Origin of the sequence: Hippea jasoniae (assembly GCF_000744435.1) — a bacterium.
Classification (GTDB): Bacteria; Campylobacterota_A; Desulfurellia; order Desulfurellales; family Hippeaceae; genus Hippea; species Hippea jasoniae.
Map to the genome: position 1 here is coordinate 115,343 of NZ_JQLX01000011.1, position 57,671 is coordinate 173,013.

The following is a 57,671-nucleotide window of genomic DNA, read 5'->3' on the forward strand; positions in this document are numbered from 1 at the left end:
TTGAACTAACAAATAAATCGATTGAGGTTTTAAGCAAGGTATTAAAGCCGGATGGATTTAATTTAGGCATGAATTTGGGAAGAACCGCCGGTGCTGGCATCGATGACCATATCCATATTCATATCGTTCCACGATGGAGTGGTGATACAAATTTCATGTCAACGGTTTCTGATACAAAGGTTATATCAGAAGCTTTAAAAGAAACATATAAAAAACTTAAAGAGGCCTTTTAAAATGACAGTAATTAGAATTGTTTTAACTGTTTTTGTTCTTGCTTTATTGGGCATTTTTGTGCTCTATAACTCACAGCTTGTTAATGTAGCCTACCTGGGAATTAACCTTAAAAATGTGCCGCTTTGGCTTGTTGTGTTTATCAGTGTTTTTCTGGGTATCCTGATAGGCTGGTTTTTTATGTTTATCGATGAGCTTTCGATAAAAAGGCAGCTAAAACAGAAGGAAAAGGAGATTAAATCACTCAAAGAGGAAATCGCTCAACTAAGACAGCTAACAATTACAAAAGAGTAAAAAATGGGCAATGTAGCAACCACGCTTAACAGCTTAAATTCAAACACAATAGGATTGATAGTTATAGCCTTTATATTGGGCATGATCATAAGTTATCTGATTATGCTTGGCAAGCAGAAAAAGGAGTCGATAGACAAGAAAAAGCTTGAAAGTTATGTAAAGGGAATCAACTACATCATTGAGGATGAAACAGATAAGGCAATCAAAGAGCTTACCGATACGGCAAAATTAGATCCCGATATGGTGGATATCTATATCAGCATAGGAAACCTCTTCAGGAAAAAGGGTGAAATCAACAGGGCTTTGATTATACACAAAAGCCTTCTTGCACGCCCCAATCTTTCAAAGGAAAAAAAGCTTGAGGTTTATTTAAATATAGGCATAGACTACAGAAAAGCAGGCCTTTATGATAGAGCCAAAGAGTATTTCAAAAACGCACTCTCATTAAGCCCCAAAAATACGATGGCAAGAAAACTCATCTATGAGGTCTATGAGGATTCAAAAGACTGGGAAAACGCCCTTATCTGGCATAAACGCTTCGATGGTAGCGATAAACATGTGCTTGCTCATATCTATACAGAAATCGGCAAGCAAAAGATGCTTGAAAACAAACCTGAAGAAGCAAAGAAAAATTTTGAGCGGGCAATTAAGGAATATAAAGACTGCATCGATGCCATGCTCAATCTGGGTGACATATATCTAAATTTTGGGAAGATAGAAAAGGCTTATTCTTTGTGGGAAAATGTGTGCAAAAAAAGACCTGAGCTATGCAATTTAGCCCTGCAGCGCATAAAGGATGTTAATGTATTAAAAAAGACGATTGTAAAACTGCTTGAGGAGCTTCCTGAGGATAACTTTATACTCTTTTTTGCCGCTCAAACATACTTTGAGTTAGGTGAATATGAAAAAATGTTATCGTTATACAAACTTCTTCTAAAAAGGGGCATAAAGAGCACCATAATGCTAAAACACTACATCGAAACACAACTTAAAAATGATCGTTTCTTAAATCTGTTTGTTCAAACCTTAGATACTGCTGCTCTTGCCTACACCTGCGTTAACTGTGGATATTCAACATCAAAACCGTTCTTCAAATGCCCTAAATGCAAAAGCTGGGATAAGGTCAAGGTTGATATCAGATGATCGAAGCCATAGAGGGTATTTTAGTTAAAAAAGAAAACCTCAAAGCCTATATAAATGTTGGGGGCATTATATTTGAGGTTATTGTACCATTTTCAACATTCAACAGACTACCAGCTCTAAACAAAAACTGCACGCTATTTGTCGAACTTGTTATAGGAGAAAAAAGCTTAAAACTCTATGGATTTTTAACAAAAGATGAAAAAACACTGTTTAACGAGTTAAGAAAAATATCAAAAATAGGCTCACAAACGGCTATCTCTATACTTTCGAGTATTTCAATAGAGCAATTTTATAAAGCAGTAGAGGAACAAAATAAAGAAATATTGATGAGGATACCCGGTGTTGGCAAAAAAACAGCCCTATCTATAATTGTTGAACTTTCTTCAAAGCTCCCTCAACTAAACAAACAAAATACTCCGCAAATTGCCCAGGAAGCCACAGAAGCACTAAAGTCCTTAGGGTTCTCTGAAAAAGAGGCTTCGCACATAGTTATGCAGGTGTATGAAAAAAACCCCTCTATAACGATAGAGGAGTTATTAAAAGAATCTCTAAAGTACTTCAAAAATGGCAATTAAAATATACTCCGTAAAAGAATTAACCGATCTAATCGATGATATACTCAGATCAAACTTTTACTCGATATGGGTAGAGGGTGAAATAAGCTCATTGAGATATTCATCAACAGGACACCTATATTTTTCACTGATAGATGAGTATGCCTCGATTGGATGCCTGATTTTGAGACAGAACCTGTATAAGTTTAAAACAAAACCGCAGGAAGGCAAACAGGTAATCGTTTTTGGTAATATAAGTGTTTACAAAAAAGGCGGCGAATACAGGCTGATTGTAGAAAACTTAAAGGAAAAAGGAGCAGGCAAAAAAGCCTACGATCTTGAGCAACTTAAAAAGGAATTCAAAGCCAAAGGTTATTTTGACAGAAAAAGACCGCTTCCACACTTTCCAAAAAGGATAATAGTTTTAACAAGCCCGACAGGTGCAGCTGTTGAGGATATTATTAACATCGTAAACAGAAGGGGCGTGGATTTAGAAATCCTTATTCTTCCTATTTCTGTTCAGGGCAATCAGGCAAAAGATAGCATCTTAAACTCTCTACAAACAGTTAACAAAATAGAAGAGCATATAGATGTTGTTGTTCTTGCAAGAGGCGGTGGTTCAAAAGAGGATTTAGATATTTTTAACGACCCGGATATCGCAAAAGCCTTTTTTGATGTAAAGTTTCCCACAATCAGCGCGATAGGTCATGAAATAGACTTCAGCCTCTGTGATTTTGTAGCAGACAGAAGGGCAGAAACACCCTCAGCTGCAGCAGAGCTCATTACAGCAGATATAGTTTCAGCCTCATCACAGATAAATAAACTTAAAAATAATCTTTTAACTGCAATTAATAGAATTGTTAGCCTAAAGGCAAAAGAACTAAATCTTTACAGCGGTAAAAAAAATTATCTACGGCTAAAAAGCGTTATAGATAATAAATTGATGTTCATAGACAGGCTTTCGGATAACATAAATTTCAGTATCTCAAAAAAAATATCTATGAGTTTTGAGATCCTTCAACAATACCGTTCTGTGATCGAAAAACACAATCCAGAACAGGTTATATCTATTTTGAAGGAAAAAATCTCAAAACAAAAAAACAGCATAAATATGGGCATAAGGAGGGTTATACATACAAAACAACAGGCTATTGAGATGAATTTTCAATTGATGGATAAAAACAATCCGCTTAAACTAATAAAGCGTAATTTTGAGTCAATAGAGGTTATCAAAAACAGGCTAAACAGTCATATTAACTTTTTAATAGATAAAAAACAGAGCAGACTTACACTCCAAACATCTACACTTAAGAATCTAAACCCCATGTCTCTGTTAAAAAGAGGATATACAATAACACTTGATAGAACAGGAAAACCTATCAAATCTACCTATCAAATTAAAGAGGGAGAAAAGCTAACAACACTTTTTGCAGACGGTAAAGTCTCATCAAAGATAGAAAAAGTGGAGAGAGGATAACACCTCTCCCCTTTAAGATTTTTAGTATTTTCTTTTGAGAATTTCCTTCTGAAGCATACCAATTGCTTTTGTCGGGTTGAGCTCTTTCGGGCAGGCAGTAATGCAGTTGAGTATCGTATGACATCTCCATACACCATGGACGCTGTTAACAATATCAAGTCTTTCATCGTCACCTTCGTCTCTGGTATCAAATACAAATCTTGCAGCATTAAGCAAAGCCGAAGGTCCGAGGTAATCGGGATCTGCCCAGTAGGATGGGCAGGAGCTCGAACAGCAACCACAGAGAATACATTCATACAAGCCGTTTAGCTTATTCCTATCTTCAATACTCTGCAACCTTTCTCTGCCTGGAGGTGGAACCTTCTCAATCAAATACGGTTTTACTGTATAATATTTATTAAAGAAGTCCTCAAAATCACATACGAGGTCTTTGATAATAGGAAATCCCGGTAACGGCTTTATCACCAACACATCACTGTTGTAATCCTCAATATGCGACATACACGAAACGGTGTTTACGCCGTTTATATTCATACCATCAGATCCGCAAACACCCTCTCTACAGCTCCTTCTGTAGGTTAAAGTAGGATCCTGCTCCCATTTAATCTGATTCAATCCATCAAGCACCATCATACCCTTTCTGGTAATGGTAACTTCGTAGTCTTTAAAATAGGGAGCTTTGTCCTTTTCTGGATCGTATCTGAATATTTTAAATATAACTTTATCTCCAACATTTAATGCCATCTTTTATCCCCCTTTATTAATAAACTCTTTTCTTGGGTGGGAATGTTGGTGCTGTTAACGGTTTCATCCTTACTGGTTTATAATCCAACTCAACAGAGCCGTCTTCTTTGAGATATGCAACTGTATGTTTTAGCCAGTTTTCATCATCCCTTTCTGGATAGTCGTCTCTGTAGTGTGCCCCTCTACTTTCTGTTCTATTTAACGCAGCAGCTGTTTCAAGTTTAGATACATAAAGTAGAGACTCTAAATCAAAGTATTCAACAAGTTCTGTATTGAACACTTTACTTTTATCTGTCAATCCAACATTCTTAAACTTCTCAAAATAACCATCGATTATCTTCATCTGCTCTTTTAGTCCTTCTTCGATTCTGAAAACACTCATGTTATGTTGCATCGTGTCTCTTAAATCTTCCCAGATTTCGTCCATCTTAACGCTGCCTTCTGGTCCATCGAAGAGCTCATTGAGTTTGTCAATAACATCTTTTGCGTATTTATCAGCTACATAATCCTCTGGTGGGTTGGGGAAAACTGGTTTTTCTTCAAGTATATATTTAGCCGCATTATTACCCGCCTCTTTACCTGTTATAACAAGGTCAAGCAGCGAGTTGCATCCAAGCCTATTAGCTCCATGCAGGGAAGGACAAGCACATTCACCTGCAGCATATAAACCAGGAATCGGAACCTCTTTGTCGCCCTCCCAGACAACAACTTCTCCCTTAACATTTGTTGGGATACCGCCCATGTGGTAGTGAGCTGTAGGCTGAACTGGAATAGGATCCTTTGTACAATCTACACCAACAAATTTATAAGCTAATTCCCAAATTCCTGGCAATTTATCCATAATGAAATCTTTTCCAAGATGATCAAGCTTCAATAAAAGATGATCCTTTTTGGGTCCTACACCACGACCCTCTCTAATTTCTGTTGCCATACCTCTTGAAACAACATCCCTTGAAGCAAGGTCAAGAACATGGGGTGCGTATTTTTTCATAAATCTTTCGCCATTAGCGTTAATCAAATAACCACCTTCACCTCTAACACCCTCTGTAATCAGGTTTCCAACGCCATATATGCCTGTTGGGTGAAATTGAACAAACTCAGGATCTTTGATAGGAATTCCTGCCTTTGCGCACAGTGTCCATCCAATACCTGTATTGACATGGGCGTTTGTATTTGTTCTGAAGTTTCTCGTATTGCCACCGGTTGCAAATATTACAGCATAGGCAAAGAATATATGAATACCACCGTTAACCATATCCCATGCAACAACGCCCATAGGTTTATTATTTTCATCCATCATTAACTTCAATGCATAATACTCAGAATAGTAAGAAACATAAGGTGCAATATCAGGTCTTAAAGTTCTCTCAAAAAGTGTATGCAATAAAGCATGGCCGGATCTATCAGCAACCGCGCAAGCCCTGTGAGCTATACTTTCACCAAAGTTTCTCGTCTGTCCACCAAACGCCCTCTGGTAAACTTGACCCTTTTCTGTTCTTGAGAACGGCATACCCCAGTGTTCAAGTTCAATAATAGCTTTAGGTGCATTCTTTGTGAAAAACTCAATAGCGTCCTGATCGCCTATGTAGTCAGAGCCTTTTACAGTATCGTACATGTGCCAGATCCAGTAGTCCTCATCCATATTTGCCAAAGCAGCATTAATACCACCCTGAGCCGACACTGTGTGAGACCTTGTGGGGAAAACCTCGGATATTACAGCTGTCTTAAGTTTTGCCATACCGGTGTGTACAGCAGCAGCAAGTCCAGCGCCACCGGCACCAACTATAACCACATCAAATTCTTCTAATCTGACATCTATATTTGCCATTATTAAAAACCTCCTTTAGCCTTTGAATGGTAAAATCGTAATTGCTGCAAGAACAAGATATAAAATACCAACAATCCAGAAAAAGCCCTTCCAGAATACTCTCCATCCTGAATGGACATAATCTTCAATAACCATAAAAATTCCGTTAATACCATGATAAAGCGCAAAAACAACAAATGTTAAATCAAAAGCCTTCCATCCGGTTGAAGCAAGTCTTGCAGCAACATGCTGATAATCCAACACAGATGCACTACCTGCAAAATGCTCAATAAAGAAATGGCCAAGCAACAACACAAGCAGAGCAACGCCGGATACTCTCTGTAATAACCAGCTTAAATCGCCACTTTTACCGCTTCCATGATATCTGTCTATAAATCCTCTCATGTACTCCATGAAAATTACCTCCTCACCTTACCTTATAGCTTCATAAGCATAGGAATTGCACCGGCCACAAAAACGATTGCAAAGATTACCCAGAAGATCCACACATTACCCTTGTAATTTTCCCTTTCTGCTGCACCGGCAAAGTTAACCAAAATTACCCTCAAGCCGTTAATAGCATGGTAGCTTGCAACAAGCCACAAACCAACCTCTAATAACTTAAACAGTGGATTTTCAAGAATGCCCATGGCTGCATCAAAGCTTTTGGGGTTTTGAAGCGTGGAAATTACCCACTCATGCAGGAACAAATAAAGAATTAGCAACAAACCCGTAATTCTGTGAAACAGCCAGGCTACAAAACCCTCATGCCACTTGTACTGAATATGATGCGGACGACCTCTATACCAATCCATAGCCTCTTTCGGCTACAACCCGTAGCCTCAGACCTCCTTTCCAAAAATTTTTTCTCTAAATAGCACAGATTTAATTAGTTGTCAAGGTTATTAAATAATTTCTAAGGGGCGGTTAACAACCGCCTCTTAACTATTTAGCCATATTTATTTGCCCACTCTTTTTTAGCCATCTCATAAAGATCATTACCGTAAGAATCGTAGCACACAAACAACGGCATATCCTCAACTACAAGTCTCCTGACAGCCTCAGGGCCTAAATCCTCATAGGCGATTATCTCTGCTTCTTTAACAGACTGACCCACTACGGCTGCTGCACCGCCAATAGAGGCAAAATAGCATGCCTTATATTTCATGCATGCCTCTTTAACCTCATCACTCATCTTACCCTTGCCGATCATACCCTTCTGACCCAGTGAAATCAGCCTCGGTGCAAATGGATTCATTCTGTAACTTGTTGTGGGCCCAGCAGATCCAATCGGCCTACCCGGTCTTGCCGGTGATGGCCCAACATAGTAGATCACCTGCCCTTTAATATCAAAGGGAAGTGGTTTACCCTCATCTAAGGCTTTAACCATTCTCATGTGGGCAGCATCCCTTGCAGTGTAAAGCACGCCGCTTAAATACACCACATCACCGGCTTTTAATTTTATTATATCTTCATCTGTTAAAGGTGTCGTCAATTTATACTCAGCCATCTCAAACTCCTTAAAGCTCTATTTCTTTATGCCTGTTAACATGACAGGCTATGTTGATTCCAAGCGGCAGAGTTGCTATATGACACGGCTCCATCTCAATATGAACACCCAAAGCCGTTGTCAAACCACCCAGACCAGCAGGACCTATACCGGAATTGTTAACCCTTTTTAAGATCTCCTGCTCCATTTCTGCAAGCTCTGGGTCCGGGCTGGGCTGGCCAACCTTTCTCAGGGTTGCATGCTTTGCCATAACAGCTGCTCTTTCAAAATCACCACCTATACCAACACCCACTATAACCGGCGGACATGGATTTGGACCTGCCTGAATTACCCAATCCACAACGGTGTTGATTATTCCCTCTTTGCCATCAGCGGGCTTGAGCATCTGCACTTTACTCATAGACTCACTACCGCCACCCTTTGCATCAAAGATGATCTTTACCTTATTGCCGGGTACTACAAAGGTGTGAACAATGGCGGGTAAGTTGTTACCATAATTTGCCCTTGTTAGTGGATGGCATGTGGATTTTCTTAAATAGCCATCTTTATAAGCTCGCTCTACGCCTTTATTTATGGCATCAACAAGATAACCATCTGTAAAATGAACATCCTGACCCACTTCAAGAAAAATAACGGCAAGACCTGTATCCTGACAGAGCGGAAACTCCTCGTTCGCCGAAACCTCAACATTTTTAAAAATCGTCTCTAAAACCTTTTTTGCAACCGGGGATTTTTCCTTTTCGTAGGCTTTTTTCTCAGCCTCTAAAATATCCTCAGGCAAATGATAGGCGGCCTCAAGCGCAAGCTTGTAGACCGCATTCTCAACATCCTTAACACTGATATTTCTTACTTCAGCCATTTTTTTATCCCTTTATTTATTTTATAAAAGTTTTAACTCCTCAATCCTGTTGCAGAGCTCTTTTACATGGTCAGCAGATGCCTTAAGTGCCTGCAGTTCTTCATCTGTCAGTTTAAGCTCAACAACCTCTTCAACACCATTCTGGCCCAATCTTGCTGGAAGACCAACAAACAGATCTGGATCAAGACCGTATTTACCCTGAGTTTTAACTGCACATGGTAAAATATCTTTTGTGTCCTTAACAATAGCCTCAACCATCTGAACAACAGCTGAAGCTGTAGCATAGAATGCAGAACCAGTTTTCAATAGAGAAACAATCTCGCCACCGCCTTTTCTTGTTCTTTCAACAAGTCTCTCGATTGTATCTTTATCAAAGATCTCTGTTATTGGAACGCCTCTTACAGTTGAATATCTTGTCAATGGAACCATATCATCACCATGACCGCCCAATGTCATTGCCTGAACAGCCTTAACGGAGCATTTTGCCTCCCATGCAATAAACCTTGCAAAGCGTGTTGAATCCAGACAACCTGCCTGACCCATAAGTTTATCATCTGCAAAGCCGCCAACCTTCTTTGCAGCATAAACCATAGCATCAAGCGGATTAGCAACAACAATAACAATGGCGTTTGGTGAATATTTTGCAACCTTCTCAGCAACATCTTTCATGATTTTTACATTCTTTTCAAGCAGGTCATCCCTGCTCATTCCTGGTTTTCTTGGTAAACCCGATGTAATGATAACGATATCGGAGTTCTCTGTATCCTTATAATCGTTTGTTCCGATAATCTCTGTATCGAAACCCTCAATTGGAGCTGCTTCCATCTCATCCAAAGCCTTACCCTGAGGTAAGCCTTCAACGATGTCAACCAAAACAACCGTTTTTGCAAGCTCCTTTTCAGCAATCCTCAACATCGTTGTACCGCCAACCTGTCCTGCACCGATAATACTAATCTTAGCGTTCGCCAACATACTTCTACCTCCTAAAAAATTGATTTAATTCCCTATTACTTTCTCTTTTGCTGAGCTAATTTTATACCCAAACATTATCAAGTGTCAACATTTAAAAGAACCTAAAAAAGTTGACTAATCTATTTAAGCTTTACGATTAGATCTCCGGCCTCAATAGAATCACCTTCGGCTAAATAAATCTTTTCAACAACCCCATCCAAAGAAGCTTTAATCTTTGTTTCCATTTTCATGGCTTCTGTTATCACAACAACATCGGATTTTTTTACCTTATCGCCCTCTTTTACATTTATTTTTACGATCTTTCCAGGCATAGTTGCGCATATATCTTTGGGATTATTAATATCACCCTTAATTGCTGTCTTAATTTGAGCAGCTATATTGCTGTCTTTTATTTCAACACTACGCGCCTGACCGTTTAGCTCAAAATCCACTTTTCTAAAGCCTTTCTTATCTGGCTCATGCAGATTCAAATACTTAATAAACAGCGTTTTGCCTTCCTCTATTTCAACCTCAATCTCCTTATTTTTATGCAAAGGATAGAAAAACGACCTGCTATCCAGCATCCATACATCACCATATTCTTGGTTAAACGACACATAATCTTCAAACACCTTGGGATAAAGTGCATAGCTTATAACATCTTCTTCTTCAAAATCACGCTTGAATTTATCTTTTAACTCTTTTTTGGCTTTCTCAAAATCATAATCCCCCAGCATCTCACCCGGCCTGACAGTTATAGGTTTTTCTCCTTTCAAAACAATTTTTGCCAGTTTTTGGGGAAACCCTCCGTAGGGCTGACCAAGCATACCTTTAAAAAAGCTTACTACAGAGTCAGGGAAAGATAGATTTTCACCTTTCTCATATAAATCCTCTGGCTGTAGATTATTTTGCACCATAAATAGAGCCAGATCACCCACAACCTTTGAAGATGGTGTAACCTTTATTAAATCCCCCAACATATCATTGACCTTTTTATACATCTTTTTAATCTCTTCCCATTTATCAATTAATCCTAAGCTTTCCACCTGAACAATCAGATTTGAATATTGCCCTCCAGGTATTTCATGCTCATAAACCTCAGCAGTTGGGGCTTTGAGACCGCTTTCAAAGGGGAAATAATACTTTCTCACTTTTTCAAAATAATTTGAAACCTCTTGAGCTTTATCCTCGTTAATATCCGGCGCATAAGGTGTAGACCTTAAAGCCGCAACAATAGAATTTAGGCTGGGCTGGCTTGTTAGCCCTGCCATAGAGCTCATCGCTAAATCAACGATGTCTGCGCCAGCCTCAGCAGCCATAAGCACGGCTGCTTCACCGTTGCCACTTGTATCGTGCGTGTGAAAATGAACAGAGAGATTCGTTTCTTGTTTTATCGCCTCAATCAAAACCTTTGCTGCATAAGGCTTTACAAGGCCTGCCATATCCTTAATAGCTATTATGTCTGCTCCTGCATCTTTTAGCTGGCCTGCAAGTTTAACATAATAATCAAGCGTATATTTTTTGCGGTTTTTGTCTAAAATATCGCCGCTGTAGCTTATCGCAGCCTCACAGACAGCTCCAGCTTCTTTTACGGCTGCCATTGCAGGTTTAAGCTGTTCAATCCAGTTAAAACAATCAAAAATCCTGAACACATCTATGCCGTTTTTTGCAGCAAGCCTTATAAACTCCCTAACAACATTATCAGGATAATTTGTATATCCAACGGCATTTGAAGCCCTAAGCAACATTTGAAACGGTATATTGGGGATTTTTTCTCTTAACTTTATCAATCTATCCCATGGGGACTCCTTCAAAAATCTATATGCCACATCAAATGTGGCACCACCCCACATCTCAAGCGAAAACAGGTTATTTAAATAGTGGGCGTATAATTCTGCAACATTAAGCATATCAATTGTTCTTAATCTTGTGGCAAACAGAGATTGATGAGCATCTCTGAATGTTGTATCTGTGATTAAGAGATTTTTGGAGTCTTTAACCCTTTTTATCAACCCCTCGACACCTTCTTTTAATAACACATCTCTAAAACCAAGTGGTGGTTTTTTGCCATACTTTTCCTCATACACAGGTATCGTTGGTAGTTTAATATTTTTATCCAATTTTGCACCTGAAGGATTGTTAACTATATTGTTTGCAAGGAATTTTAAAATCTTTGTAGCCCGATCCCTTCTTTTGGGAATTTTGAAAAGCTGCGGTGTGTTGTCGATAAAATTAACATCAAAATCGCCACTTCTAAAAAGGGGATGTGTTATTACATTCTCAAGAAATTGAATATTTGTTTTAACGCCCCTTATCCTGAACTCCTTCAAAACCCTGTGCATCTTTTTTGCAGCCTGCTCAAAACTCAATGCCCATGTTGAAACCTTAACAAGCAGTGAATCGTAATAAGGCAAAATCCTCGCACCGGCATAAGCGCTACCTGCATCCAATCTTACGCCAAAGCCAGCAGGACTCCTGTAAACCTTAATCTCACCTGTATCGGGCAAAAAGTCGTTTTGTGGGTCTTCTGTGGTGATTCTACACTGAATTGCATAACCAAGTTTTTTGATGCTACTTTGAGAGTAAATGCCGATCTGTTTATCCGTTAATTTTTTGCCCTCTGCTATCAAAATCTGAGATTGAACAAGATCGATACCGGTTATGAGTTCAGTTATGGTATGCTCAACCTGTATGCGTGGATTGACCTCTAAAAAGTAAAAATCGTTGCCGTCAACCAAAAATTCAACTGTAGCTGCCGATACGATATCAGCCTCTGCAGCAATCTTTAAAGCTGCATAATAAAGGTCGTCCAACACAGCAGTTGGTGTTGATGGCGATGGAGCTATCTCGATCATCTTTTGATGCCTACGCTGAATGGAGCAGTTTCTTTCAAACAGATGCACCCTGTTGCCGTGGTTGTCTGCTAAAATCTGCACCTCGATATGTTTTGGGTTTGGCAGATATTTCTCTATAATAACATCATCCCTTCCAAATGATTTTTTTGCTTCCCTTTTTAAGCTTTCAAAACTTTCTTCGATATCTCTATCAGAATATGCAACCCTTATGCCCCTGCCCCCACCTCCTGCTGTTGCCTTTAACATAACGGGGTATCCTATGCTTTTTGCAAGTTGTTTTGCCTCCTGAATCGATTCAATATTTTTATCAGAACCTTCAATAACAGGAATGCCACAGCTTTTTGCAAGCTGTTTTGAAAGCAGTTTATCGCCGAATAGCTCTATAGTTTCTGGTTTTGGGCCTATAAAGATAATCCCGGCCTCTTTGCATTTTCTTGCAAATTCACTCGATTCAGATAAAAAACCATAACCGGGATGAATTGCATCGATATTCTTTCTTAGGGCAAGATCTATAATCTCATCGATGTTAAGGTATGCCTGAACAGGATCCCCTCCCTTGCCCACCATATAAGCCTCATCTGCTTTGTAGCGATGAAGTGAATACTTATCCTCTTGTGAATAAATAGCAACGGTATTAATACCAAGTTCTGTTGCAGCTCTAAAGACACGAATGGCTATCTCCCCCCGATTAGCACACAAAAGCCTCTTGATATGCATATACTCCCCCCTAAGAGTATGGATTTGTTGTTAATTATAATTAACAAAACGATTTCTGTCAAACTAAGCAAATTACTTTAAATTATCAAAAAAAATGGTAATCTTTGGTTGCCATGGCTTTGGTTTTTGATGATGAAGAACACTACATATCATATTTCTTAAACTTAATAGAGCTTGAGCGAAAAGCCGAAAAAGAATTTCACATAGCAGAGATCAAAAACCTATCAGCAAAAAAGAGACAATCCTTAGGAAGAGCCATTCTCAATGCAAAAATAAAGCTCATGGGCAGATTTCTGGATTTTATCATCTATAGATTTTCATTCAGAAGCGACATAGAGCCACAGATAAAGGTTGGAGATATCGTTTTAATCTCAAAAGGCGAGCCGCTAAAACTCTCTGTTGAGGCAACTGTAAGCTCAATGGCAAAAAATTACATAGAGGTTATGACAAAGACAAAGATCTTTAAATCAAAATTCTACAGAATCGATCTATTTGTAAACGATATCACATTCAAGCGGATGAAGCACGCCGTTGAAAATTTAAACTATTCACTATTTGATAAGGATATTATTTTAGGCAAACAATCTCCTGAACCCCAAACATCAAGCATATCAAGCTCAAACCTGAATAATTCTCAAAATGATGCACTTCAAAAAGCCATAAATTCAAAACTTTTTTTAATCCATGGACCACCAGGTACAGGCAAAACTACCACTCTAACAGAAATCATAAAACTCATAGAAGATGAAAGAATTCTTGTTTGTGCCGACAGCAATGTAGCTATAGATAACCTTATGGAAAAACTAAAAGACCAAAATATCGTAAGAATCGGCCATCCTGCAAAGATAAACGACGAGCTTTTAAAATACTCCATAGACTTTGTTATAAGGGAAGATAAACGCTACAAAAAGATAGAAAAACTTTTAGAAAATATAGAAAAATTAAAAAACCGCCGCGACAGGGAATTCAAAAAACCATCACCCTCTCTGCGCAGAGGACTCTCCAACGAGGAGATTTTAACACTTGCAAGCTCAAACAGATCAAGCAGGGGTCTGAAGCCATCAAAAATAAAAAAAATGGCTGGCTGGATAGAGCTAAACAGCAAAATATCCAACCTTTATGAAGAAAAAGAAAGGCTATTAAAAAAGATTACAACAGAAACGCTCAAAAACGCCCGCATCGTTTTTGCGACAAATTCAGCCGCTGGCAGCGAATACCTTGAGGACTTTTACTTCGATGTTTTGTTCTTAGATGAGGCAGCTCAGGCTACAGAACCATCAGCATTAATCCCCATCTCAAAAGCCCAGAGGGTTATCATGGCAGGTGATCACAAACAATTGCCGCCAACAGTGCTCTCTGATAAGGCTAAGCGGCTAAACTTCAGCATCTTTGAACGCTTTACAAAGATATTTTCACATCTGTCACACACACTCTCAATCCAGTATCGCATGAATAAGGTTTTAAACGATTTTCCCTCCTGTGAATTCTACAACTGCATTCTAAAACCTCATCCTTCTGTTGAAAACATCAAGCTTTCTGATATTGCAAACATATCTGAATTTATAGGATTCGATGCGCCCGTTGTGTTTTTTGATACTCAGGGTAGATTTTTAGAAGCCAGCAAAGAGGGAAGTTTTTCAAAGTACAATCCGCTTGAGGCACAATTTGTCAAAAAGCTTGCCGATGAGCTTTTAAAACTTGGCGTTAAAGAAGAGCAAATCGGTATCATAACTCCCTACAAAGACCATGAGGAATATCTAAAATCGCTTATCAAAAACATAGAAATTAAATCGATCGATGGATTTCAGGGCAGGGAAAAAGAGTTAATAATCATCAGTCTTGTCAGGGCAAACGAAAATGAGGAAATCGGATTTTTGAAGGATAAACGCAGGCTGAATGTTGCAATCACAAGAGCCAAACGCAAACTCATAATAGTCGGCGACAGCTTCACACTTTCAACAGATAAAACATACGCAAATCTCATCGATTATGTCAGAAAAAACGGGATTATAAAAACTATCTAACAAGCAATGTTGTTATAGGCTCAAAAAACGCAATAATCAACAAATCAACAATCATTACAAACAAAAACGGCAAAACCTTTTTTGAAACATCTAAAAGACTGCTTTTTGCAATCGATGAAGAAACAATCAGGCAGATGCCAAGAGGCGGTGTTAGCATGCCGATTGCCAGATTTGTAACAATCATAACGCCCGTTGTAATAGGGTTTAAACCGGCTGATACAAGAAGCGGGGCAACAACTGGCACAAACAGAATCAAAGAAGCTGTGGTTTCAACAAAAGTGCCCATAATAAGCAAAAAAAGATTTACAATGAGAATAAGCTGAGTTTTGTTATGCGCCACGGTTTTTAAAAACCCAGAAATAACCGCCTGGGCGTTGTTCATTGATAAAAACCAGCTAAAGACCGTTGCCACAGCAATAATAAGCAAAATAATCGCACTTGTTATAACACTATCCACGGCTGCTTTGTAAATATTCTTTAAATTAAGCTGCCTGTAGATAAAAACACCAACAATCAGGGAGTAAAACACAGCCACAGCTGCTGATTCTGTTGCAGTAAAAATACCGCCAAGAATTCCGCCGATGACTATAACAGGCGTTCCCAAAGCCCAGAACGCTTCTTTAAAAGCGCCAAAGAATTCAGATTTATCAAATTTCTCTTTTGATCTCATCGAGTTATCAGAAAACAAAAAAGCCAAAACAGACAAAGAAAAACCGATCAACAGACCCGGCAAAATACCCGCAACAAACAGCTTGCCTATAGAGACGCTGCCAATAAAACCATAAATAATCATGGGAATGCTGGGCGGAATAATCACACCAATTGAGCCGCCACTTGCCACAATACTTGCAGCAAAATTACCATCGTATCCCTGTTTTTTCATCGAAGGAATGAGTATAGAGCCTATGGCAGCTGTATCTGCTGCAGCCGACCCGCTTACACCGGCAAACATCATGCTTGCAAGGATTGCAGAGATAGCAAGCCCTCCCCTCAGGTGACCAACGATAGATTCAGCAAATTTAACGATCCTTTTAGAAAGCCCACCACTATCCATCAAATTGCCGGCAAACATAAAAAGCGGAATGGCAAGCAACATATATGAATTGATACCAGAAAACATGCGTTGAGGAATCATATAAAGCGGCATCGAATTTTTAACAAAAGCAATTAAAGTTGAAAGCCCTATAGCAAGAGAAATGGGAAACGATAGAATTATCAAAACAAACAGCAAAACAATAAGATATATCATTTTTTTAATATATCCCCGACAAGATGGATAAACCAGACTAAAGCGGTGATAGGCATTATATAAAACACATACGCATAGGGTATGTTTAATGTGGCTGTGCGCTGAAAATACATCATCGGCAAAATCTTTAAGCTATACACAAACACAACACCCCAAAAGATAAAAAAACCCAAAATAATTAGCTTTTCAAAAAGCAGTTTAAGAGGTTCAGACAGCTTTGAAATAAACAAATCAACACCCACATGGGCTTTATGCTTATATGCAACCGTTGAACCCAAAAACGCAATATAAACAAGCAAAAATCTACTCAACTCAGCAGAAAAGTATATCGAACTGTTTAAAACATATCTAAAAAACACAGCAGTTATCATAAAAAACGATAAAACAAGCAAAAGCAGGGCTGTGATAAGCTCAATAACAAGATTCAACCCATCACTAAGCCCTGCAAAAAAGCGACTTATTCTGTTCATTTTTTAGATGTAGCAGCAAGAATCATATCAAGATATTTTCTTGCATCGCCTTTAAACAGGCTTTTTAAAGAGGCAACCTTTGCTTTAAATGAGGCTATATCGGGATGCTCATCAATAATCATACCCTTCTTTTTAAGTTGTTCTAAGAAAAACTCTGCCTTTGTTCTGTTTAGATGCCTCTCATAGATAGATGCCTCTTTTGTGGCTTTAAACAGCAGCTTTTTGTATTGAGCTGGCAGTGTATCGTAGAATTTTTTGCTTCCCACAAAAACAAGCGCAGAATAAACATGCCTTGTAAGAGTCAGATATTTTTGCACCTCATAGAGTTTATATTGATAGATAACGGCAAGCGGATTCTCCTGTCCATCGATTACATGCTGGGCAAGCTGAGTGTAGATAGGCCATGGCATAGGTGTTGGATTGGCACCTAAAGCCCTCCAGATAGCAACCTGAAATTGGCTGTTCATCACCCTGATTTTTAAACCTTTAACATCCTTTGCGCTGTGAACGGGTCTTACGGAGTTTGTAAGATTCCTGAAGCCGTTCTCTAAAAAATGGTATCCAATCAAACCAGCTTTTGGAAACTCATTTAAAATAGCCCTGCCTATCTTTCCATCCAGGATTTCATCAACCTGCTTATAGCTTGAAAACAGAAACGGAAACTCTATAGCTTTAATAGCTGGCACAAACTTATCGATTGGCCCTGCTGTTATAACACCCATCTGCAATGCATTCATCTGAAGTTGTTGCAGAATATCTGTTTCGTTGCCCACAGAGCCAGAGTGGTGAATAATCACTTTGATATTGCCCTTGCTTTCTTTTTCCACAATCTGCTTAAATTTCATAGCAGCTTTGTAGTGAAATGTTTTTGGTGTTGTAACAATACCAAGATTAATCACATAGGTTTTTGCAAAAACGCTACTGCTTAAAAAAACCAGAAAAACAACAACTAACAACAAATACCGCCTCATAAACTCCCTCCCAAAAAAATTTTTTAAATTTTAACATTAAAATCGTGCTTTTCAAGACAAAATACTTTACAAACAAATTAACAATCTGATAAACAGGATTAAGTGAAAAAAAGCGTTGTTTTAGCCCTAAGTGGCGGTATTGATTCTGCTTTAGCTGCCATATTACTCAAAAACAAAGGCTTTGAGGTTATAGGTTTAACGCTAAAGCTCTACAACGAAAATGAGCTTGAAACAGCCGAATATATTGCAAAAAAACTCAATATTAAATGGATTTTGCTTGATGTAAAAAAGGATTTTAACAAAAAAATTATAGACTACTTTTTTGAAAGCTACATAAAAGGCAAAACACCCAATCCATGTGTTGTATGCAACAGGCAGGTAAAATTCCACTATCTTTTTGAAATAATGAAGGAAATTGATGCAGAGTTTATTGCAACGGGTCATTATGCAACAACAGGCTATATCGATAACACAAAACTCATCGCAGCTTCAGATACACAAAAGGATCAATCCTATTTTTTGAGCTTTCTAACCAAAGAACAGATAGAACCACTAATTTTTCCGCTTGCACAGATAAAAAGCAAAAAAGAAACAGAAAACATTATCAAAGAATATGGTATCACCATCCCACAAAAAGAGAGCTTTGAGGTGTGTTTTATCAAAACAGACTACAGAGATGCCCTAAAAAAAAGATATCCCCAACAAAAAAACGGATATTTCATTCTAAACGGCAAAAAAATGGGGAAACATTCAGGCATTTTTAACTACACGGTTGGCCAAAGAAGAGGTATAAAAATCCCATTTACAGAAGCTTTATATGTAAAAAAGATAAATCCAGAAAGTGGCGATATTATCTTAACCACAAAAGATGGTATCCGTAAGCGATTTGTCGAGGCAACAATCGAAAACATGCCCCTTAGGCTACCAAAAATATTTAAAGCCCACGCAAAACTGCGCTCAAAGATGAGCCTATCTGCCTGCAATGTCAAAATCAACAAACATAGCTTTGTTTTAGAGTTTGAAACACCGCAGTTTGCACCAACACCCGGTCAGGTTGCCACCGTTTATCTAAACAACTGTATCGTTTTAAGCGGATTTATCAAAGAGGGGTTTTAACCCAGCACTTACTTTTTTTGATTGAGTTTATAGATAAAATTGAGTATAATTGTTGCAGAATTAGGCCTCAGTAGATAGATTAAGATTTTCAAGTTAAGTAAGTGCTGGGGTTAAAAACTGTTCTTTTACAATGAAATATGGCTGTTTTCTCGTACAGCGGGTCCAGCACTTACTTTAATTAAGAAACTCTTTCTTTGTAGAAAAGTATCATTTTCAAAATAATAGATTTTAGGGAAAATAAAGTCTGTTAATAGAAGTAAGTGCTGGATAAAGCACCTGTTGCACTATTCCCGCTCCTGAAGGGAATTACGACGAGTTTTTACTTGTTTTTGCTTGATAATTGACAAGCCGAGTAGTTGCACTATTCCCGCTCCTGAAGGGAATTATCCGAGCCCCTACTTTTCTTACTTACTCAGAGGGAAAACAAAACTTAATTAGACTTAATTGAGTTTCATTTATGTTCTAATAGGTGTTTATTCAAGTAGGGGCTCGACAGGCTCCTTTATCGAGCCTGACGCCAGAAACTCTTCAAAGATTTTTTTAAGTAGGCGGTCGGGCTTGATGAAGGGAATTATCCGACCACCATCTGTCTTGGGTTTTCCCATTGTAGCTGGTGGTCGGACACTATTCCCGCCTGTCTGACTATCATGAGTTCTACAAAGTTGTTCTCAAATTGATGGTCAGACTCCTGAAGGGAATTATCCGAGCCCCTACTCTTTCACCTGCTCAGTAGAATTGCAAAGCTTTATTGAGCTCAATTAGACTTTATTTATCTTCTTGAGATTATTTGATTAAGTAGGAGCTCGACAGGCTCCTTTATCGAGCCTGACGCCAGAAACTCTTCAAAGACTTTCTTAAGTAGGCAATAGGGCTTGATTGAGCTTATTTTATGTTTTAATAAGCGCTTCTTCATTCAGGGGTTTTACTGTATTGTCTCAAATGGTTTTATAATGTAAAATCAACTTATGAATAAAAAAGTAGGGTTTATAGAGGTTGTTTTTGCCACCTGCTTTATGGGAAGCCTTGGTCTGTTTGTAAAACACCTCTCAAGCAGTGTATTAATTTTAACCTTTTTCAGGCTTTTTCTCCCTGCTGTTTTTCTGGGTATCTTTTTTAGAAAAACTATTACAAAAACCTCCATTAAAGCTATCTTAGGCGGCGTATTTCTAAGCCTGACAATTATATTTTACATCATATCCATAAAAAAGATCGGTATGGCAACCTCTGTGTTTGAGCTTTATTTAGGGCCTATTCTTGCTTCTGTATTTTCGTTTATCGCATTAAAAGAACCCCTTGAAAAGTTTGATATATTCTGCATGCTTATTGCCCTAAGCGGCCTTCTTGTAATTCTAAAATTTAAAATCGATATCAACATTGCGGCATTGTATGGACTGCTTTCTGGTATTTTCTACGGACTGCTTATAACAACAAATAAAGCTATAAAGGACAACCTTATATCAACAAGCTTTTTTGAGTTTGTAGCAGGCAGCATTTCGACGGCTTTTTTTATGCTGTTTTTTAAAGGGAATATAAACTTTATCCTTGCAGACATTCCGCTAATCGTTATAATGGCTGTTGTTTGTGGACTTGGAGGTATTACACTGATGATTGCAGCCATAAAAAACCTCTCAACAACTGAATTCGGCGTATTTTCTTATCTTGAGGTATTTTTTGCCGTTTTGTTTGGTGTTATAGCAGGTGAAACCCTTTCTGTTGAAAAAATTATCGGCGGTGGTCTTATAAAAGCCGGTGGGATTTTGATGGTAGTAAAATCAACCATAAAGGGGCATTTATGAGTGTTTTAGATGCGATTATTTTAGGCATTGTTGAGGGATTAACAGAATTTTTGCCGATTTCATCCACGGGGCATTTAATACTTGCCTCAAGCCTGCTTGGAATTAAGCAAACACCGTTTACAAAATCGTTTGAGATTATCATTCAGCTTGGTGCTATTTTAAGCGTGCTTTTTTTATATTTTAACAGGCTAAAAAGGGATTTTGAGCTGTGGAAACGCATTATCTGGGCATTCATACCAACAGGCGTTGTGGGTTTTGTGCTTTATAAACTGATAAAACAGTATCTTTTCAATCCGCATATTGTTGTTTATTCTTTAACCATAGGCGGTATAATCATTATAGCTGTTGAGTTTTTATTTGAAAAAATCAAACCTCAAAAGCAGATAAATCAACTAAACTTAAAACAATCCGTTATAATTGGTCTTTTTCAATCGCTTGCTGTTGTTCCTGGCACATCCCGATCGGCCTCAAGCATCATAGGTGCAATGGCTGTGGGATTAACACGAAAAGAGGCTGTGGAGTTTTCTTTTCTGCTTGCCATACCAACGATGTTTGCAGCAACGGGATACGATATCTTAAAAAGCGGCATTGCCATATCATCACACCAGTGGCATCTAATCGCAATCGGTTTTATTGTCTCATTTTTTAGCGCACTTGTTGCAGTAAAAGGCTTTATAGGTTTTGTAAGCAAATACACACTCAAAAGTTTTGGTGTTTATAGAATTATCATAGGAATTATTTTCCTTTTTGTTCTTAAATAGGAGGCTGAAATGTTTGAGGATTTTTTAAATGGTAAAAAGACAATCGCCGTTATTGGTCTTGGCTATGTTGGCATGCCCCTTTTATACCACCTATCAAAACACTTTAAAACGATAGGATTTGATAAAAACCCCGCTCGCATCGAGGAGCTAAAAAAAGGAATAGACTCAACAGGCGAGCTTGAGGGTATAGATTTTACAAACAATAACATAGAGTTCTCATGCGATGATGATATTTTAAAAAAGGCTCAGCTGTTTATCGTTGCCGTTCCAACGCCTATAGATAGCCACAAACTGCCTGATCTAACACCGCTTAAAAAAGCCTCTCAAACTGTAGCAAAACATCTAAAAAAAGGCGATATAGTCGTTTATGAGTCAACCGTGTATCCTTTTGCAACAAGAGAGGTCTGTGTGCCGATCCTTGAGGAGATTTCACATCTGTCTTTCTGTAAAGACTTTTTTGTTGGATACTCACCTGAGCGTATAAACCCCGGGGATAAAGTTCACACGCCCGATAAAATCACAAAAATCGTAAGCGGTTGCGATAAACAAACCGCAGAACTGCTTGCAAAAATCTACGGAAGCATAAACAACAATAACATTTTTATAGCAGAGTCGATTGAAACAGCTGAGGCTGCAAAGGTAATAGAAAACACCCAGAGAGACATAAATATCGCACTGATGAACGAGCTATCAAAAATATTTAACATAATGGGTATAAACACCTTTGCCGTGCTTGAGGCTGCAAAAACAAAGTGGAACTTTTTACCCTTTGAGCCCGGTCTTGTCGGCGGACACTGCATAGGCGTTGACCCATATTATTTAACCTTCAAAGCGCAAGAGGTGGGCTATCATCCCGAGGTTATACTTGCAGGCAGGCGCATAAACGATTCGATGGGTGAATATGTGGCAAAGGAATCGATCAAACGCTTAATCAAATGCGGAAGAGCCATTCTTGGATCAAAGGCGCTTGTTTTGGGTATTACATTTAAAGAAAATGTGCCCGATATCAGAAACAGCCGCGTTATCGATATAATCGAAGAGCTAAAAGACTTTGGCGTTGAGGTTGACGTGTATGACCCTTATGCAAACCCGGCCGATGTCAAAAAGGAGTATGGTTTAAATTTATGCAAAAAAGAATCGCTCAAAGATAGCTATGACTTAATCATTCTTGCCGTAAAACATAAAAAACTGATAGAAAACATAGATGAGTTTTTAAAACTATTTAACTCAAGCGGTGTTTTTGTTGACATAAAAGGCGTAATTGATAAAAATAGGCTTGGTGAGAATATTCTTTACTGGAGCTTATAGATGAAAACATTTGAAGAGACTTTAAAGAGGCTTGAAGAGATTGCAAAAAGGCTTGAGGATGAAGATATAATGCTGGATGAGGCTATAAATCTTTACGAAGAGGGTATGAAGCTTGTGGATTTTTGCACAAAAAAGCTCAACGAGGCACAAAATCGCATAAAACTCATCACTCAGGTAAAAGACGGCAAAATAGAGACAGAGGATTTTAAGTGAAAAAATATATCGAGCTTGTTAACAACTACATAGATGAGCTATCAAAAAAGCCATTCTTTCCTGAAATTTTTAAAGAGGCGCTTTTTTACACACCAAAAAGCGGCGGCAAACGGATAAGGGCGCTTCTTGTAATATTGAGCGGTGAGATGTTTTATGCAAATATAGTCCAAACACTGCCGATTGCTGCAGCCATTGAGCTTTTGCATGCATATTCATTAATTCACGATGACCTGCCCGTTATGGATAACGACGATTTCAGGCGAGGCAAACCTGCAAACCACAAGGTCTTTGGCGAGGATCTGGCGCTGCTTGCAGGTGATGGATTAAATACCTTTACATTTAATGTTATTTCCAATGCCGAAAATATTGAGCCATCAAAAAGGATAGAGATAATCAAATGGCTTTCAAACAATGCTGGTATTGGTGGGATGGTTGTTGGTCAGGTTGTTGATATACTCTCTGCAAGAGAAAAACTAAAAGGCTTCTCACCAAAAAGGCTTGTAAATTTTATCCATAAACATAAAACGGCAAAGCTCATTCAGGCAAGCGTTGTATGCGGGGCGATCTGTGGTAATCCTTCTAAAAATGATTTAGAAAAAATCGCAAAATACGGACTATTCAGCGGCGTTGCGTTTCAGATTATCGATGACTGCCTTGATGTTGTCGGAGATGAGAAAAAATTGGGCAAAAAGAAGGTTGATGAAATAAACAATACGCTTACCTACCCAAAGGTTTATGGACTTAAGCGCTCTTTTGAGATGGCAGATAGGTTAAAGGATATGGCGATCGATCAGATAAAGGAATTTAAAAAATCGCAGCCTTTAATAGACATTGCAAAACTGATCGTTGAAAGGGATAGATAATGGTTGAACTAACAAGAAAAACAAAGGAAACTTCAATAGAGGTAAAGCTCAACATAAACGGCAGCGGGCAATATAAAATCGACACAGGCATAGGGTTTTTTAATCACATGCTTGAGGCTTTAAGCAAGCATTCTGGGGTTGACCTATTTGTGCATGCAGAAGGCGACCTTGATGTTGATTTTCACCATACAGTTGAAGATGTGGGTATTGTGATAGGTAAAGCCTTAAAAGAGGCTGTTAAAGATATAAGCATAGCACGCTACGGATATGCAATTATTGCAATGGATGAGGCACTTGTTCTAACTTCAATAGACTTTTGCAATAGAATTTTTTTAAATTTCGATTGCAATATAAACGGCAGTATAGGCAATTTTGACAGCGAACTTATAGAGGAGTTTTTTAAGGCTTTAGTTTCAAACAGCGGCATGGTTTTGCACATAAAACAGCTCTACGGCGTAAATAAACACCACATAGCAGAGGCGATTTTTAAATCTTTTGCCCACAGCCTCAAAATGGCTTTAAAGCCTGCTCAAAGTGTGCTTTCTACCAAAGGATCGTTATGAATGAAGGTCGGATTTGCCACATTTGGTTGCAAGCTCAATCAATATGAAACCCAGCTGATGATGGAGAAGGTTTTAAAAGCCAACTGTGAAATCAGCTCTCTTGATAAGGCTGATGTATGCATAATAAATTCCTGCGCTGTCACAGCAAAAGCCTCAAAAGAGGCTCGAATGCTTGCAAAAAGGCTTTCTAACTCAAAAACCGTTATCTATACGGGCTGTGATAGCTACCTTGAAGAAAATCTTTCGCCAAAAATAATCCTTGTGGGCAATAGCCTCAAATATTCTATCGACCAACTGATAAAAAACCCAACAAGTGATACAGGCCAGGCAACAAAATTCTATCCTATAGATGAGACAATCAGTGATTTTTTTAATAAAAGCAGGGCTTTTGTAAAGATCCAGGAAGGATGCAACAACCACTGCACCTACTGCATAATCCCGTTTTTGCGCTCAAAACAGCGCGACAAACCATCAGATATTGTCATAAAAGAAATAGAGACGCTTTACAAAAAGGGTTTTTATGAAATTGTTATTACAGGCACAAATATAGGCTCATACAACAATTTTTACGAACTTTTAAAAGCAATAGATAACATAAAAGGTTTCTTCAGGGTAAGGATCAGCTCAATAGAGCCAATGTATCTAAACGAAGAGATTATAAAGCTTATCGCCTCTGGAAAATTTGCAAAGCATCTGCATATACCGCTACAGTCAGGTAGTGACAAAGTTTTAAAACTCATGAAAAGAGACTACACTACAAAGGCATTTGCAAGGCTTGTTGAGATGTGCGATAGATACGGTATATTTGTGGGAACGGATGTTATTGTGGGTTTTTTTGGCGAGGATGATGAGGAATTTAAAAAAACATACAATTTTATAAAGGAGTTGCCTTTAACTTACGGGCATATATTCAGCTATTCAATTAGACCTTTTACGCCTGCTTCAAAGATAAAACTACCGCTTCCACGAGGACCTGTTGCAAAGCAAAGAAACAGGATGCTAAAGGAGCTATTTGAAGAAAAAAAGAAAAAATCGATCAAAAGGCTTATAGGTAAAGAGATAGAATTCATTGTTGAAACAACAAAAATAGAAAACGGAAAATACTTTAGGGGTCTAAGCAGTCAATACTTTGGTGTAGCTGTTAAAAATTTTAAAGAAGGGCTTGTCAAAGCTAAACTGCTCGATTTTAACGATAATATAGGAATCATTGATGAAAGTTAACACAATAAACAACAATCAGTTGATATTTTTAGGTACAGGCGGGGGCAGATTTACCGTATTTAATCAATTAAGAAAATCTGGCGGCATCTGGTTTATTTTAAACAACAAACTATTTGCGATAGATCCAGGCCCAGGAGCTTTAATTGAGGCAATCAAACATAAACTTTACCCCAACAAACTAAGCGGCATATTTTTAAGCCACAGGCACCTTGATCACTGCTCAGACATCAATGCCGTAATCGAATCGATGACAGAGGGAGGGCATAAAAAGCGGGGGGTTGTTTTAGCACCAAAAGAGGCAACAGAAATTGACCCTGTGATTTTAAAATACAACAGAAAAAATTTTACGCTTATAAACACAGAGGAATTTGCAGAATATCAGATAGACAGTGTTAAAATTTCAACAAAAAAGAGACATCAACACACAACAGAAACCTACGGGGCTGTATTTGAGTATGAGAATCACAGCTTTGCATACATACCGGATACGGCTTATTTTGATGAACTAACAGAGCTTTATAAATCTGAAATAGTGATAATGAATACGGTGTTTTGCAAACCAAGAAGTGGCTTTAAACACTTAAGCGCCATGGATGTGTATAGGTTTTTAGATGGTTTTAAACCAAAACTGCTGATTATTACCCACTTTGGATTGTCGTTTTTGAAGCAAAAGCCGTGGGAGGTTGCAAAACAAATATCAAAAGAAACAGGCTGCAGAGTCGTTGCAGCCTATGACGGGATGGTTGTGGATTTATGATAGCAATAATAGCAAATCCCAAAGCTCACAGATTTTCGCACAATAAACTCAAAGCAATTATCGATACCCTTAAAAGGCAATATTCGGTTGATGTATTTTTCACAAAAAAGCCAAAAGAAGGAACAGCCATAGCAAACGATATTGCCGGTTTATACAAAATAATAGCAATCTACGGCGGAGATGGAATTATCAACGAGGTTATAAATGCAGACTTGAAAGACTCAGCTGTTGCCGTTTTACCAGCTGGCACAACAAATGTGCTTGCAATCGAGCTGTTTGGCTCACCTTCTATTAAACTATCAGTCGATGCAATATTAAAAGGCAAGACAAAAACAGCCTTTACGGCAAAAATCAACGACAAATATTTTATCTTAATGGCTGGTGCAGGATTTGATGGATTAAGCGTTAAATTAGTAAACAACAGGCTTAAACACTTTAGCGGCAAATTAGCCTATGTTGCAGCAGGCATCAAGGCCTATCTAAAACCTAACAAATGCTTCGAGGCTGAAATCGATGGCAAAAAATTTAATGTTTTATGGGCTATTGCCACAAATGCCTCAGTTTATGCAGGAAAGTTTAGAATATCCCGCTCAACAAATATTTTTGACAACAATCTTGAGGTGCTGCTTTTTGACTGCAAAAATCCCATTTTTGCTCTGCCGTATTACAACAGCGTGCTTTTCTTTTTAAACAGATTCAGGATGCCCTGTTTTAAGCGCATAAAAACACAAAAGGTTTTATTTAAAGGCTGCACAATTCAGATAGATGGTGATTTATACGAACAAAATTACGGTGAGATAAAGATTTCAAAACCGATAAAGATTATTGTGCCATGAAAGAGAAATTCAGGCTTTTCGATTACATAAACATTGGTTTCTATCTGTTCATGCTCACTATTGCATTTACCCACTACAACGACATTCCATCACCCAATGCTGTTATTCTGCTATACATCTTTATAATTATCACATCGATTTATCTGATAATTCATGAGCATTCAAATAGACTTCTGAGGCTTTTGAGGTTTTTTTATCCGTTTGTTTTTATAGGGTTTGTGTTTGAATCACTGGGATTTATTGTGCCCTTTATCAATCCACACAACAAAGACTACCTGCTTATAAGATGGGATAGAATGTTGCTTGGTGAGGATGCAGCAAGGCTGTTTAATATTTTTAACATAAAAGGCTTTGTTGACATTTTGCAGATTGCATACCTTGCCTACTACTTTCTGCCGTTTGTAGTTATCGTTTACTTTTACAAAAGAAACGAGATTAAAAAGCTCAGTTTTTCGCTGTTTGCTTTATCGCTCGGGTATTATATTTCCTATCTTGGATACATTCTGCTTCCAGCCATTGGGCCGCGATATAGTCTAAGCTATCTAAGCCAGATGCCAATAAACGGTGGCATTGTTTATAAAATTGTTCATCCGCTTCTAAATGCACTTGAGCATATAAAACAGGATTGTTTTCCCAGTGGACACACAGAAATCTCGCTGCTTGTTGTTTTGATATTCTGGCGTGAAAATAAAAAAATTGCACTTTTTATTCTGCCTGTTGTTTTGCTATTAATCCTTGCGACACTTGTTTTGAGGTATCACTATTTTAGCGATGTTGTAGCGGGAATTTTTACAGCTTTTTTTGTATATTTCACATCACGGGCTATATTCAAAGTTTAAACAAAAAAGTCAAAAAACTATTGACAAACAGGAAGGAATGTATATACTTCCTTTTGCAGTTGTTTTGCTCCCCTGTAGCTCAGCCGGTAGAGCAGGTGGCTGTTAACCACCGGGTCGGGGGTTCGAGTCCCTCCGGGGGAGCCAGTTTGATGGCTGTTTCAGGTTTTCTTGCATTTTCCCTCCGCCTTACTCATTCAAAAAAAAGAGGGCAGGAAAAATAAATTATCTCTTTCTTTTATTTCTACTCTTATACTCTGATAGCAAGTCATCTATCTACCCCTTAAAGGAAAATTCTTTAAAATGAGCTTGAGTTTCTATCTTTCTTTACTGTATATTGTGAATTGTGCTAAAGAATGATAAACTCTGGCAGGTTCAAAAGGAGTTAAAACTATGGCGGAAGGCAATTTATAATGAGAGTTGAACTGTCAACAAAATATCTAAAAATGGAAAAATCTACTCTTTATAATATGGCAAGGGAAGGAAAAATCCCTGTTGTAAAAATTGAGATTGGAAAAAATAATTCGGATTTACTAACAAACAGGTGTCTGGCTTTGTCAAAATCCTTACTATTCCTGTATTTCAGATGCCTTCAGTCTGTTATACTTGAAGTGTCACCATTTAAGTTTAAAAGGAGCTTAATATGATGGACAAAAAGAAACTAAAAACAAAGGGAGAAACAATGATTGAAAGAGCAGAAAATCAATTTTGGGCATATGATATAAATAATATAAACAATCAAAAGGATTTAGTTTTATTAGACAATGTTCAGTTTATATATGAGCTTTCCTTAGCTGAGCTTGAATTAAAATCTTTTGGCGTAGAATTTAAAGTAACAAATGGATTAAGGAAGTTTAAAATATTAAATAAATCAGAAGAAATAAAAAATTTAATAAAAAAAAGAGGATCATATTTCAAATCTATCGATGGGGAATTTACTGATTATTTTTATATTATTCAAAAAAATCAAACTCGTTCTGTAAATCAATATTTGACTCATTGGATATATCCATATAAAGGTAAATTTCACCCACAAATGATTAGAGCATTGCTAAATATTATAGGGTTAAAACAGGGAGATATTGTATTTGAACCTTTTTCGGGAAGTGGTACAACAGCATTAGAAGCTCAATTATTGGGAATAAATTTTTATGGTATTGATATATCTCCACTTTGTGTTATACAGGGCAGAGTAAAAACAGAATCTATTTTTATATTAGATAAGATTCTTGAGATAAAGGATAAAGTTATTTCTAAACTTGTCCCAAGTTTATTTCATAGTGAAGTTGATTATTATAAACTAATTGATAAATTAACGGATGATGAAAGGGTTAAAAATTTTTACAAATTAGCACGACTGTTAGCAGTTAGCGACAATTCAAGAAGGAAAAAGGATTTTGTTACTTCATATATAAAGAACATTAACCTTATGATTGCTTCTATAAAAGATTACATAGAAATAAAAGAAAGATTGGGATTAAAACTCGGAGAAGTAAAATTTGAAGTTGGAGATTCCCGAAATGTAAACCTTCCAGATAATTCTGTTGATGGAATAGTTACATCTCCTCCATACTCAATAGCCTTAGATTATGTAAAAAATGACGAACATTCTTTAAAAGATTTAGGATTTGATGTAACCAAAATGAGAAACGATTTTATAGGTGTTAGGGGGAATGGTAAAAATCGTGTAAAACTTTATAATGAGGATATGAAGAAATCATATTCTGAAATGTATCGGGTATTAAAGCCAAATAAATATGCAGTAATTGTGATAGGTAACGCAACTTATCAAGGAAAAGAAGTAAAAACAGTGGAATTTACAGTTGACTATATGGAAAGTATCGGTTTTAAACTTGTAAAAAATATAAATAAAATTATTTTTGGATTATACAATGTAATGAAAAAAGAAAATATTTTAATTTTCAAAAAGGAGATATAACTATGAAAGACAAAGATTACATAAGTAGATTAGAAACTATAATAAAGCAAATGCTTCAGCCATTAAAGGATATTCCTTTTAATTTGGTAATAGAATCATTGACAGGAAAGAAAGTTATTTCTTTTGACTTTTCAAATCAAGACCACAAAGATGTTTTAGAGTTAATCAAGCAGGCGGCAATTAATGCAGGTAAAGAAATTAATAAAACAGGTATTTTAAGACCAAGACCAAATGAGGTAGGAAATGATATTGAGCCTTATGTAAGAAAAGCTTTGAATGATTTGGGGTTAAATGCAGATATTCCTACCGGACCAAGTGGAAATAAAAAAACTACAGGCTATCCAGATATAATTTTCTGGCATAAGGAAGAGCCTTACTATTTGGAATGCAAAACTTATAATATAAAAAATATAGATACTACGCAAAGAAGTTTTTATTTTTCGCCTTCTGATGAATTTAAAGTAATTTATGATGCTCCACATTTTATTCTTTCTTTTGAAATTTATGTCGCAGGAGAAAGTGGGAATAAGCATATTTATAAATGTAAGCATTACAAAATTTTATCTATAGAATCACTCTCATTGGATGTAAAATATGAGTTTAACTCAGATAATAAAAGGATGTACTCAGGTAAAGACGGAACAATTATATTAGCGGAAGGAAAAATTTAATATATGTTTATTTTATATACAAGTATAGCCTGTTTTTTATACAGATCCATAAATGACTTTGTATATTTATCTGCTATTCTATGTAGTTTTAAAAAGAATGGAGGTGGAATAAATGTTATTAATAGAGCACAAGGCCCATTTCCTTTATCGTGAAGATGCATATAGAGAATATTGTTGGTCAGTGGATGCCTGGTGTCAATGGCAACCAGCTTCTTTCATATATCTTAGCTTTGAAGCGTTTAAAGATCTGTGCCTAAGATACGGGCTAAAAATAGTAAGCAATACAGAAACTTCTTCTAACAAAGATCACTTTCCTTGGAAATTTGAGCAAGACTTGCAATTCAAAAATTATGAATTTTCAGGATTGATTACAAGAATCACAGACTCAAAAATCGTAAATGATATAAAAGAAGCTTTAAGTATTGGGAAAAATGTTATTGCGTTACTCCCTAATGAAATGCTTGGCCTCTGGTTTCCGGAAAATAAAGATATACTTAGTGACAGCATCAAAGCTGCTCATGAGTTAGGAATTAAATCAGTTGAAAAGAAAATTAAGCCGGCTCCAGTAGGTAATAAAGATCACGTATGGTGGGAAGAAATACCTACTAACACAAAAGGGCGGCTGTTTGTAACAATTGATGCCTTTTTATCCGATGGTTTTTTCATGGAAGGATACGGTAAAACAGAAGAAAACTTTAATAAGATTAAGGAGCTTATTAGGGAGTTTTCTACCTTTAAATATCCTTTATTAAGCAGCACCATACGAAATGCAGTATCAATTTGACCATGCCACGAGCAATTTAATTTAACAGTTGACATAAAAAATCACGGTCCGACGTTAAACAACGCAGAAATTCAGATTTATTTAACTGATATATTTGAACCCTTAGGGTCAACGGAAAGAATAATATCAAGTTTAAAAACCCTTAAGGAAATTTCTTTTTCTTTCCAAATAATTCCCAGAGTCGACGGAAAATTTAGAGATTTTCTAAAAGTTAAAATTGTATCCCACGACGGAGAAATTTTGCCTTTATATTCCCTACCAATAGACATTGAAGTATCCCCTAGCTACAGTAATCTTGTTAGAAAACAAAGCAAGCAAGATGATAAAAGTTTATCAAAATTAATCTCGGTTTTTAAAAAGGTTAGATTGTACGAGGAAGTTAAAACATTACCAGACCTTGCCCAAATAGATATAAGGTCTTGTCTAAATAAAACAAGATCTATAGCTGAAAAGATAGTGTACTTGATACTTGAAAAAAAAGGTATAAAACTCAACGAAAAGAAATTCATTTCAGCCATATCTGCACTTCAAAATAATAAGATTTTAAGTTCTAAATCAATAGGCTATTTACATACAATTCGAATAATTGGAAATCTTGCTTCTCATCCAACCAATGAAACTCTAAGTGATACAGATGTAAGAGTAGTATCATATGCATTATCATGTGTTACTGAAGAATTGATAAATAAAAAATTGCTATAGTGATAGAAATAAATATTTAGCACCTCAATTATAACCCCTCATTAAGCAAATAGTACATATATATTTACCACTCTCCCCCGCAAATACTATGTTCCGAATTTTGTTTCAAATGAATTTATTACTATTATTTTAAGTTAAACCGCACTAAGTTTCCTGTTAAATATTTTCATATATTTGCAGTTTTAGAAAACCACCATGCAACAATAATTATTCTACATTGCACCTTTTAAACACTTATATATTTGCATTTTTATTTGAAGGCCCCACTTTTAACTGACCAGAATTAATTCTTTCTGCTGTTTTGTAAGCATCTACCATGCCCCATATCCAAAGTATAGGGGTAGTTACAAAACCAACAACAACAAACATTAAAGCAATTGATATAGAATACATAACAATAAAAATAATTCCTTTACCAATCTGCCCATTATAGATTTGACCCAATCCCGTAAAAAGAAAACTAAGAACAGCAGCTAATCCAGGATTTTTTGCTGGAGAATTACTAGATGGCTGTTTCACGCCACATTTAGGACAAATTTCTGCTTTAGCATCAATTTCTGCCCCACAATTAGTGCAAAATTTAGTTGCTTTTAACTGTCCTTCCATAATTTACACCTCCTTTTTTGCTTCTAAAGCTTATTTTATCATGATACTATATCTTTAGTGTTATCACAACAAATTCTTGCTACAGCGGCAGATCATACAACCCATTTTCATTATTATTTCCATTGTTCTGCTTTAGCCTGAACCGCTTATTTAGTTTCATCAAATCTTTATTGGCCTCCGCCTTTATTAAAATATCAAATTCTTTGAGTTTATCCTGTCTTGTTGAGCTTAAAAAAACCCATTTAGTAGCCCTGCCGATGCCCACAAATAGCAACTGCTTCACCATAAATCTATCCATCCATTCAAAGGCTTTTGATGTCAGCTGAGGCATAATAATCGTATCGTAAGTAAGTCCCTTTGCCGAAAAATATGTAAGAAGATTGGGTTTTTCTGAGTTAAAATCATAAACAGCAGAATAAGATGCTATTATAGGTTCTGCTTTTATACTTCTTTTAAGAAGCGCTTGATGCATAGCCTTAATTGAGGCATTTGTGGTTAGCAGTATTCCTATCCTTTCATTGTTCAACATTCTTTCTTTAATGACAGTAGCAATAGCATCTAACTCCTCCTCATAATTATCAGCCACAAAATACGAAGGTTTTTCTGTGATTGAGGACTGCAACTTAGATTCTCTCAAAAGCATTTGCCTGTCACAATTATTTATGGTGCAAAAATATGAGGCAAGCTTAACTATGAAAGGTGAGCTCCTTATGACCTGTTTAAGATAAAACCCCGATGTTTTTATGTTTAAAATTTCAAGCAGTTGTTCTTTTTCGATGCCTTTTTTAAAAATTTTTTGAGATGGATCCATCAAAACCGTTATATGTTTTGATATGAGTTTTAGTATTGTGTATGCATCATACGATAAATCCTGCCCCTCATCAACAAGAACAAAATCCAACTGTTTTTGTAAATCTTTTCTGCGCTTAAGTAAATCAAGAACGCTCTTTCTAATAAGTTCAAAATCTGGCCAGCCTTGATAATACGGCAGATGTGTGTTTATATATCTTTCATAAAAAAGCCTGCAGAAATGATCGAATGTGCTGACTGTTTGTTTTGGAATACCTATCAATTTCAATCCCGATTTTATAAACTCTTTTGTTGTGTTATTGAAAACAAAAACCCTGTATCGATTGCTTTTAGCATTCATCATTTTTGCAAGATATCCTGTTCTGTGGATGAGTATCTGGGTCTTCCCACTTCCTATCGGCCCCAAAATAAGCTGGTTACCCAAACAGGAAAGCTTAACGGCGGCTTTCTGCTCCTGTGTTAAATCTTCAAAGGGTATAAGCCATCTATTCATTACTGCATGATAACGGGTTTTGGTATGCCGTAAAATTCATCCTCTGCCGATTGTGATTTTTCATCTGATTGTTCTAATTTTTTTAGTGTATGCGTATCACCGGTTAGTTTAAGAAGTATTTTATACCAGGTTTTTTCCCAGTCAGATAGGTAATTGGTTGCTCTAAAATATTCATATGCCTGACTGATTGCCTCTTTTTTCTCTTCATCGTCTTTAAGATGGTGATAGCAGAGGGCTTTTAAGGTTGAGACAGGTCCCTGTATCGACATAGATGAAAATTCATCCAATACATCAACAGCTTCTCTGTATTTTTTCTGATCACTCAAAACAAGCGCAAGGTTGAAAGCAACATGAGGGCTTCTATTTACCTTAAGCGTTTCTTTGAATATATGCTCTGCTCTTTCTAAATTACCAAGATGCTTATAGTATATACCCATCAGGTTTGTGATGTCTGGATCGGGCCTATTTGCTTTTGAAAGGGCAGTTTTTAGATAGTTTAAAGCTCTTTCGTATTGATTGAGTTCTTCGTAAAGTCTTGCTATCCTCACATACATCTGCGAATCGTCAGTGCCGTTTACTATATGGTTTCTTAAGTTTTCCTCAAGCTCCTCAATTTGTAAAAGGATTTTGTTGGGATTTAAGATATTCGTTAAAGGATTTTCAATTGTGCTTTTTAGTTTTTCGTCGGGCTGATTTTTGAGATATGCCTTGCAGTCAAGCTGTTTGCCCTTTCCTATCCTGTATTCAAACACAATCTCATCTCCGTATGATACATACTCCGGCAGATACCATACCTCAGTAAATATGGGTTGAAGTGTTTTGTCATTGACTATTTCTATTAAAAGCTCACCAACCAGATCCTCAGGGGCTGTAAGTGTAATCCTTTTGAAGGTTCCATCCTAGGGATAGGGTATGGTTGATCTGGGCGGTATCAGCGTGTATTTACTACCATCGTCTGTGATTATAGATATACCCTCATGAAGGACGGGCTGTATCAGAGGTTTTTTTGTTATTGCCTTAAAGAACGCATTGTAAGCTGCGCCTCTTGAAACGGCAAGCTGAATGTCATCTGCATCACTATAAAAACCTATCTGTGCCTTTTTGAAAAATTTTTTTAGGGATTCTTGAACCTGTGGAATTAAAGAGCTGCCACCAACAAGCAGGCAGAAATCTATATCGTCTTTATCGATATAGGCTTTGGTGAGTGCATCGTTTATGGGTGAAAATATTGACTGTGTAATTCTGTAGTCATTCATAGATAAGTATATAAGGTCAGTATCTAAAAATGGTTTTAAAATATTCTCAAACTCTTCAGCGGATATTGACGGATTTGATAGTTTAAAACTTCTTTTTGGCAGTCTGCAGATCAATGAAGGTTGCGAAACCCTGATTTGCTGTTTTTCTTTATTGTATATTTTTAGCTTTTTTGATTTTTCTATCTGTCTGGATATACCTATTTTTAAAGCCTCTGCAACAGGCAGCAGCTGAGGTTCAAGCCCTTTTTTCTTCTCAGCCCATGTTAAATCAAGCGGATCAAGGCCGTTTTCTTTGAATAGTTCTGGCAGTAGAATTTCATATACTATTGCTTTGTCTATATCTGAACCTCCCAGCCTGTGGTAGCGCGAAATGGAAAGTTCAGATATTTTTAGTTGCCCTGTATCGTCTTTTGAAATCTCAACAACAGCAACATCACATGTGCCACCACCAAAATCAAAGACCACGCATTTTATGGGCGTTTCTGTTATTGTATCGATAAATTCACTATCGTTGTGTATGAAGTAATCTATTAAAGCAGCGGTGGGCTCCTCTAAAAGGTCATCCTCTTCCATCGGTATATCGGCATATTTACAGGCAAGCAGCGTGTCTCTTCTCTGGTTTAGCTGAAAAGATGCGGGCACGGTTACGCAAAATTTATCTATGTTTTTACCAAGTATTTTTTCTGCCTGCGTTTTTATAAAGGAAAGAATTGTGCCACCGATTTTATAGGGCCTGTTTAGGTTTTCATCTGCTCTAAAATACACCTTTTTTAAGCCCATCTCATTTTTTGTATTGAAGAATAGGTTCTTTTCAGGAACAAGAGAAAATTCACTGGCAAAAGCCATCAACCGCTTCGCACCTTCGCCAACTACAACAGTTTCATTGTCAATTGTTGCAACAACGGAAGGTATAAGGGGTGAATAAACCTCGCCGCTATTTGTAGGCTGGGGTAAGCAAAGGGTTTGCATTTTAAAATCGCCATTTTCGTATTGGATAACAGAAATTGTGGAATTTGTTGTTCCAAGGTCAATACCCGCAACCATAATTCTTTCAGTCATGCTATAATTAAAATCCCCGAATAATTTTAATTTTTCCATGCTTTGTCCTTTCTTTTTATTATTTTCTCGATGTTAGCTCTCTTTTTTGCAGGTGTCAAGAAAGGTGTTTATGATTACATAAAACAAAAATGCTCTACATATCTTTATAAGAGATGTCTGGCATCTATAAAGATAGCAGTGAATACGGGCTAAGATAATAGAGGATATTCCTGATTAAATAAAAGATAGAAAATTCATCCTCATGGCCTCTTTTTAACCCAGTTTTCCACCTTTAGACCTTTAATTCTTTTGAATTCTTTTTCATTGTTTGTGACCAAGACTAAACCGTTTGCCAGTGCTACTGATGCTATTTGCATGTCTAATTCACCGATTATATTGCCTTCCCTTTTTAGAATGCTCTTTATTTTTCCATATCCAACTGCGCATTTTTCATCAAAACCGATTATATCAAATGGAATAAGAAAACTTTCCACAATTTTCAGGTTCTTTTCAATAAACTGAGAATTATATGCTCCAAAATATAGCTCTGCCACTGTAATTGAGCTTATCTTTGCATCCCCTATACTCAAAGCTTTAAGTTTATTAAAAACCTCAACAGGCTTCTTTTTGATTATATAGATGCATATATTGGTATCCAGCAAAAACATCAAAACAGCTCTTCCCTTTCTTGAGAACCCTGCTCTCTTATTAACTCGGCTTTCTCAAAACTACCCCACCAATTCTCCCAGAAATCATCGCTTTCTTCTACAAGCAGAATTCCTTTTCCTATTTTTTTTATGTAAACATTTTTTGAGTTTAATCTAAACTCTTTTGGGAGTCTTAATGCTTGAGAATTTCCGCTTTTAAATGTTTTCGTTTTTACAATCATAAATTACCTCCTTAGGATATACATTTTAGTATATACTACTGCTGACTTGCATGTCAAGTATTGCATGCGCAATTGCAAGGTAAATAATAAATAATCAGATAATGTTTAATTTTTGAAGGTGTCAAGAAAAGCGTTTGATGTTTTGTAGTCTGGAAAGCGTCCATGAAACAATGAGCGATATTGCAACGCAAACAAAACTACCTGCTATAAAGCCTATCTTTTTAAACAGCACCATTGCCGATATATCGTATGCATACAGCGACAGCGAACCTATGGGCGCCTTTTTCATAAAGTAAAACAATTGTTCTGGGCTGTAGTAGTAGTAGTGAAAGATAATCAGGCTTGAAAATGTCACCGATGGAAACATGGCAAAAACACCGCCCCAGAATGGATTTAGAACACTGCTTAAAACAACAACGCTTGAGATGGTTAAACCCACAAACACAGCCCTTAGAAGAATTTGAAACGGCGTGTACTTAACCGGAGAAAGGTTGATCGGTTTTTTATGCAAATTGAGCAATATGTGAGAGGCAATAACAAACAGAAGATAGCCTGTTGTGCCTATTATTATGTTATGAATGTGGATTACTGCAAAGGGTAAAGCTAAAACCATCCACAAAAGAGTTGAGATAATCAAGGTAGCAACAATCTGCTTCAACTTTTCTTTTATGTACCTGCTTAAAAAGAAAAGATAGAAACATAGATATAGATTGTTGAGGCTGATATGCCAACCCCAAGCGGTATAAGAGTTGATGGTGCAATCTTAGATACAGTCTGCGATGATGTTGTCCATCCTAAAAAGAAAAAACCAAGCATAAGCGTTGATGGAAACATCAAAATGATGCCTGCTGTTTTTTCACTTGATTTTTCCGCTATAAGTGTTAGAAAGGTTATGAAGATGCCACCTGCAAAGAATGAAATGAAAGTGTGCAGCAGTATGGAATTATTCAAAAAGACCTCCTTTAGATGCTTTATTATATTCTTTTTTTAAGCTTTTTTGAAGGAGTGAGCTGTGAAGTTGCTTATTATTGTTTTTTCTACTGTGTTGAGCTATATCGGATGGTGGCTTGGCAACAAAGAAAGCCTGATGTTTGCCTTATTTCTATCTGTTATTGGCGGTGTAGCTGGCGTTATATCTGCCGTGTGGTTTTATAGAAGGTTCATTGAGTAGGCTAAAAGGCGCTATCCAATATCAGCATAGTCAAAAAACCTATTAAAAAGCCAAAGGTAATGAGTCTATCTTTACCTGTGCTGTAGATTTCAGGAAAAACCTCTTTTACTGTCACATAAATCATTGCACCGCCTGCAAGGCTCAAACCAAACGGAAGAAGAAAACCAAGAACAGAGAATGTAAATCCGCCGATAATGGCTGTTATAAACTCAGATACGCCGCTTAAAATGCCTACAAACAGAGGCATACCGATTTTTTTGTTTATCATCATAAGCGGCAAAGATACGGCAAGTCCTTCGGGTATATCCTGTATGCCGATTGCTATCGCTGTTGCAATACCGGTTTTTGGGTCGTTGATTATTGAAACGCCAACAGCAAACCCTTCAGGAAAGTTGTGAATAATCAAGGCTATTGCTATAAGCCATATGCGTTTAAACTTTTCCTTTTTATCCTCAGGTCCATCATAACCGCTTATGAAATGCTCATGCGGAACATTGCTCTCTATCAAAAATATCATAAAAAAGCCTGCTATGATACCAACCGATGTGATAAGTATGCCGCCTTCTTTTATCGACGGCAGAATAAGGGATGTAAAACTTGCAACAAGCATAATACCGCCGCTGAATGCCATACTTAAATCCAAAGCCCCCTCGGGCAGCTTTTTAAAGATTAACGCAAGCACAGAGCCAAAACTTGTAGCCGCCATAACAAAAACAGCGCCGTATAAAACAATCTGCATCGGCGTAGAGTTATTTATAAGCTGCTGAATCATTTTTCAGTCCTTTTAATAAACAACATTTATCCAATAATATTACAAATGGGCCGTATTTTAAAGTCAAAAAGCAAGTCAAGTATAGTATATTAAAATTAAAAATAGTATATTAAAATTAAAAATGGATTGTCAGCGGTCTTTTTGTTAGACTATGCGGGTCTATGAAACAGAACAGTTCTAAAAGCGTGGTTATAGTGGCTTTTTCTGCCAATCTTTTAATAGCTTTATCCAAATTTGGCGTTTTCCTCTTTAGTGGTTCTTCCTCAATGTTTTCTGAGGCGATACACTCAACAACAGATACACTAAATCAAATTTTGCTTTTGATAGGTATCAGGCAGGCAAAGAAAAAAGCTGATAAATTACATCCTTTCGGCTATGGGAAGGAGCGCTTTTTCTGGGCTTTTATTGTAGCTATATTTCTGTTTCTATCAGGCGGGCTGTATTCTTTTGTTGTGGGTATCAAAAAAATAGAGCATCCCCATGGCACAGAAAATTTGCCCGTAGCTTTAGCTTTACTTGTTGTTTCCATGGTACTTGAAGGGGTATCCTTTTTAAGAGCAAAAAAGCAGATTGATTCACTAAAGGATTCTTTGTCTGTGTTTGAATTTATGAAAATGACATGCAGGGTAGAGCTGATAGTTGTGTTTTTTGAGGATTTAGCCGCACTTGTTGGCCTGTCGATAGCGTTTGTTTTTATTCTTTTGTCTTATTTAACAGACAACCCTATCTTTGACGGCACGGGCTCTGTTATTATCGGGATATTGCTTATGCTTATTGCTTTGATTGTGGCAAAAGAGATGAAATCTTTAATAATAGGCGAGGCCATACCCGGAAGTATGAAAAGTTTTATTATAGATGCAGTGAAATCTCAAAAGAATGTTAGGGGTATAAGAAACCTTAAGTCCATGGTACTGGATGAGGAATCTATACTTGTTGCCATGGAGATTGTTTTTAGTTCAAGTATAGCAGCCAGAGATGTAAGGGATACGATAGATAGCATAGAAAAAGTCATAACGGCAAAATACCCTCAAATAAAAAACATCTATATAGAACCAACCGTTGAGTGATTAGCCTTTCTTATAATTAATAAGACTTGCGGGATATCTTCTCTTTAGCCTATTTGTTTGCATAGTTGTATGTTTAACTACTCTAAAATTTTTCACATCGTGACCTTGCAAAAGCAATTCTCATCTTCTCGCCACAAAGGAAAAATATAATGATAACTTTATAACTTTCCTGATTTAAATAATTCTTGATTAATAATAAGTATAGAAATTTTAGATGTTTTTATAAATCATAGCTCATTGTTAGACCGCATTTATTGATTAATTGCTGTAGGTGCCTAAAAGCAGTTTTATAATTTTTATGAGCTTCCATAAAATATCCTTTATATTCAATAGGTGATTTAAATTGATTTCCCCCTTGATGAATAGGTTTTTTGGCAAGTAGATATCTTCTTGAGCTTGTAGCAAGAGGAATGCTACTTTCAACTTTACTAATATATCCATTATCACAAAGATATTTCAAAACTTTGTAATATAATTCTCTTACGGTAGATCCTTTAAATCTAACGCCATTAATTGTAATAACAGTTTCTTTTTTTCTTGCTGTGTCTTTACCGATATTAGGACTTTCATAAGCATTCAAATCTTTATTTTGTATTTTGACTTTGCTTGCAACTGCGTCGGATTTATAACTTCTTAAGGATTTATCACTATTTGAATTATCAAAAACCAGATTATTAGTAGTGTTTCTAATATAAGGACTTATAGAGTCAATATTTGGGAAAATTACTCTTTCTTCAAGCATTGGCCAAAGACCCCGGAGCGCGTAGTCCTTATTTGCGTAGAAAGCACTCTCTCGAATACGAAAAAACTCCCATCCACACCGCTCTAATTGGCGCTGGCGTTGCACGTCCTCTTCATAACGGTCAACACCATGCCAGTAATCACCATCGCATTCAATCGCTAAACGCGCATGACCGCCTTCAACCACCAAGTCTATTCTTTTACCTGCAACCTCAAATTGAGGAGTAACAGAAAATCCTTTTCGCAATAATTCAAGCGCCACATCTACCTCAAACCAACTCTCAAATGGAGCCGGCGGTTTTACAAGGCTACGATTATCCTCCTTAGCCCTGCGCTCCAGTTTATTCCGGTCTATACCAGCAACTTGTTGAGGTTTTGTATACAAGAAGAATTCCAATAACTTTCGACGTAAATCCTTTTCACTTAAATCCTCCAATCGAACAGAATGAAAGAGCCACATCTGATCTCTGGCACGACTTGCGGCCACGTTGAAACGTCTCTCATCCGCGGCCTTAGTGAGTGGACCTATTCTTTCATTTATAGCAGCGACCATTGAGAGAAATATCACATCACGTTCATCACCCTGGAAACTGTATGGATTTCCGCAAATAAGGCGCCGCCGCTCCATTTCCTCAGCACCGAGTTCCTTAAGTAGCAAATCTTCTATGAGTCCCGCCTGGGCATTACCTTGTAGCACAACAACCCCCATGGTCTTTTTAGCGTAGCGGTCATCAGAACACAATTCAACAATCTTTTCTACAATAGCGTTTGCTTCCGGACGATTTATCGCACGACTATAACTTCCTTCTTTATGACCACCTTCGATAAAAGTATGCTTAAGAGGGGGCAGCCGATCAGGACCGTATTGTCTGAGTGGAATCAAGGGTGTATCACTATAGCAGAGATCGTTACTGAATCGAATGATCTCCGGCATGCAGCGAAAGTGCTCCCGCAAGGTGATTCGCTGAGTTCCATGGCGAAGTTTTCCATGGTCGAATAGACTGCTTTCCACATCAAATGATGATTTGAAACTGAAATCATAAAGAAACTCCTCCATTAAACGATGTACAGCATCTCGGGGTAGTCCTACAGCCTCCGGGCTGATTTGCCTATCATCCCCAACAATTAATATTTTCTTTCCCAGATAAAACAACGGGAGTGCTTTGAGTCCACATTGTGAAGCCTCGTCAACTATAATAACATCAAACATACCAGGAGCGGGATCTATAGTATCCCAGACCCGATGAAGTGGCATCACCCATGCGGGAACCGCCTCACGACATTGGTTGAGGTGTTGTTGAGCCTCACGCCTGTGGCGTGGTGCATGTTTTCCTGTCCCTTTACCAAGCCGCCTCATAGACTGCTGCCAAGCTTCCATGTGACGTCTATGATCTTCCTTGAGTCTAGAAAAGCAAAATGACCAGGCATGAATCGAAGCGAGCTTAGTAATGGTTTCGTTGATCTCGTCCACGATCTGCCTTGCTCGTTTTTCAAGAGCAGGGAGATCCTCCTTCTTTATATATTCTTCAATCCAGTGTCGGGCCTGTGCCCAACACCAGGCATCTCCTATATGTTGAAAACGTGCGTCCCAGTAAGGCTCGTTGCAAGTTAGCTTTAATTCATCGGTAAGACCTGGCAGCCATCGGCTCAATCTCGAGAGATATTTATCCATCTCTTGAAGACGCTGACGATCTTCTTTTAACTCCTGAATCTTGCTTGATGCTTTTGCGAAGCCATCTAAGTCGCGGTTACGAATAGCATTCATTAGTTCAATTGTTACGGGATGCACATTATTGTTGTTAGTAATGGACGATATTTGAGTTTCAATATCTTGCAATTTTTCTGAGATTGACTGCTTATGCCTTATTACCTGTGCCAAACGGCAAGAGGTAATAAGCTTTTCAATCTGAAATTCATCAGACCAGTCAGGTTCACTTATATCAATGCAACTATGTATAGTCTCACTACATTGCTCAATGAGATTCTCCAACGACAATACATCTTCAAGAGCATTGTACATTGATTTTAGAGCCATCAGCTGTAAAGCGTAAGGGCCTGGAGTCTTATCAACCCATTTTTTCCAAAAATTCCATGCCTTCTCAAGCTCGATTCGAACACGCAATACATTGCACAGAACAGAGAACTGTTCGACATTAGATGGGGAATGCCCACTTATGCGCACAGTCTTGATTACATGAATGCATTCTTTCACTGTTTTGGGCCGAAACGGTCCCCAGCCCGGATTTCCTCCATTTTCTAAATATTTCTTCAGCTTGAGAGCGTCTTCATATAACGTCATGATATCTGTACTATCTGGAATTTCAACGCTATTATTATCAGCAAGTTCAACTAAGGGTTCAACCGAGGCAATCACACACTTGGTTACACGGGCAAGCTCTTTCCAAAGGGTTGAGTTTCTGTAAAGCACATCTCGAAGTGCCTCAGTCATCCAATGATATGTTGACAAGGTCAATCTTTTTCGTGCCTCAATAAAGGCGAACAATGCTTCTTGAAGAGTTTTAACAGACTCTGGATTGTTGTCTATCAGGATTTCAGTGATTTGGTCATCGGCCTCGACTTTTAAGGCCTTTTCTTGCTTAATAGTCCTTTGTTTCTCCTGAATAAGTCTTGCAAATTCATCTTGAGACGGCAATGCTTCAGGCCAATATAGGTTTAGTTCTTCCTGTTTCGCCGGCGTAAAATAGCGGAGCTCTTTAAGAAGAGATAACAATTCATCAGGATTGAAAGGACAAGAGTCATTGTAATTTATGCGGTCTATAAACCAGTCATATTGTGGTTTGTCTCGGTTGACTGCTTTTGCGATATATGCTGCAGTACCTTGATACTTGCCTTCTGCAATAACTTGTTTATGCGTCTCAGATTCCCGGATATCGAGAATCCTCCGATCAACTTTGGCTTGCTCCTCTCGAAGATATTGAAGGCGTTTTTCTAATTCCGCCTGCTCTCGTTTGGCGTGATCCTCGCTCCACTCCTCATTCTTGCTAAGTATAGCGCTAACGCTGACTTCCAGAGAGCGAAGCTCCTCAGGGCCACTGCCAAGAAGATTGATGCAGAGAGGGCGTAATTCTTCTGGCATTAACCTTTCAAGAACCTGTAGTGCTCGTGGTGTCTTGGCTGTAATGAGTGTCCGTTGTCCCGTGGCAAGCAAATGAGAAATCAAATTCGCAATGGTGTGGGACTTTCCCGTGCCTGGTGGTCCCTGCACAAGAACACCAGTCGCTGATCGGAGCTTTTCCACAATGCGACGTTGCTCTTCGTTCGAGGGTTTTGGGAAGAATATTTCTCCATCAAATGCCCGGCTTTGCTTTTCCAAGTCATCATCCGATTCGCGGCCGTCCTCTGTTCTGATTTCGGAAAGGTCAGCGAATTCGATAGGGATATCATCACCATTTTTGATCCGCTCCCTTATTCGCCTTATGGTCTCTGTAAGACTCTTGATTGAACGCTTTCTCAGTATTAATGCAGGAGCATACTCAACGATTGGTTTATCTGAAGCACGAACATCTTTCTTCTTCAGACTCTCGTCATACTCGCCTTGAGAATTAATAGAATGTACCAAGGTTTTGAGTACGCTTTCGATACAGTCTTTATCCCAAGGATCATCTCCGGATTCAGCCAATGAAACCTTCGCGGTTTCCTCGGCGTTTATTGGCTGTTCTTCGATATCCAGCATATCTAACTCGGGCCTGAGCTTTGCGCCCTCTGGATGGGAACAGACGGTAAATTTACCCAAGCGCGCCTCAAATTCAAGAACAGCGTCAGCAACAATCAGATGTCTACGAACACGTTGGCCGGAGGGCGTCTTCCAGGTAAGCAACCCCAGACCGAGAATAAGTTCATACTCCTCGTCAAACCGAAGTTGCTCCTGGTGGATGGCGAAAAGCTTTGTATATACTTTGTGGATGCTCTCCCATACATTATGATCTTCAACCCAGGGGATCCATTGCTCTTCGAGATATCGGTCCCATACCCTGAGCACTTCGGGAAAATCCTCCAGATGTTCAGTTATTGAAATGTATTCCGGTTGATCAGCTCCCTGCTTCCATTCAGGATTCTTGATCTCTTTTATTCTTTCGGGCAAAAGTTCCGGCAAATCATTCTTATTTTTCAAAAACGATTCGTCGATCCAGCCTTCACATTGATGCGGGATAGGTGGCGGTTCTGGTTCTCTGCGAGTCCGAACCTCAATCCAGATATCAGGATCAAAATCATCGTCTCTGCCCTATACCTGCGTGAAACAGCCCTTTTGTTGTGGAATATCAGAGAGCCAAAGAACTTTTTCATAATCTTCAATATCTCGTATTACTTTGGCTCGCATTAAAGAAATCTGAGAAAGATAATTAAGAAGACGAAAAACTTTTTCTTTTTTCATAGTTCTTTTGAAAAGATTATAAATATTACTCTCTTAATGTAAAATTATAGAGATTCAACATTCAATAGATTCAACAATTCTTTCATTCTCTTGTTTTCAATAACTTTACTAAAATTATTATCATATGTCAATTTAGGAGAAGATTTTACAACCAGATATATAATTCCCTCAAATTAAAAATACCTGAGTTTTCGCTTTTGTGTTTTTCATCTGCCTTTTCTGTTTTGATTATGCATCTATTTAGCCATTGAAATATACTGGCTACCATATATTTTTACACAGCTGGGTTAAATGTCTCAAACAGTCAAAAGAAACAGGTATCTATTCTGTTATTGCCTTAATTAAGCTTTAAAAATTCTATTTTTTTTATACAATGTATGCATGAGAAAAATAAGCATGGCTGTGGCATTTGTTTTTTTGATAAATTTAAATGTTTTAGCGGGAAGCATTGTTCATTTAAAAACATTTTCTATAATAAAACTATCAGACAACACGATCAACCTGATTTTTCGTTTCGATAAGATTGATAAGTATAGGTTTATAAAACTTTCGGATGATTACTGGTATGTTGCAATTCCATCAAAGATTATAGCCATAAACACGCCTCTTTTGCCAAAGTATGACATAAAAAAGATTCTTGTAAGGATTATTCGTGGTGAAACACGGATTTTTTTCAAAATGGACAACGCATACACATACAACTTTAGATTTGTCATCTCCAAAAACCACCACTTTTTGATTGTAAGAATTTCAAGAAAAACTCACAAAGAACCCATATTAAATAAACACCAAGCACCTGCTTTACAAAATAAACTTCTGCCACCTGTTATAGTTATAGACCCAGGCCATGGAGGTAAAGACCCTGGAGCTATAGGCCTATTTAATAAAGAAAAAAATGTCGTGCTGAAAATCGGCCTTTATGTTTATAAAATATTAAAATCAAAAGGCTATAGGGTTTATATGACGCGTTATGGAGATGTGTATCCAACACTTGCAGATAGGGTTGTCTTTGCAAATAAAAAACATGCAACGATTTTTGTGTCGATCCATGCCAATTATGCGCCTAAAGATAAAAATAAGGCAAGAGGCCTTGAGGTGTATTTTTTAAACACGACAAGCGACAAAAGGGCATTGTGGCTTGCAGCCAAAGAGAACAATATGAGCTTATCCCAGCTTGACGACCTGAATAAAATTATACTTTCAATGATTCAAACAACAAAAATCAAATACTCAAAAATGCTTGCATCCTATGTTTATAAATACATGTTAAAAGATGGCAGGCTTGTGTATAGAGGTTATAAAGGCAGGGGGGTAAGGCAGGCGCCATTTTATGTGCTTGTGGGAACAAGATGCCCATCTATTTTGATAGAGACGGCTTTTATAAACAACCCAGAGGATGCTTTATTTTTAAGAAATCGCAGGTTTTTATACTATCTTGCAAAAGGGATAGCCGCAGGGATTGAGAGGTTTTTAAAAGTTTATTACCAGCGGGCGTCTTTGGGATATGATCCCAGGATTTTCAAAAATACGGTGAGCTTTTCTACCTCTTTTAAAGCCTCTTTGAGCTTTTCATCCTCAATATGACCTTCAACATCGACATAAAAAATATAAGACCAGCTTTTCTGCCTTGATGGGCGGGACTCTATCCGTGTTAAATTTATCCGTTTTTCATAAAATGGAGATAGAATTTCATATAAAGCGCCTACTTTGTCTTTGATTGTAAACATAAAAGATGTTTTATCTCTTCCTGTTTTTTTAGGTATTGTTTTGCCTATAACCAGAAATCGGGTTGTGTTGTTTGTTTTATCCTCAATACCCCTTGCAAGAACATTTAGAGAGTAGATTTCGCTTGCCGCAAGTGAGGCAATTGCGGCGGTTTTTGGGTCTTTTTCTGCTATTTTTGCTGCCTTGGCTGTTGATACCGTTTCATAAACAGGCACATTGGGCAGGTGTTTTTTTAGCCACCCCTTACACTGACCTATGGCATTTGGATGAGAATAAACGGCTTTTATCTCCTCTAAGGATCGAGCCTTTGAAAGCAGGTTGTGCTTTATGTCGATGAGAATTTCAGAGACGATTTTTACAGAGGAGTTGACAAACATATCAAGCGTGTAGTTTACAACGCCTTCGATAGAGTTTTCTATCGGCACTACGCCAAAGTCGGCTCTTTCGTTTTCAACATCCATAAACACATCTTCAATCGACTCCTCAGCTATATAGTGAAGCGACAGCCCAAATCGCTCAATTGCCGCCTGATGCGTGAATGTTGCCTCAGGCCCTAAATAGCTTATCGTCAAAGGCTCCTCAAGCCTTATCGATGCACTCATGATTTCTCTAAAGATAAACCTCAAACTCTTTTTGGGAAATACGCCCTGGGCTTTTTTATCGATCATTTCATAGATTTTTGTTTCTCTGTCCGGGGAATAAAACGGAAGGTTGTGGGTTCTTTTTATATCCCCAACCTCCCGCACAAGTTTCGCCCTTTTATCAAGCAGCTCTATGATTTTACCGTCTATATCGGATATCTTTTTCCTCAGCTCGTCTAATTTTATAGAAACTGCGTTGTCATTTTGCGCCATTTTTCCCATCTCTGTTTGAGGAGTTTATTTGTTGAGAGTTTTTGTAGTTCTGATAGGCTTTTGTTTATAAATTCTTTAATGGCTGAAGCGGTTGCTTCATAATCCCTATGAGCTCCGCCAAGTGGCTCTTTTATGATTTCATCGATCACGCCAAGCTCGTATAAATCCCTTGCTGTAACCCTCATCGCTTTTGCAGCATCGATGGAATGGGCTGTATCACGCCATAAAATCGATGAGCAACCCTCTGGCGATATTACGCCGTATATGGCAAACTCAAGCATTGCTACCCTATCACCAACGGCAATCGCCAAGGCGCCGCCTGAGCCTCCTTCTCCAGTAATTACACACACAACAGGCACCTTCAAACTGAACATTGTATAAAGGTTTGATGCAATAGCCTCTGACTGACCCCTTTCTTCTGCACCTATACCGGGGTAAGCCCCTGGCGTATCAACAAAAGTGATAATCGGTATATTAAACTTCTCTGCAAGTTTCATAATTCGTTGAGTTTTTCTATATCCTTCAGGGTTTGCCATACCGAAGTTCCTGAAGAGATTATCTTTTGTGTTTTTTCCCTTTTGATGTCCAACAATGGCAACCTTTTTACCATCCAGATATCCAAAACCTGTAACAATTGCCTTATCGTCTGCAAATCTTCTGTCTCCATGGAGCTCAACAAAATCCTCTATAAGTAGCTCTACAAAATCCAGCGTGTATGGGCGCTGAGGATGCCTTGCGATTTTTATGATTTTATCTATCGATAGATTCTCAAACTCCCTTCTTAAAATCTCATCCTTTTTCTTCTCTAATTGCCTTATCTCCTCTTCAACATCAAATCCCTGTTGTTTTGCTGTTTCTTTTAGCTGTTGAATCTGCTGCTCTATCTCATAAATTGGCTTTTCAAAATCAAGTAAAAACATTTACGCCTCCTTGTCCAGTTCAAAGGCTTCATGTAAAGCCCTAACGGCAAGCTCTGTATACTTCTCATCGATTAGACATGAAATCTTTATCTCTGATGTTGAAATGGCCCTTATGTTGATGTTTTCTTTTGCCAGCGTATCAAACATCTTGGCTGCAACGCCAGGATGTGATCGCATACCCACTCCCACAACAGAAACCTTAGCCACATCTTTATTCAAGCTAACATCGCCAGCATCGATTTTCTTTGAAATCTCTTTTAAAACATCGTAGGCTTTGTCTGCATCATCCCTTTGCACTGTAAAGGATATGTCTGTTGCCTTGCCATCATCGCTAACATTCTGAACAATCATGTCAACATTGATGTTATTTTTTGCAATCTCGTTAAAAATCATTGCAGCAATACCCGGTTCATCTTTAACATTGTTTATCTTAAGCCTTGCCTGATTTTTATCGTGAGCTATACCGCTAACTACTATTCTCTCCATATCTTTATCCTCCTTTGTTACTAAAGTGCCTTTATTGAAGGTAAAGCTTGATAAAACCATTATAGGTACATTGTACTTCATGCCAAATTCAACCGATCTTATTTGCAAAACCTTTGCACCAAGGCTTGCTAACTCCATCATCTCTGAGTAGCTGATTTTGTCTAATTTTCTTGCATTTTTAACAATGCGTGGATCGGCTGTGTAGATACCATCAACATCTGTGTAAATCTCGCATACATCAGCCTTTAAAGCCGCAGCGATAGCAACTGCTGTAGTGTCAGAGCCGCCTCTACCCAATGTTGTTACATCGCCAGTTGTTTCACTAATGCCCTGAAACCCTGCAACTATAACAATTTCTCCGTTATCTAAATGCTTCATTATATTTTCTGTATCGATGGATTTTATTCTTGCCTTTGTGTGCACTTCATCTGTTACTATGCCGCACTGCCTGCCTGTCATGGCAACAGCTTTTGCACCTATCTCGTTTAGCCTGATTGCAACCAGTGCACTGGATATCCTTTCGCCGCTTGATAAAAGCAGATCCATCTCTCTTTCTGAGGGGCGCTTGGCAAGTTCTTTTGCCATCTTTATAAGCTTATCTGTTTCGCCAGCCATAGCTGAAACAATTGCAACAACTTTGTTACCCTTTTGAGCCGTTTCCTTGATGTGGTTAGCAATAATTTTAATCCTTTCCAGTGAACCAACACTTGTTCCACCGTATTTTTGGACTATAAGCGCCATTTCACAGCCCCTCCTTGATTAGATAAGAATTTCCCGTTTACCCCTGTGGTCGGGTTTTGATAGTATACCTTTTTTTTCCATCTGTTCAACAATTCTTGCGGCTTTATTGTAGCCAATTTTAAGTTTTCTTTGCAAGAACGATATAGATGGATTGCCTCCCTCTTTTATGATCTGGACAGCCTCATCAAAGAGAGGGTCCAGTTCCTCATCGTCATCTTCTTTAACCACCTCTTTTGTTGCCTCAATCAGCTCCTCGTTGTAATCCGGACTACCCTGAGCCTTAACAAAATCCGTTACAGCTTTGATTTCGTTATCATCGATAAACGCTCCATGAATCCTTACAAGCGATGAAGCACCCGGTTGCATCAGTAGCATATCGCCCTTGCCAAGCAAAGCTTCAGCACCTTGAGTATCCAGTATCGTGCGTGAATCAACCTTTGAGGTAACCTTAAACGATATCCTTGCAGGAAAGTTTGCCTTAATTAAACCCGTTATAACATCCACGCTGGGGCGTTGTGTTGCTACAATCAGATGAATGCCACTTGCCCTTGCCTTTTGAGCCAGTCTTTCTATATAAACCTCCACCTTTTTGCCAGAGACCATCATTAAATCTGCAAGCTCATCTATAACTACAACTATGTAAGGCATGGGTGGATAATCTATCTGGCCCGCTTTTGCTTTTTTATTAAAACCTTCGATATTTCTTACGCCTGCCTCACTCATGATTTTGTAGCGTGTCTCCATTTCGTTTATTAAGGCACTCAAGGCAGCTGCTGCCTCTTTTGGGTCTGTTACAACTGGCATCATCATATGAGGAATACCATCATAAATGGAGAGCTCAAGGATCTTGGGATCGATCATGACGAATTTAACCTCATCGGGACGCGCCTTATATAAAATGCTGATAATCATCGTATTGATTGACACACTTTTGCCGCTGCCTGTGGCACCTGCTATCAAAAGATGGGGCATTTTTGTAAGGTCTGCTATAAATACATTACCTACCGTATCCTTACCTAGCCCCAGTGTGAGTTTTGATGATGCATTGATAAACGCTTTAGATGAGATTATATCGCGCATATAAACGATTTCTCTGTTTTTGTTTGAAATTTCTATACCTATGGCCGCTTTGCCTGGAATGGGAGCAATAATTCTAACAGACATCGCTTCCATGGCTAAAGCAAGGTCGTTGTAAAGGTTGGCGATTTTGCTTATTTTTATGCCCGATTTTGGCCTAAATTCATACATCGTGACAACTGGCCCTGGTCTAACATTAACCACTTTGCCTTCAACGCCAAAATGTTTGAGTTTTTCTTCTAATTTTCTTGCGCTTTCTGTGATTTCTTTAGGGTTTATTATGCCGTTTGAATATTCAGGTGTTTTGAGTAGCTCAACAGGAGGGAATAAATAATCCTCATCCTTGTTGTTTATGATCGCCTGGGGTTTACTGTCTTCATCTTCTATATACTCTATGTTTATACTATCTTCGTTTGAATAATTTTCTAAATCACTTTTGTTATCTAACTCTTTTGTTTGAGAGGAATCTTCTTTTTGTTCTAAAGAATCGGCTTTGTTGTCTTTGATATTATTTGCTGTCTGAGGGTTTATTGTTGGGGGATTTTGTGTTTCTGCTGGCTGTTTTTCTTTTTTTTTTGAATTATCCTGGCTGCGGTTTTGCTTTATTCTTTCTGCAATAAACAGTAAAAACTCTTTTTGAGCAAGATAAAGTATGGCAGCAGAGATAGGCAAAAGAATCAAAAAAGTGCCTATTTTACCCAGCAGAAACTCTATGCTTCTGCCAATCATAAAACCTATACTTCCACATGCAAAATAGCCAATCGATACAAGATGATTTCTTTCTGCGCCAACCGCAGCATAAAGCACTATATCGAATGCTACAGCAAATAAAACAGTAAAGGTTATGCTTCTGATAAATTTTAACGGGTGTTTGGCATAAGAAAAACTGCTTAGGGAGAAAAAAATTGGCAGAGCAAAGCCAATTATTCCAAATCTATTGAGAATAAAAAAAGAGACCTTTGCGCCAACAAGCCCTATAAAATTCCTTATGTGATAGGGGTAGAATGTGTCGCTAAAATGGTATGAAACAAGCGAAAGCAACAATATGGTGTTTACAAAGAGATTTAGTAGAATAAATCCGTTGATTTTTTTCATTATATCTCCATGATTATTGGCAAAACCATCGGGTTTCTCATCAGTTTTTTGTGTAAAAACTTATTCATTGCTTTTCTAATTTTCTTTTTAATTTCAAAAGAATCGGTGCGAAGATCAATATTGCTTTGGTTTATCAGGTTTTTTACCATCATCGTAGCCTCATGCAAGAGCTTTTGATGTTTTTCCTCATAAAGCAACCCTTTTGTTATGATTTCCGGATTGTTCAAAAGTTCTCCTGTTGTCGCACTCACAGATACTATAACAACAACAAAACCATCGGTGGATAATTTAAGCCTATCTCTAATAACAACATCTTCGATATCCCCAACGCCTTTACCATCAACAAAAACCCTGCCTGTCTGTATTTTACCAACAACTTTTGCTGAGTCTTTTTTCAACTCCAAAACATCGCCGTTGTCTAAACTAAATATCTTATGCGGGTCTATACCAAGTTCTCTGGCTATCTTGGCATGCTCCCGTCTCATCATGTATTCACCATGAATCGGCACAAAGTATTCAGGTCTCACCATGTTTATCATAAGTTTTAGTTCTTCTTTTGAAGCATGACCTGACACATGTACATCGGAGTTGCCTTCATAAAAAACATCTGCACCCTTTCTTGCTAAAACATTGATAATTTTTAGAATGGCTCGCTCATTGCCCGGTATGGCTTTGGCTGATATTACCACTGTATCTGTTGGTTTGATTTTTATCTTTTTATGCTCTCCTAAGGCAATGCGGGATAATCCGCTCATAGGCTCACCCTGGGAGCCTGTTGTAACGATAATTATCTTGTTGTCGGGGTATTTGTTTAAATCATCCTCTGTAATTAATATACCATCGGTTATATCAAGATAACCAAGCTCTCTGGCTATGTTTGCATTTTGGATCATGCTTTTGCCTGTAATGCAAACCTTTCTATCTGTTTCCTTTGCGGTATTGATAACCTGCTGAATTCTGTGGATGTTTGATGCAAATGTTACAACAAGGATTCTACCTGGTGCGTTAGAGAATATATTAAAAAAACCCTTTTTTATCTCACGCTCTGAGCCTGTGTAACCCTTGACCATTGCGTTTGTGGAATCGCTTAAAAGCAGCTTTACACCCTTTGAGCCGTATTCTGAAAACTTAAGCAGGTCAAACGGCTTCCCATCAACAGGCGTCTGGTCTATCTTAAAATCCCCTGTATGAATGATAACGCCCACATCGGTAGTGATTGCAAAAGCCACACCATCTACGATTGAATGGGTGGTTCTGATTGGTTCTATCTCAAAATCCCCTATTTTGAATTTCTTTGATGGTTCTATCTCAACCATTTTAACATGGGTTAAGTCAAACTCCTTTAGTTTTGTTCTAACAAGTCCCAATGTGAGTTTTGTGCCATATATAGGCACATTGACATTACTTAAGAGATAAGGGATTGCACCAACATGATCTTCGTGGGCGTGTGTTAAAAGCAGGGCTTTGAATTTGTCTTTGTTTTCATAAATGTAGCTAAAATCGGGAATGACAATATCAACACCTAACATATCTTCCTCAGGAAACATCAAGCCCGCATCAACTAAAATAAGGTCGTTTTCTGTTTCAAAAATCGTTGAGTTTATGCCTATTTCGTCCAATCCACCCAATGCAGCGATTTTTACTGAGTCTGCCATCTTTCTCTCCACAGATTTATAATTTCCTCAATAGATAGTTGAAACGGCCTTTTTTTAAAAATCTCATCGTTACTATCTATTGAGAGATTGTTTTTTACTGTTTTTCTTGGATGAGCAAACAGTTTATCCAGAAAATCAAAAAAGGTGTCGTTTATGTTAGGGATATCTGTTTTGCGTGTTAGCTTAACAACGGCTGAGTTAACCTTTGGAGGCGGCAAAAAACTTGCAGGTTTAACATTGAATAGTTTTTTTGGTGTATAGTATAACTGACACAAGATACTGAATTTACCAAATTCTCTAAATCCAGTGTGGGCTATGATTTTATCTGCTACCTCTTTTTGAACCATCAAAACCATTTCCTTTACAAACCTATATTGAAAGATGAAATTTTTTATAATGTTTTTTGCCATATTATACGGCAGGTTTCCTGCTATAGATACCTCTTGTTTAAGCTTAATTTCTCTTCCATCACCCCTGATCAACAACAAACTACTACCCCTAAAACGATTCTTAAGATACCAGATTAAATCATAATCTATTTCAATACCAACAACAAAACTTGCCACATCCAATAATTTTTTTGTTAAAGACCCTCTCCCAGGGCCTATCTCTACGATTAAATTTTTATTTTCTATTGCTTCTACAATTCGCTCAGCCACCTCCTCATTGATAAGGAAATGTTGACCTAACTCCTTTTTTGTTTCCATCGAGCCATTCTGTATGCCTGCTTTATAGCCTCTGAGAAGCTCTTGTGGCTTGCAATAAATTTACCCGCTATATCGAATGCCGTACCGTGATCAGGAGATGTTCTGATGATTGGAATCCCTAAGGTGATATTTACGCTTGTATCAAAATAAAGAGCCTTCAATACTGGCAAACCCTGATCGTGGTACATGCATATAAAACAGTCAAATTTAGTAGATTTATTCTTTATAAACATCGTGTCTGCTGGAAAAGGGCCTTCTATAGCTATGCCTTTCTCCTTTGCCTTTCTTATAGCTGGCTTTATAAATAGCTCCTCCTCATCACCCATTATGCCGCCATCTGATGAATGAGGGTTTAAGCCTGCAATTGCAATCTGGGGATTTTCAATACCAAACCACTTGTTTAAGTCTGAATGAACTATCTCTATTGTCTTTAACACCTTCTGTGTTGTGATATGTTTTGGCACATCTTTAAGCGGTATATGGGTTGTTACAAGGGCTATTCTAAAACGCTTTGCGGCAAGCATCATAACATAATCGGTTGTATTGGTCATCTCTGCAAGTGCATCGGTATGCCCCATATATTTATGTCCAGCCAAATTTATAGCCTCTTTGTTTATAGGAGCTGTTATTATTGCATCAATGTAATCGCTTTTTGCAGCATCTACAGCTGCTTTAAAGCTTCTAAATGCAACATCGCCACATTGACCCGACAGTCTACCAACAGGCAGTGGATCGGGCAGCTCTCCCTCAACTTCGATGATATTTATCTCTCCTTCTTTGTATTCCTGGTTTATAGATTCAACTGTTGTAATCGTATTTATTGGCATAGCAAGGTTGAATAGATCTAAATAGAATTCAAATACACTTTTCTTTCCAAATATAATTAATTTGTACTTGGAGTTGTTCTCATAAATGATCTGTTTTAGGATTATCTCAGGACCTATGCCCGCTGCATCTCCCATACTAACGCCAAGAATTGGTTTACTCATAATACTCCTCACCGATCATTGTAAAGTATTTATAGGCTTCGTTTTTTCTAACAGTGCTTTGTGGAACCTCCTCAACCCTGTATCTAACTTTTTTCTGTTTGAAGAAAATCTCTATTGTATCGCCCTTTTTGATTTCTGTTGAGGCTTTGGCTTTTTTTGAGTTTACAAACACAAATCCATCATCACACATCTGCTTGGCAATACTTCTTCTTTTAATAATCCTTGTTTGCTTTAAAAACAGATCAAGTCTCATTTGAGATAGATTTCTATATCAGCTCTTGAGCGCACCATCTTTAGCCAGCTGTTTAACTTTGCCTGAAGTCTTTGTTCTATCAGCCTGTTTCTGGCTATGGTTTCAATATCGCTGCTGTTTTTATAGCCCAAAAGCTTTACGATATAGTAATTTCCATCTGATTCTATAATGTCTGAATATTCTCCTGCCTTTAGTGAAAGCAATTTTTCTCTTAGGTAAGGATTTACTGCACCAACAGGTATAACCCTTTTTGTTTGTTTGTTTAAAGAGTATTTAGCTGCAACCTCATCGAAAGACTTGCCTTCTTTGAGCAACTTATAAGCTTTTTGTGCATCTTTGAGTGTTTTTAGTGTAATAATATCTAACTGAAATAGTTTTGTGTTTTGCTCAAATAGTTCTTTGTGCTGTTTTATATAATTTTTAATCTCTTTTTTTGAAATTTTAATTGTTGGCAAAAAACTCCTTCGGGCAAATTTAATCTGATAAATCCTCAATTTAATGCCTTCTTTGTAATAGTGTAAATCTATGCCGCTTTCTTTGAGTTTGTTTAAAAACTCATCCACAGTAAGGTTATTTTGATTTGCTATCTGCTGGATATATTTTTCTACCTCCTCATCAGTTACCTCGATACCTACATTTTTTGCCATCTGCTCAATCAAATATCCATCGATAACTTCATTTAAAAGCTGCTTTGGTGTTTTTGCCTGATAAAAACCTGCTATATTTTTAAGCTCATAAAGTGTAATAGGCCCTCCGTTAACTGTTGCAACAATTTTGTCAATTAGCTCAGCCCTTGCAGTTAAGCTAAAAACTATTATAACAACTGCTACAAGAAAACTCTTCATCTTTGCCACTCTCCTTTTTTATCTCACATCTAACTATACAAAAAAAACCGTATTTAGCAAGAAGTTTCTTGAAAAGATAGCCTTATTTGGTTATCTTTTTAGCCAAGGAGGAGTCTATGTATGATTGTATTGAGGCAATAAAACAAAAAAGAATAAAAAAGATAGAAAAAGAGACATTTCTGGTGTCTGAGAAACATATCCTTAAGGCAAGAAATGGTGATGAATATGTGGGTTTGAAGCTAAAGGACAGAAGCGGCATTATAGATGCAAAGATATGGAACAATCTATTGCATCTAAAGGATAGATTTGAAGCGGGTGATTTTGTGAAGATAACAGGTGAGAGCAATTTTTATAACGATAACTGGCAGGTAATTATCAAGGATATTGAAAAAATAGATGAAAAGGATGTTGATAAAAAGGCGTTTTTGCCTTCCACAAGCAAAAATTTAGACCAACTGCAAAATGAACTGTTTGGTTTAATCGATAGCATAAAGCATCCCGGCTTGAAAAAGCTCCTTGAGGAGATCTTTACAGATGAAGTATTTTTTGAACGATTTATTCATGCTCCCGCTGCAAAATCGATGCATCACGCCTATGTCGGTGGGCTTTTGGAGCATACCGTTTCTGTGGGCAAAATTGCATTATCTTTGACTAAAGAATACAAAGATATAGACAGAGATATGCTAATAAGCTGCGCACTTTTGCACGATATAGGCAAGGTTTATGAGTTGGACCCCATGACCTTTAACTACACAACAGAAGGTAAACTGATAGGTCATATCATTATCGGATATACAATCGTTCAAAATAAACTTGAAAAGCTCAATGTGTCCGAAGATACAAAAATCAACCTTCTGCACTGCATT

At 37.7% G+C, this 57,671-nt stretch carries 57 protein-coding genes and 1 tRNA gene (2 of these 58 running past the window's edge); 27 read left to right on the forward strand and 31 right to left on the reverse strand.

The features are described from left to right. The 5 genes in view from EK17_RS02775 to xseA are tightly spaced (at most 3 nt apart) and all read left to right on the forward strand, a layout consistent with a single transcriptional unit that may run on beyond the window. Nucleotides 1–233: the 3' end of an HIT family protein gene (locus EK17_RS02775; protein ID WP_035587265.1), read on the forward strand. It extends 244 nt beyond the left edge of the window; 233 of the gene's 477 nt are visible here — the last part of the coding sequence; the start codon falls outside the window, past its left edge; the stop codon is at nt 231–233. A 1-nt stretch (nt 234) separates the two neighbouring features. After that, complete coding sequence (locus tag EK17_RS02780) at nt 235–525, forward strand: LapA family protein (protein WP_035587267.1); 291 nt, start codon at nt 235–237, stop codon at nt 523–525. Between the two features lie 3 nt (nt 526–528). Beyond that, entirely contained in the window at nt 529–1,668 is a 1,140-nt protein-coding gene (locus tag EK17_RS02785) for a tetratricopeptide repeat protein (protein ID WP_035587269.1), read from the forward strand. Beyond that, nucleotides 1,665–2,243 (forward strand): Holliday junction branch migration protein RuvA, encoded by a 579-nt coding sequence (gene ruvA / locus EK17_RS02790; protein WP_035587270.1) that lies wholly within the window; start codon nt 1,665–1,667, stop codon nt 2,241–2,243. Before EK17_RS02785 ends, ruvA begins: the two co-directional genes overlap by 4 nt. After that, on the forward strand, nt 2,233–3,699 hold the full coding sequence (gene xseA, locus EK17_RS02795; protein ID WP_035587271.1) for an exodeoxyribonuclease VII large subunit: 1,467 nt from the start codon (nt 2,233–2,235) through the stop codon (nt 3,697–3,699). Before ruvA ends, xseA begins: the two co-directional genes overlap by 11 nt. A gap of 21 nt (nt 3,700–3,720) precedes the next feature. Here xseA and EK17_RS02800 read toward each other — a convergent pair whose 3' ends face one another. The 8 genes from EK17_RS02800 to EK17_RS02835 form a co-directional block, all read right to left on the reverse strand. After that, complete coding sequence (locus EK17_RS02800; protein ID WP_035587272.1) at nt 3,721–4,443, reverse strand: succinate dehydrogenase iron-sulfur subunit; 723 nt, start codon at nt 4,441–4,443, stop codon at nt 3,721–3,723. A gap of 16 nt (nt 4,444–4,459) precedes the next feature. Then, the gene (gene sdhA / locus EK17_RS02805; protein ID WP_156957514.1) at nt 4,460–6,262 is read right to left on the reverse strand and encodes a succinate dehydrogenase flavoprotein subunit; all 1,803 of its coding nucleotides are present in this window, start codon (nt 6,260–6,262) and stop codon (nt 4,460–4,462) included. Nucleotides 6,263–6,286: 24 nt separating this feature from the next. Beyond that, nucleotides 6,287–6,664 carry a succinate dehydrogenase, hydrophobic membrane anchor protein gene (sdhD, locus tag EK17_RS02810; RefSeq protein WP_051904376.1) on the reverse strand — a complete coding sequence of 126 codons (378 nt, stop codon included), beginning with the start codon at nt 6,662–6,664 and terminating at the stop codon, nt 6,287–6,289. Nucleotides 6,665–6,687: 23 nt separating this feature from the next. Then, on the reverse strand, nt 6,688–7,065 hold the full coding sequence (gene sdhC / locus EK17_RS02815; RefSeq protein ID WP_035587274.1) for a succinate dehydrogenase, cytochrome b556 subunit: 378 nt from the start codon (nt 7,063–7,065) through the stop codon (nt 6,688–6,690). Nucleotides 7,066–7,199: 134 nt separating this feature from the next. Then, on the reverse strand, nt 7,200–7,760 hold the full coding sequence (locus EK17_RS02820; RefSeq protein ID WP_035587275.1) for a Fe-S-containing hydro-lyase: 561 nt from the start codon (nt 7,758–7,760) through the stop codon (nt 7,200–7,202). Nucleotides 7,761–7,770: 10 nt separating this feature from the next. Next, on the reverse strand, nt 7,771–8,619 hold the full coding sequence (locus tag EK17_RS02825) for a fumarate hydratase (RefSeq protein WP_035587276.1): 849 nt from the start codon (nt 8,617–8,619) through the stop codon (nt 7,771–7,773). Between the two features lie 21 nt (nt 8,620–8,640). Beyond that, nucleotides 8,641–9,591 (reverse strand): malate dehydrogenase, encoded by a 951-nt coding sequence (mdh, locus tag EK17_RS02830; protein WP_035587278.1) that lies wholly within the window; start codon nt 9,589–9,591, stop codon nt 8,641–8,643. Between the two features lie 119 nt (nt 9,592–9,710). Continuing rightward, nucleotides 9,711–13,142, reverse strand: a complete 3,432-nt coding sequence (locus EK17_RS02835; RefSeq protein ID WP_035587279.1) for a pyruvate carboxylase — start codon at nt 13,140–13,142, stop codon at nt 9,711–9,713. Nucleotides 13,143–13,255: 113 nt separating this feature from the next. Here EK17_RS02835 and EK17_RS02840 point away from each other — a divergent pair, with 113 nt between their 5' ends. Next, nucleotides 13,256–15,166: an IGHMBP2 family helicase gene (locus EK17_RS02840; RefSeq protein ID WP_035587489.1), complete on the forward strand. Its 1,911-nt coding sequence runs from the start codon at nt 13,256–13,258 to the stop codon at nt 15,164–15,166. On the opposite strand, the gene EK17_RS02845 is transcribed toward EK17_RS02840, so the two are convergent. The 3 genes from EK17_RS02845 to EK17_RS02855 are packed head-to-tail and all read right to left on the reverse strand — an operon-like array spanning nt 15,159 to nt 17,856. Beyond that, the gene (locus tag EK17_RS02845) at nt 15,159–16,415 is read right to left on the reverse strand and encodes a TRAP transporter large permease (protein ID WP_035587280.1); all 1,257 of its coding nucleotides are present in this window, start codon (nt 16,413–16,415) and stop codon (nt 15,159–15,161) included. The two genes, EK17_RS02840 and EK17_RS02845, sit on opposite strands and share 8 nt — an antisense overlap. Next, nucleotides 16,412–16,885: a TRAP transporter small permease gene (locus tag EK17_RS02850; protein ID WP_035587282.1), complete on the reverse strand. Its 474-nt coding sequence runs from the start codon at nt 16,883–16,885 to the stop codon at nt 16,412–16,414. The genes EK17_RS02845 and EK17_RS02850 overlap by 4 nt, the downstream gene beginning before the upstream one ends. Continuing rightward, complete coding sequence (locus EK17_RS02855) at nt 16,882–17,856, reverse strand: TRAP transporter substrate-binding protein (protein WP_035587283.1); 975 nt, start codon at nt 17,854–17,856, stop codon at nt 16,882–16,884. Before EK17_RS02855 ends, EK17_RS02850 begins: the two co-directional genes overlap by 4 nt. 102 nt (nt 17,857–17,958) lie before the next feature. Between EK17_RS02855 and mnmA the strand changes: the two genes are divergently transcribed. The 16 genes from mnmA to EK17_RS02935 all read left to right on the forward strand — a co-directional run bounded on the left by mnmA (nt 17,959) and on the right by EK17_RS02935 (nt 31,520). After that, complete coding sequence (gene mnmA / locus EK17_RS02860; RefSeq protein WP_035587285.1) at nt 17,959–18,972, forward strand: tRNA 2-thiouridine(34) synthase MnmA; 1,014 nt, start codon at nt 17,959–17,961, stop codon at nt 18,970–18,972. A gap of 965 nt (nt 18,973–19,937) precedes the next feature. Continuing rightward, nucleotides 19,938–20,768 (forward strand): DMT family transporter, encoded by an 831-nt coding sequence (locus EK17_RS02865; RefSeq protein WP_035587286.1) that lies wholly within the window; start codon nt 19,938–19,940, stop codon nt 20,766–20,768. Continuing rightward, complete coding sequence (locus tag EK17_RS02870; RefSeq protein ID WP_035587287.1) at nt 20,765–21,529, forward strand: undecaprenyl-diphosphate phosphatase; 765 nt, start codon at nt 20,765–20,767, stop codon at nt 21,527–21,529. Before EK17_RS02865 ends, EK17_RS02870 begins: the two co-directional genes overlap by 4 nt. Nucleotides 21,530–21,538: 9 nt before the next feature. After that, nucleotides 21,539–22,837, forward strand: a complete 1,299-nt coding sequence (locus EK17_RS02875; protein WP_035587288.1) for a nucleotide sugar dehydrogenase — start codon at nt 21,539–21,541, stop codon at nt 22,835–22,837. Beyond that, nucleotides 22,838–23,050 (forward strand): exodeoxyribonuclease VII small subunit, encoded by a 213-nt coding sequence (gene xseB, locus EK17_RS02880; protein WP_035587289.1) that lies wholly within the window; start codon nt 22,838–22,840, stop codon nt 23,048–23,050. Beyond that, entirely contained in the window at nt 23,047–23,913 is an 867-nt protein-coding gene (locus EK17_RS02885) for a polyprenyl synthetase family protein (protein WP_035587291.1), read from the forward strand. The genes xseB and EK17_RS02885 overlap by 4 nt, the downstream gene beginning before the upstream one ends. Beyond that, the gene (gene hisB / locus EK17_RS02890; RefSeq protein WP_035587293.1) at nt 23,913–24,476 is read left to right on the forward strand and encodes an imidazoleglycerol-phosphate dehydratase HisB; all 564 of its coding nucleotides are present in this window, start codon (nt 23,913–23,915) and stop codon (nt 24,474–24,476) included. The genes EK17_RS02885 and hisB overlap by 1 nt, the downstream gene beginning before the upstream one ends. Then, entirely contained in the window at nt 24,477–25,697 is a 1,221-nt protein-coding gene (mtaB, locus tag EK17_RS02895; protein ID WP_035587294.1) for a tRNA (N(6)-L-threonylcarbamoyladenosine(37)-C(2))-methylthiotransferase MtaB, read from the forward strand. It begins immediately after the preceding gene. Further along, a complete protein-coding gene (locus EK17_RS02900) occupies nt 25,687–26,454 on the forward strand; it encodes an MBL fold metallo-hydrolase (RefSeq protein ID WP_035587295.1) in 768 nt (255 codons plus the stop codon). The genes mtaB and EK17_RS02900 overlap by 11 nt, the downstream gene beginning before the upstream one ends. Beyond that, a complete protein-coding gene (locus EK17_RS02905) occupies nt 26,451–27,290 on the forward strand; it encodes a diacylglycerol/lipid kinase family protein (RefSeq protein WP_035587296.1) in 840 nt (279 codons plus the stop codon). The genes EK17_RS02900 and EK17_RS02905 overlap by 4 nt, the downstream gene beginning before the upstream one ends. After that, nucleotides 27,287–28,129, forward strand: a complete 843-nt coding sequence (locus EK17_RS02910; protein WP_035587298.1) for a phosphatase PAP2 family protein — start codon at nt 27,287–27,289, stop codon at nt 28,127–28,129. Before EK17_RS02905 ends, EK17_RS02910 begins: the two co-directional genes overlap by 4 nt. A 68-nt stretch (nt 28,130–28,197) precedes the next feature. Next, nucleotides 28,198–28,273: transfer RNA gene (locus EK17_RS02915), tRNA-Asn, on the forward strand. A 266-nt stretch (nt 28,274–28,539) separates the two neighbouring features. After that, complete coding sequence (locus tag EK17_RS02920) at nt 28,540–28,773, forward strand: MerR family transcriptional regulator (protein ID WP_035587299.1); 234 nt, start codon at nt 28,540–28,542, stop codon at nt 28,771–28,773. Next, nucleotides 28,773–30,065 carry a DNA methyltransferase gene (locus tag EK17_RS02925; RefSeq protein WP_198018137.1) on the forward strand — a complete coding sequence of 431 codons (1,293 nt, stop codon included), beginning with the start codon at nt 28,773–28,775 and terminating at the stop codon, nt 30,063–30,065. Before EK17_RS02920 ends, EK17_RS02925 begins: the two co-directional genes overlap by 1 nt. A 2-nt stretch (nt 30,066–30,067) precedes the next feature. Next, a complete protein-coding gene (locus EK17_RS02930) occupies nt 30,068–30,736 on the forward strand; it encodes a hypothetical protein (RefSeq protein ID WP_035587304.1) in 669 nt (222 codons plus the stop codon). 112 nt (nt 30,737–30,848) lie between these two features. Beyond that, nucleotides 30,849–31,520: a hypothetical protein gene (locus EK17_RS02935; protein WP_035587305.1), complete on the forward strand. Its 672-nt coding sequence runs from the start codon at nt 30,849–30,851 to the stop codon at nt 31,518–31,520. Between the two features lie 77 nt (nt 31,521–31,597). Here EK17_RS02935 and EK17_RS09385 read toward each other — a convergent pair whose 3' ends face one another. Further along, entirely contained in the window at nt 31,598–31,789 is a 192-nt protein-coding gene (locus EK17_RS09385; protein WP_035587307.1) for a hypothetical protein, read from the reverse strand. A gap of 97 nt (nt 31,790–31,886) precedes the next feature. On the opposite strand from EK17_RS09385, the gene EK17_RS09390 reads away from it, so the two are divergent. After that, on the forward strand, nt 31,887–32,222 hold the full coding sequence (locus EK17_RS09390; RefSeq protein WP_035587309.1) for a DUF4145 domain-containing protein: 336 nt from the start codon (nt 31,887–31,889) through the stop codon (nt 32,220–32,222). Between the two features lie 234 nt (nt 32,223–32,456). On the opposite strand, the gene EK17_RS02950 is transcribed toward EK17_RS09390, so the two are convergent. The 8 genes from EK17_RS02950 to EK17_RS09330 form a co-directional block, all read right to left on the reverse strand. Next, entirely contained in the window at nt 32,457–32,828 is a 372-nt protein-coding gene (locus EK17_RS02950; RefSeq protein WP_084675061.1) for a zinc ribbon domain-containing protein, read from the reverse strand. A 79-nt stretch (nt 32,829–32,907) separates the two neighbouring features. Further along, on the reverse strand, nt 32,908–34,131 hold the full coding sequence (locus EK17_RS02955) for a UvrD-helicase domain-containing protein (RefSeq protein ID WP_035587311.1): 1,224 nt from the start codon (nt 34,129–34,131) through the stop codon (nt 32,908–32,910). Next, nucleotides 34,131–34,883: a tetratricopeptide repeat protein gene (locus EK17_RS02960; RefSeq protein ID WP_035587313.1), complete on the reverse strand. Its 753-nt coding sequence runs from the start codon at nt 34,881–34,883 to the stop codon at nt 34,131–34,133. Before EK17_RS02960 ends, EK17_RS02955 begins: the two co-directional genes overlap by 1 nt. Before the next feature lie 147 nt (nt 34,884–35,030). Then, nucleotides 35,031–36,446, reverse strand: a complete 1,416-nt coding sequence (locus tag EK17_RS02965; RefSeq protein ID WP_198018138.1) for an Hsp70 family protein — start codon at nt 36,444–36,446, stop codon at nt 35,031–35,033. A gap of 239 nt (nt 36,447–36,685) precedes the next feature. Then, nucleotides 36,686–37,093 (reverse strand): type II toxin-antitoxin system tRNA(fMet)-specific endonuclease VapC, encoded by a 408-nt coding sequence (gene vapC / locus EK17_RS02970; RefSeq protein ID WP_035587317.1) that lies wholly within the window; start codon nt 37,091–37,093, stop codon nt 36,686–36,688. Then, nucleotides 37,093–37,314 (reverse strand): antitoxin, encoded by a 222-nt coding sequence (locus tag EK17_RS02975; RefSeq protein WP_035587320.1) that lies wholly within the window; start codon nt 37,312–37,314, stop codon nt 37,093–37,095. Before EK17_RS02975 ends, vapC begins: the two co-directional genes overlap by 1 nt. Nucleotides 37,315–37,435: 121 nt before the next feature. Continuing rightward, the gene (locus tag EK17_RS02980) at nt 37,436–37,972 is read right to left on the reverse strand and encodes a hypothetical protein (RefSeq protein ID WP_035587322.1); all 537 of its coding nucleotides are present in this window, start codon (nt 37,970–37,972) and stop codon (nt 37,436–37,438) included. Between the two features lie 20 nt (nt 37,973–37,992). Continuing rightward, nucleotides 37,993–38,265: a hypothetical protein gene (locus tag EK17_RS09330; RefSeq protein ID WP_156957509.1), complete on the reverse strand. Its 273-nt coding sequence runs from the start codon at nt 38,263–38,265 to the stop codon at nt 37,993–37,995. A 61-nt stretch (nt 38,266–38,326) separates the two neighbouring features. On the opposite strand from EK17_RS09330, the gene EK17_RS09335 reads away from it, so the two are divergent. Next, the gene (locus EK17_RS09335; protein WP_156957510.1) at nt 38,327–38,485 is read left to right on the forward strand and encodes a hypothetical protein; all 159 of its coding nucleotides are present in this window, start codon (nt 38,327–38,329) and stop codon (nt 38,483–38,485) included. Between the two features lies 1 nt (nt 38,486). Here the strand turns inward: EK17_RS09335 and EK17_RS02990 are convergent, their stop codons facing one another. Next, the gene (locus EK17_RS02990) at nt 38,487–39,257 is read right to left on the reverse strand and encodes a ZIP family metal transporter (RefSeq protein ID WP_035587326.1); all 771 of its coding nucleotides are present in this window, start codon (nt 39,255–39,257) and stop codon (nt 38,487–38,489) included. A 161-nt stretch (nt 39,258–39,418) separates the two neighbouring features. On the opposite strand from EK17_RS02990, the gene EK17_RS02995 reads away from it, so the two are divergent. Then, a complete protein-coding gene (locus EK17_RS02995) occupies nt 39,419–40,324 on the forward strand; it encodes a cation diffusion facilitator family transporter (protein WP_035587328.1) in 906 nt (301 codons plus the stop codon). A gap of 220 nt (nt 40,325–40,544) precedes the next feature. On the opposite strand, the gene EK17_RS03000 is transcribed toward EK17_RS02995, so the two are convergent. Continuing rightward, nucleotides 40,545–45,197, reverse strand: coding sequence for an AAA domain-containing protein (locus EK17_RS03000; RefSeq protein ID WP_051904377.1), 4,653 nt, complete (start codon nt 45,195–45,197; stop codon nt 40,545–40,547). A gap of 642 nt (nt 45,198–45,839) precedes the next feature. Here EK17_RS03000 and EK17_RS08935 point away from each other — a divergent pair. Further along, on the forward strand, nt 45,840–47,042 hold the full coding sequence (locus tag EK17_RS08935) for an N-acetylmuramoyl-L-alanine amidase family protein (protein WP_084675062.1): 1,203 nt from the start codon (nt 45,840–45,842) through the stop codon (nt 47,040–47,042). On the opposite strand, the gene pheA is transcribed toward EK17_RS08935, so the two are convergent. The 9 genes from pheA to EK17_RS03050 are packed head-to-tail and all read right to left on the reverse strand — an operon-like array spanning nt 46,940 to nt 56,805. Then, a complete protein-coding gene (pheA, locus tag EK17_RS03010) occupies nt 46,940–48,037 on the reverse strand; it encodes a prephenate dehydratase (protein WP_035587330.1) in 1,098 nt (365 codons plus the stop codon). The genes EK17_RS08935 and pheA overlap by 103 nt on opposite strands. Beyond that, nucleotides 48,007–48,957, reverse strand: a complete 951-nt coding sequence (locus EK17_RS03015) for an acetyl-CoA carboxylase carboxyltransferase subunit alpha (RefSeq protein WP_035587332.1) — start codon at nt 48,955–48,957, stop codon at nt 48,007–48,009. The genes pheA and EK17_RS03015 overlap by 31 nt, the downstream gene beginning before the upstream one ends. Next, nucleotides 48,958–50,184 (reverse strand): aspartate kinase, encoded by a 1,227-nt coding sequence (locus EK17_RS03020; protein WP_035587334.1) that lies wholly within the window; start codon nt 50,182–50,184, stop codon nt 48,958–48,960. An 18-nt stretch (nt 50,185–50,202) separates the two neighbouring features. Continuing rightward, a complete protein-coding gene (locus EK17_RS03025) occupies nt 50,203–52,356 on the reverse strand; it encodes an FtsK/SpoIIIE family DNA translocase (protein WP_035587336.1) in 2,154 nt (717 codons plus the stop codon). Next, nucleotides 52,356–54,011 (reverse strand): ribonuclease J, encoded by a 1,656-nt coding sequence (locus tag EK17_RS03030; RefSeq protein WP_035587339.1) that lies wholly within the window; start codon nt 54,009–54,011, stop codon nt 52,356–52,358. Before EK17_RS03030 ends, EK17_RS03025 begins: the two co-directional genes overlap by 1 nt. Further along, nucleotides 53,996–54,718, reverse strand: a complete 723-nt coding sequence (gene rsmA, locus EK17_RS03035; protein WP_035587341.1) for a 16S rRNA (adenine(1518)-N(6)/adenine(1519)-N(6))-dimethyltransferase RsmA — start codon at nt 54,716–54,718, stop codon at nt 53,996–53,998. Before rsmA ends, EK17_RS03030 begins: the two co-directional genes overlap by 16 nt. Next, on the reverse strand, nt 54,697–55,707 hold the full coding sequence (pdxA, locus tag EK17_RS03040) for a 4-hydroxythreonine-4-phosphate dehydrogenase PdxA (protein WP_035587343.1): 1,011 nt from the start codon (nt 55,705–55,707) through the stop codon (nt 54,697–54,699). Before pdxA ends, rsmA begins: the two co-directional genes overlap by 22 nt. After that, a complete protein-coding gene (locus EK17_RS03045) occupies nt 55,700–55,960 on the reverse strand; it encodes an RNA-binding S4 domain-containing protein (protein ID WP_035587345.1) in 261 nt (86 codons plus the stop codon). The genes pdxA and EK17_RS03045 overlap by 8 nt, the downstream gene beginning before the upstream one ends. Beyond that, nucleotides 55,957–56,805 (reverse strand): peptidyl-prolyl cis-trans isomerase, encoded by an 849-nt coding sequence (locus EK17_RS03050; RefSeq protein ID WP_035587348.1) that lies wholly within the window; start codon nt 56,803–56,805, stop codon nt 55,957–55,959. Before EK17_RS03050 ends, EK17_RS03045 begins: the two co-directional genes overlap by 4 nt. A 116-nt stretch (nt 56,806–56,921) precedes the next feature. On the opposite strand from EK17_RS03050, the gene EK17_RS03055 reads away from it, so the two are divergent. Further along, on the forward strand, nt 56,922–57,671 hold the 5' portion of the coding sequence (locus EK17_RS03055) for a 3'-5' exoribonuclease YhaM family protein (protein WP_051904380.1). It continues 207 nt past the right edge of the window; the window shows 750 of its 957 coding nt (coding positions 1–750); its start codon is at nt 56,922–56,924; its stop codon lies beyond the right edge, outside the window.

What these genes read in the sequence shown, in the direction of transcription:
- EK17_RS09385 (WP_035587307.1), bottom strand. Translation starts at nt 31,789, where the DNA reads ATGTCTATTGGTAGGGAATATAAAGGCAAAATTTCTCCGTCGTGGGAT.
- EK17_RS02930 (WP_035587304.1), top strand. Translation starts at nt 30,068, where the DNA reads ATGAAAGACAAAGATTACATAAGTAGATTAGAAACTATAATAAAGCAA.
- EK17_RS02820 (WP_035587275.1), bottom strand. Translation starts at nt 7,760, where the DNA reads ATGGCTGAGTATAAATTGACGACACCTTTAACAGATGAAGATATAATA.
- EK17_RS02825 (WP_035587276.1), bottom strand. Translation starts at nt 8,619, where the DNA reads ATGGCTGAAGTAAGAAATATCAGTGTTAAGGATGTTGAGAATGCGGTC.
- EK17_RS02865 (WP_035587286.1), top strand. Translation starts at nt 19,938, where the DNA reads ATGAATAAAAAAGTAGGGTTTATAGAGGTTGTTTTTGCCACCTGCTTT.
- EK17_RS02905 (WP_035587296.1), top strand. Translation starts at nt 26,451, where the DNA reads ATGATAGCAATAATAGCAAATCCCAAAGCTCACAGATTTTCGCACAAT.
- pheA (WP_035587330.1), bottom strand. Translation starts at nt 48,037, where the DNA reads ATGGCGCAAAATGACAACGCAGTTTCTATAAAATTAGACGAGCTGAGG.
- EK17_RS02975 (WP_035587320.1), bottom strand. Translation starts at nt 37,314, where the DNA reads ATGATTGTAAAAACGAAAACATTTAAAAGCGGAAATTCTCAAGCATTA.
- EK17_RS02800 (WP_035587272.1), bottom strand. Translation starts at nt 4,443, where the DNA reads ATGGCATTAAATGTTGGAGATAAAGTTATATTTAAAATATTCAGATAC.
- EK17_RS02785 (WP_035587269.1), top strand. Translation starts at nt 529, where the DNA reads ATGGGCAATGTAGCAACCACGCTTAACAGCTTAAATTCAAACACAATA.
- EK17_RS02995 (WP_035587328.1), top strand. Translation starts at nt 39,419, where the DNA reads ATGAAACAGAACAGTTCTAAAAGCGTGGTTATAGTGGCTTTTTCTGCC.
- EK17_RS02845 (WP_035587280.1), bottom strand. Translation starts at nt 16,415, where the DNA reads ATGATATATCTTATTGTTTTGCTGTTTGTTTTGATAATTCTATCGTTT.
- pdxA (WP_035587343.1), bottom strand. Translation starts at nt 55,707, where the DNA reads ATGAGTAAACCAATTCTTGGCGTTAGTATGGGAGATGCAGCGGGCATA.
- EK17_RS02965 (WP_198018138.1), bottom strand. Translation starts at nt 36,446, where the DNA reads ATGACTGAAAGAATTATGGTTGCGGGTATTGACCTTGGAACAACAAAT.
- hisB (WP_035587293.1), top strand. Translation starts at nt 23,913, where the DNA reads ATGGTTGAACTAACAAGAAAAACAAAGGAAACTTCAATAGAGGTAAAG.
- xseA (WP_035587271.1), top strand. Translation starts at nt 2,233, where the DNA reads ATGGCAATTAAAATATACTCCGTAAAAGAATTAACCGATCTAATCGAT.
- EK17_RS08935 (WP_084675062.1), top strand. Translation starts at nt 45,840, where the DNA reads ATGAGAAAAATAAGCATGGCTGTGGCATTTGTTTTTTTGATAAATTTA.
- EK17_RS02950 (WP_084675061.1), bottom strand. Translation starts at nt 32,828, where the DNA reads ATGGAAGGACAGTTAAAAGCAACTAAATTTTGCACTAATTGTGGGGCA.
- xseB (WP_035587289.1), top strand. Translation starts at nt 22,838, where the DNA reads ATGAAAACATTTGAAGAGACTTTAAAGAGGCTTGAAGAGATTGCAAAA.
- EK17_RS02780 (WP_035587267.1), top strand. Translation starts at nt 235, where the DNA reads ATGACAGTAATTAGAATTGTTTTAACTGTTTTTGTTCTTGCTTTATTG.
- EK17_RS02855 (WP_035587283.1), bottom strand. Translation starts at nt 17,856, where the DNA reads ATGAGGCGGTATTTGTTGTTAGTTGTTGTTTTTCTGGTTTTTTTAAGC.
- EK17_RS02920 (WP_035587299.1), top strand. Translation starts at nt 28,540, where the DNA reads ATGAGAGTTGAACTGTCAACAAAATATCTAAAAATGGAAAAATCTACT.
- sdhC (WP_035587274.1), bottom strand. Translation starts at nt 7,065, where the DNA reads ATGGATTGGTATAGAGGTCGTCCGCATCATATTCAGTACAAGTGGCAT.
- EK17_RS03045 (WP_035587345.1), bottom strand. Translation starts at nt 55,960, where the DNA reads ATGAGACTTGATCTGTTTTTAAAGCAAACAAGGATTATTAAAAGAAGA.
- EK17_RS03020 (WP_035587334.1), bottom strand. Translation starts at nt 50,184, where the DNA reads ATGGCGCTTATAGTCCAAAAATACGGTGGAACAAGTGTTGGTTCACTG.
- EK17_RS02850 (WP_035587282.1), bottom strand. Translation starts at nt 16,885, where the DNA reads ATGAACAGAATAAGTCGCTTTTTTGCAGGGCTTAGTGATGGGTTGAAT.
- EK17_RS02955 (WP_035587311.1), bottom strand. Translation starts at nt 34,131, where the DNA reads ATGAATAGATGGCTTATACCCTTTGAAGATTTAACACAGGAGCAGAAA.
- mtaB (WP_035587294.1), top strand. Translation starts at nt 24,477, where the DNA reads ATGAAGGTCGGATTTGCCACATTTGGTTGCAAGCTCAATCAATATGAA.
- EK17_RS02900 (WP_035587295.1), top strand. Translation starts at nt 25,687, where the DNA reads ATGAAAGTTAACACAATAAACAACAATCAGTTGATATTTTTAGGTACA.
- EK17_RS02875 (WP_035587288.1), top strand. Translation starts at nt 21,539, where the DNA reads ATGTTTGAGGATTTTTTAAATGGTAAAAAGACAATCGCCGTTATTGGT.
- mdh (WP_035587278.1), bottom strand. Translation starts at nt 9,591, where the DNA reads ATGTTGGCGAACGCTAAGATTAGTATTATCGGTGCAGGACAGGTTGGC.
- EK17_RS03015 (WP_035587332.1), bottom strand. Translation starts at nt 48,957, where the DNA reads ATGTTTTTACTTGATTTTGAAAAGCCAATTTATGAGATAGAGCAGCAG.
- EK17_RS02835 (WP_035587279.1), bottom strand. Translation starts at nt 13,142, where the DNA reads ATGCATATCAAGAGGCTTTTGTGTGCTAATCGGGGGGAGATAGCCATT.
- EK17_RS02910 (WP_035587298.1), top strand. Translation starts at nt 27,287, where the DNA reads ATGAAAGAGAAATTCAGGCTTTTCGATTACATAAACATTGGTTTCTAT.
- EK17_RS02990 (WP_035587326.1), bottom strand. Translation starts at nt 39,257, where the DNA reads ATGATTCAGCAGCTTATAAATAACTCTACGCCGATGCAGATTGTTTTA.
- EK17_RS03025 (WP_035587336.1), bottom strand. Translation starts at nt 52,356, where the DNA reads ATGAAAAAAATCAACGGATTTATTCTACTAAATCTCTTTGTAAACACC.
- rsmA (WP_035587341.1), bottom strand. Translation starts at nt 54,718, where the DNA reads ATGGAAACAAAAAAGGAGTTAGGTCAACATTTCCTTATCAATGAGGAG.
- EK17_RS02840 (WP_035587489.1), top strand. Translation starts at nt 13,256, where the DNA reads ATGGCTTTGGTTTTTGATGATGAAGAACACTACATATCATATTTCTTA.
- EK17_RS03030 (WP_035587339.1), bottom strand. Translation starts at nt 54,011, where the DNA reads ATGGCAGACTCAGTAAAAATCGCTGCATTGGGTGGATTGGACGAAATA.
- EK17_RS02870 (WP_035587287.1), top strand. Translation starts at nt 20,765, where the DNA reads ATGAGTGTTTTAGATGCGATTATTTTAGGCATTGTTGAGGGATTAACA.
- EK17_RS02935 (WP_035587305.1), top strand. Translation starts at nt 30,849, where the DNA reads ATGTTATTAATAGAGCACAAGGCCCATTTCCTTTATCGTGAAGATGCA.
- EK17_RS02925 (WP_198018137.1), top strand. Translation starts at nt 28,773, where the DNA reads ATGGACAAAAAGAAACTAAAAACAAAGGGAGAAACAATGATTGAAAGA.
- vapC (WP_035587317.1), bottom strand. Translation starts at nt 37,093, where the DNA reads ATGTTTTTGCTGGATACCAATATATGCATCTATATAATCAAAAAGAAG.
- ruvA (WP_035587270.1), top strand. Translation starts at nt 1,665, where the DNA reads ATGATCGAAGCCATAGAGGGTATTTTAGTTAAAAAAGAAAACCTCAAA.
- sdhD (WP_051904376.1), bottom strand. Translation starts at nt 6,664, where the DNA reads ATGGAGTACATGAGAGGATTTATAGACAGATATCATGGAAGCGGTAAA.
- EK17_RS03050 (WP_035587348.1), bottom strand. Translation starts at nt 56,805, where the DNA reads ATGAAGAGTTTTCTTGTAGCAGTTGTTATAATAGTTTTTAGCTTAACT.